The 55,924-nt window shown below is 70.3% G+C and carries 55 protein-coding genes, 1 tRNA gene and 1 riboswitch (1 of these 57 cut by a window edge); of the genes, 23 read left to right on the top strand and 33 right to left on the bottom strand.

The features are described from left to right. Window positions 1-99: 99 nt before the first annotated feature. A tRNA-Arg gene (locus tag B0I32_RS51275) sits at window positions 100-171 on the bottom strand. A gap of 114 nt (window positions 172-285) precedes the next feature. On the opposite strand from B0I32_RS51275, the gene B0I32_RS51280 reads away from it, so the two are divergent. The 4 genes from B0I32_RS51280 (at window position 286) to B0I32_RS51295 (ending at window position 2,397) form a co-directional block, all read left to right on the top strand. Then, a complete protein-coding gene (locus tag B0I32_RS51280; protein ID WP_106252276.1) occupies window positions 286-681 on the top strand; it encodes a response regulator transcription factor in 396 nt (131 codons plus the stop codon). 194 nt (window positions 682-875) lie between these two features. Then, window positions 876-1,544 (top strand): AIM24 family protein, encoded by a 669-nt coding sequence (locus tag B0I32_RS51285; RefSeq protein ID WP_181308716.1) that lies wholly within the window; start codon window positions 876-878, stop codon window positions 1,542-1,544. 69 nt (window positions 1,545-1,613) lie between these two features. Beyond that, window positions 1,614-1,913: an ArsR/SmtB family transcription factor gene (locus tag B0I32_RS51290; protein ID WP_181308722.1), complete on the top strand. Its 300-nt coding sequence runs from the start codon at window positions 1,614-1,616 to the stop codon at window positions 1,911-1,913. Next, window positions 1,903-2,397: a YbaK/prolyl-tRNA synthetase associated domain-containing protein gene (locus B0I32_RS51295; RefSeq protein WP_245956663.1), complete on the top strand. Its 495-nt coding sequence runs from the start codon at window positions 1,903-1,905 to the stop codon at window positions 2,395-2,397. The genes B0I32_RS51290 and B0I32_RS51295 overlap by 11 nt, the downstream gene beginning before the upstream one ends. A 7-nt stretch (window positions 2,398-2,404) precedes the next feature. On the opposite strand, the gene B0I32_RS51300 is transcribed toward B0I32_RS51295, so the two are convergent. The 3 genes from B0I32_RS51300 to B0I32_RS51310 form a co-directional block, all read right to left on the bottom strand. Then, the gene (locus B0I32_RS51300; protein ID WP_106252279.1) at window positions 2,405-3,424 is read right to left on the bottom strand and encodes a cellulose binding domain-containing protein; all 1,020 of its coding nucleotides are present in this window, start codon (window positions 3,422-3,424) and stop codon (window positions 2,405-2,407) included. Between the two features lie 108 nt (window positions 3,425-3,532). Further along, complete coding sequence (locus B0I32_RS51305; protein WP_245956664.1) at window positions 3,533-4,366, bottom strand: universal stress protein; 834 nt, start codon at window positions 4,364-4,366, stop codon at window positions 3,533-3,535. A gap of 12 nt (window positions 4,367-4,378) precedes the next feature. Further along, window positions 4,379-4,729, bottom strand: a complete 351-nt coding sequence (locus B0I32_RS51310; protein WP_106252280.1) for a hypothetical protein — start codon at window positions 4,727-4,729, stop codon at window positions 4,379-4,381. Window positions 4,730-4,818: 89 nt separating this feature from the next. After that, window positions 4,819-4,931: riboswitch (TPP riboswitch) on the top strand. Here B0I32_RS51310 and thiC point away from each other — a divergent pair. After that, window positions 4,924-6,468, top strand: coding sequence for a phosphomethylpyrimidine synthase ThiC (gene thiC, locus B0I32_RS51315; protein ID WP_106252282.1), 1,545 nt, complete (start codon window positions 4,924-4,926; stop codon window positions 6,466-6,468). It overlaps the preceding riboswitch by 8 nt. 147 nt (window positions 6,469-6,615) lie before the next feature. Then, window positions 6,616-6,960, top strand: a complete 345-nt coding sequence (locus tag B0I32_RS51320) for a hypothetical protein (protein WP_146178626.1) — start codon at window positions 6,616-6,618, stop codon at window positions 6,958-6,960. Here the strand turns inward: B0I32_RS51320 and B0I32_RS51325 are convergent. From B0I32_RS51325 to B0I32_RS51355, 7 genes are all read right to left on the bottom strand, one after another. After that, entirely contained in the window at window positions 6,957-7,808 is an 852-nt protein-coding gene (locus tag B0I32_RS51325) for an SDR family oxidoreductase (RefSeq protein WP_106252286.1), read from the bottom strand. The two genes, B0I32_RS51320 and B0I32_RS51325, sit on opposite strands and share 4 nt — an antisense overlap. A 47-nt stretch (window positions 7,809-7,855) precedes the next feature. Next, window positions 7,856-8,824, bottom strand: coding sequence for a glycine betaine ABC transporter substrate-binding protein (locus B0I32_RS51330; protein ID WP_106252288.1), 969 nt, complete (start codon window positions 8,822-8,824; stop codon window positions 7,856-7,858). Beyond that, window positions 8,821-9,597 carry an ABC transporter permease gene (locus tag B0I32_RS51335; protein ID WP_245956665.1) on the bottom strand — a complete coding sequence of 259 codons (777 nt, stop codon included), beginning with the start codon at window positions 9,595-9,597 and terminating at the stop codon, window positions 8,821-8,823. The genes B0I32_RS51330 and B0I32_RS51335 overlap by 4 nt, the downstream gene beginning before the upstream one ends. Further along, a complete protein-coding gene (locus B0I32_RS51340) occupies window positions 9,594-10,769 on the bottom strand; it encodes an ABC transporter ATP-binding protein (protein ID WP_106252290.1) in 1,176 nt (391 codons plus the stop codon). The genes B0I32_RS51335 and B0I32_RS51340 overlap by 4 nt, the downstream gene beginning before the upstream one ends. Beyond that, the gene (locus B0I32_RS51345) at window positions 10,762-11,430 is read right to left on the bottom strand and encodes an ABC transporter permease (RefSeq protein ID WP_106252292.1); all 669 of its coding nucleotides are present in this window, start codon (window positions 11,428-11,430) and stop codon (window positions 10,762-10,764) included. The genes B0I32_RS51340 and B0I32_RS51345 overlap by 8 nt, the downstream gene beginning before the upstream one ends. 85 nt (window positions 11,431-11,515) lie before the next feature. Next, window positions 11,516-12,298: an SDR family oxidoreductase gene (locus tag B0I32_RS51350; protein WP_106252293.1), complete on the bottom strand. Its 783-nt coding sequence runs from the start codon at window positions 12,296-12,298 to the stop codon at window positions 11,516-11,518. Window positions 12,299-12,382: 84 nt separating this feature from the next. Then, window positions 12,383-12,739 (bottom strand): hypothetical protein, encoded by a 357-nt coding sequence (locus B0I32_RS51355; RefSeq protein ID WP_106252295.1) that lies wholly within the window; start codon window positions 12,737-12,739, stop codon window positions 12,383-12,385. 151 nt (window positions 12,740-12,890) lie between these two features. Here B0I32_RS51355 and B0I32_RS51360 point away from each other — a divergent pair, with 151 nt between their 5' ends. From B0I32_RS51360 to B0I32_RS51380, 5 genes are all read left to right on the top strand, one after another. Then, window positions 12,891-14,276, top strand: a complete 1,386-nt coding sequence (locus tag B0I32_RS51360; protein ID WP_219912443.1) for a sensor histidine kinase — start codon at window positions 12,891-12,893, stop codon at window positions 14,274-14,276. After that, window positions 14,273-14,935, top strand: a complete 663-nt coding sequence (locus tag B0I32_RS51365) for a response regulator transcription factor (protein WP_106252297.1) — start codon at window positions 14,273-14,275, stop codon at window positions 14,933-14,935. The genes B0I32_RS51360 and B0I32_RS51365 overlap by 4 nt, the downstream gene beginning before the upstream one ends. Window positions 14,936-15,086: 151 nt before the next feature. Continuing rightward, window positions 15,087-15,626 (top strand): DUF4956 domain-containing protein, encoded by a 540-nt coding sequence (locus B0I32_RS51370; protein WP_106252403.1) that lies wholly within the window; start codon window positions 15,087-15,089, stop codon window positions 15,624-15,626. Between the two features lie 613 nt (window positions 15,627-16,239). Beyond that, complete coding sequence (locus tag B0I32_RS51375) at window positions 16,240-17,040, top strand: polyphosphate polymerase domain-containing protein (protein WP_181308720.1); 801 nt, start codon at window positions 16,240-16,242, stop codon at window positions 17,038-17,040. Window positions 17,041-17,650: 610 nt separating this feature from the next. Next, the gene (locus B0I32_RS51380) at window positions 17,651-18,256 is read left to right on the top strand and encodes a DUF6879 family protein (RefSeq protein WP_342751850.1); all 606 of its coding nucleotides are present in this window, start codon (window positions 17,651-17,653) and stop codon (window positions 18,254-18,256) included. An 88-nt stretch (window positions 18,257-18,344) separates the two neighbouring features. Here the strand turns inward: B0I32_RS51380 and B0I32_RS51385 are convergent, their stop codons facing one another. After that, on the bottom strand, window positions 18,345-19,019 hold the full coding sequence (locus B0I32_RS51385; protein ID WP_106252302.1) for a response regulator: 675 nt from the start codon (window positions 19,017-19,019) through the stop codon (window positions 18,345-18,347). Window positions 19,020-19,185: 166 nt separating this feature from the next. After that, entirely contained in the window at window positions 19,186-20,361 is a 1,176-nt protein-coding gene (locus B0I32_RS51390; protein WP_106252303.1) for a sensor histidine kinase, read from the bottom strand. Between the two features lie 238 nt (window positions 20,362-20,599). Between B0I32_RS51390 and B0I32_RS51395 the strand changes: the two genes are divergently transcribed. Next, on the top strand, window positions 20,600-22,162 hold the full coding sequence (locus tag B0I32_RS51395) for an alpha/beta hydrolase (RefSeq protein WP_106252305.1): 1,563 nt from the start codon (window positions 20,600-20,602) through the stop codon (window positions 22,160-22,162). A 221-nt stretch (window positions 22,163-22,383) separates the two neighbouring features. Here B0I32_RS51395 and B0I32_RS51400 read toward each other — a convergent pair whose 3' ends face one another. The 6 genes from B0I32_RS51400 to B0I32_RS51425 all read right to left on the bottom strand — a co-directional run bounded on the left by B0I32_RS51400 (window position 22,384) and on the right by B0I32_RS51425 (window position 30,190). Then, entirely contained in the window at window positions 22,384-23,424 is a 1,041-nt protein-coding gene (locus B0I32_RS51400) for a class I SAM-dependent methyltransferase (RefSeq protein ID WP_106252307.1), read from the bottom strand. A 6-nt stretch (window positions 23,425-23,430) separates the two neighbouring features. Continuing rightward, window positions 23,431-24,654 carry an acyl-CoA dehydrogenase family protein gene (locus B0I32_RS51405; RefSeq protein WP_106252308.1) on the bottom strand — a complete coding sequence of 408 codons (1,224 nt, stop codon included), beginning with the start codon at window positions 24,652-24,654 and terminating at the stop codon, window positions 23,431-23,433. Window positions 24,655-24,668: 14 nt separating this feature from the next. Then, complete coding sequence (locus tag B0I32_RS51410; protein ID WP_106252309.1) at window positions 24,669-25,658, bottom strand: ABC transporter ATP-binding protein; 990 nt, start codon at window positions 25,656-25,658, stop codon at window positions 24,669-24,671. Window positions 25,659-25,726: 68 nt separating this feature from the next. Beyond that, entirely contained in the window at window positions 25,727-27,640 is a 1,914-nt protein-coding gene (locus B0I32_RS60630; RefSeq protein WP_106252311.1) for a dipeptide/oligopeptide/nickel ABC transporter permease/ATP-binding protein, read from the bottom strand. Next, window positions 27,633-28,571, bottom strand: a complete 939-nt coding sequence (locus B0I32_RS51420) for an ABC transporter permease (RefSeq protein ID WP_106252313.1) — start codon at window positions 28,569-28,571, stop codon at window positions 27,633-27,635. The genes B0I32_RS60630 and B0I32_RS51420 overlap by 8 nt, the downstream gene beginning before the upstream one ends. Continuing rightward, complete coding sequence (locus B0I32_RS51425; RefSeq protein ID WP_106252314.1) at window positions 28,568-30,190, bottom strand: ABC transporter substrate-binding protein; 1,623 nt, start codon at window positions 30,188-30,190, stop codon at window positions 28,568-28,570. Before B0I32_RS51425 ends, B0I32_RS51420 begins: the two co-directional genes overlap by 4 nt. A gap of 107 nt (window positions 30,191-30,297) precedes the next feature. Here B0I32_RS51425 and B0I32_RS51430 point away from each other — a divergent pair, with 107 nt between their 5' ends. Continuing rightward, the gene (locus B0I32_RS51430; protein ID WP_106252316.1) at window positions 30,298-30,981 is read left to right on the top strand and encodes a TetR/AcrR family transcriptional regulator; all 684 of its coding nucleotides are present in this window, start codon (window positions 30,298-30,300) and stop codon (window positions 30,979-30,981) included. 125 nt (window positions 30,982-31,106) lie between these two features. On the opposite strand, the gene B0I32_RS60635 is transcribed toward B0I32_RS51430, so the two are convergent. The 5 genes from B0I32_RS60635 to B0I32_RS51450 all read right to left on the bottom strand — a co-directional run bounded on the left by B0I32_RS60635 (window position 31,107) and on the right by B0I32_RS51450 (window position 36,144). Next, window positions 31,107-31,226: a beta-galactosidase gene (locus tag B0I32_RS60635; protein WP_245956668.1), complete on the bottom strand. Its 120-nt coding sequence runs from the start codon at window positions 31,224-31,226 to the stop codon at window positions 31,107-31,109. Then, window positions 31,223-33,190 (bottom strand): DUF6807 family protein, encoded by a 1,968-nt coding sequence (locus B0I32_RS51435; RefSeq protein WP_106252405.1) that lies wholly within the window; start codon window positions 33,188-33,190, stop codon window positions 31,223-31,225. The genes B0I32_RS60635 and B0I32_RS51435 overlap by 4 nt, the downstream gene beginning before the upstream one ends. Continuing rightward, a complete protein-coding gene (locus tag B0I32_RS51440) occupies window positions 33,187-34,242 on the bottom strand; it encodes a mandelate racemase/muconate lactonizing enzyme family protein (protein ID WP_106252318.1) in 1,056 nt (351 codons plus the stop codon). The genes B0I32_RS51435 and B0I32_RS51440 overlap by 4 nt, the downstream gene beginning before the upstream one ends. Further along, window positions 34,239-35,111, bottom strand: coding sequence for a 5-dehydro-4-deoxyglucarate dehydratase (locus B0I32_RS51445; RefSeq protein ID WP_106252320.1), 873 nt, complete (start codon window positions 35,109-35,111; stop codon window positions 34,239-34,241). The genes B0I32_RS51440 and B0I32_RS51445 overlap by 4 nt, the downstream gene beginning before the upstream one ends. A gap of 106 nt (window positions 35,112-35,217) precedes the next feature. Then, the gene (locus tag B0I32_RS51450) at window positions 35,218-36,144 is read right to left on the bottom strand and encodes an NAD-dependent epimerase/dehydratase family protein (protein WP_106252321.1); all 927 of its coding nucleotides are present in this window, start codon (window positions 36,142-36,144) and stop codon (window positions 35,218-35,220) included. A gap of 179 nt (window positions 36,145-36,323) precedes the next feature. On the opposite strand from B0I32_RS51450, the gene B0I32_RS51455 reads away from it, so the two are divergent. From B0I32_RS51455 to B0I32_RS51480, 6 genes are all read left to right on the top strand, one after another. After that, entirely contained in the window at window positions 36,324-37,277 is a 954-nt protein-coding gene (locus tag B0I32_RS51455; RefSeq protein WP_106252406.1) for a LacI family DNA-binding transcriptional regulator, read from the top strand. Between the two features lie 192 nt (window positions 37,278-37,469). Next, window positions 37,470-38,411, top strand: a complete 942-nt coding sequence (locus tag B0I32_RS51460) for a carbohydrate ABC transporter permease (protein ID WP_106252322.1) — start codon at window positions 37,470-37,472, stop codon at window positions 38,409-38,411. After that, complete coding sequence (locus B0I32_RS51465) at window positions 38,395-39,261, top strand: carbohydrate ABC transporter permease (RefSeq protein ID WP_106252324.1); 867 nt, start codon at window positions 38,395-38,397, stop codon at window positions 39,259-39,261. The genes B0I32_RS51460 and B0I32_RS51465 overlap by 17 nt, the downstream gene beginning before the upstream one ends. A 46-nt stretch (window positions 39,262-39,307) precedes the next feature. After that, window positions 39,308-40,597: an extracellular solute-binding protein gene (locus B0I32_RS51470; RefSeq protein ID WP_219912444.1), complete on the top strand. Its 1,290-nt coding sequence runs from the start codon at window positions 39,308-39,310 to the stop codon at window positions 40,595-40,597. 10 nt (window positions 40,598-40,607) lie between these two features. After that, a complete protein-coding gene (locus B0I32_RS51475) occupies window positions 40,608-41,888 on the top strand; it encodes a Gfo/Idh/MocA family protein (protein WP_106252325.1) in 1,281 nt (426 codons plus the stop codon). After that, window positions 41,878-42,918, top strand: coding sequence for a dienelactone hydrolase family protein (locus B0I32_RS51480; protein WP_106252326.1), 1,041 nt, complete (start codon window positions 41,878-41,880; stop codon window positions 42,916-42,918). The genes B0I32_RS51475 and B0I32_RS51480 overlap by 11 nt, the downstream gene beginning before the upstream one ends. A gap of 37 nt (window positions 42,919-42,955) precedes the next feature. On the opposite strand, the gene B0I32_RS51485 is transcribed toward B0I32_RS51480, so the two are convergent. The 6 genes from B0I32_RS51485 to B0I32_RS51510 all read right to left on the bottom strand — a co-directional run bounded on the left by B0I32_RS51485 (window position 42,956) and on the right by B0I32_RS51510 (window position 49,023). Next, on the bottom strand, window positions 42,956-44,698 hold the full coding sequence (locus B0I32_RS51485) for an ABC transporter substrate-binding protein (protein WP_219912445.1): 1,743 nt from the start codon (window positions 44,696-44,698) through the stop codon (window positions 42,956-42,958). A gap of 94 nt (window positions 44,699-44,792) precedes the next feature. Then, window positions 44,793-45,068: a DUF2160 domain-containing protein gene (locus B0I32_RS51490; protein ID WP_219912446.1), complete on the bottom strand. Its 276-nt coding sequence runs from the start codon at window positions 45,066-45,068 to the stop codon at window positions 44,793-44,795. A gap of 2 nt (window positions 45,069-45,070) precedes the next feature. Then, on the bottom strand, window positions 45,071-45,892 hold the full coding sequence (locus B0I32_RS51495) for a carbohydrate ABC transporter permease (protein WP_219912447.1): 822 nt from the start codon (window positions 45,890-45,892) through the stop codon (window positions 45,071-45,073). Between the two features lie 5 nt (window positions 45,893-45,897). Beyond that, entirely contained in the window at window positions 45,898-46,809 is a 912-nt protein-coding gene (locus tag B0I32_RS51500; RefSeq protein WP_219912448.1) for a carbohydrate ABC transporter permease, read from the bottom strand. Further along, entirely contained in the window at window positions 46,806-47,900 is a 1,095-nt protein-coding gene (locus B0I32_RS51505; RefSeq protein WP_106252330.1) for an ABC transporter ATP-binding protein, read from the bottom strand. The genes B0I32_RS51500 and B0I32_RS51505 overlap by 4 nt, the downstream gene beginning before the upstream one ends. Next, window positions 47,893-49,023, bottom strand: coding sequence for an ABC transporter ATP-binding protein (locus tag B0I32_RS51510; protein ID WP_106252331.1), 1,131 nt, complete (start codon window positions 49,021-49,023; stop codon window positions 47,893-47,895). The genes B0I32_RS51505 and B0I32_RS51510 overlap by 8 nt, the downstream gene beginning before the upstream one ends. A 332-nt stretch (window positions 49,024-49,355) precedes the next feature. On the opposite strand from B0I32_RS51510, the gene B0I32_RS51515 reads away from it, so the two are divergent. Then, window positions 49,356-50,495, top strand: coding sequence for an FAD-dependent oxidoreductase (locus tag B0I32_RS51515; RefSeq protein ID WP_106252333.1), 1,140 nt, complete (start codon window positions 49,356-49,358; stop codon window positions 50,493-50,495). A 106-nt stretch (window positions 50,496-50,601) separates the two neighbouring features. Here B0I32_RS51515 and B0I32_RS51520 read toward each other — a convergent pair whose 3' ends face one another. Further along, entirely contained in the window at window positions 50,602-51,408 is an 807-nt protein-coding gene (locus tag B0I32_RS51520) for an SDR family NAD(P)-dependent oxidoreductase (protein ID WP_106252335.1), read from the bottom strand. A 98-nt stretch (window positions 51,409-51,506) separates the two neighbouring features. Here B0I32_RS51520 and B0I32_RS51525 point away from each other — a divergent pair, with 98 nt between their 5' ends. Then, window positions 51,507-53,060 carry a DUF4434 domain-containing protein gene (locus tag B0I32_RS51525; protein ID WP_106252336.1) on the top strand — a complete coding sequence of 518 codons (1,554 nt, stop codon included), beginning with the start codon at window positions 51,507-51,509 and terminating at the stop codon, window positions 53,058-53,060. 49 nt (window positions 53,061-53,109) lie between these two features. Here B0I32_RS51525 and B0I32_RS51530 read toward each other — a convergent pair whose 3' ends face one another. After that, a complete protein-coding gene (locus tag B0I32_RS51530; RefSeq protein ID WP_106252338.1) occupies window positions 53,110-54,021 on the bottom strand; it encodes an arginase family protein in 912 nt (303 codons plus the stop codon). Between the two features lie 28 nt (window positions 54,022-54,049). Here B0I32_RS51530 and B0I32_RS61235 point away from each other — a divergent pair, with 28 nt between their 5' ends. Next, entirely contained in the window at window positions 54,050-54,820 is a 771-nt protein-coding gene (locus tag B0I32_RS61235; RefSeq protein WP_219912449.1) for a CGNR zinc finger domain-containing protein, read from the top strand. A gap of 175 nt (window positions 54,821-54,995) precedes the next feature. Further along, a complete protein-coding gene (locus tag B0I32_RS51540) occupies window positions 54,996-55,292 on the top strand; it encodes a hypothetical protein (RefSeq protein WP_106252340.1) in 297 nt (98 codons plus the stop codon). 33 nt (window positions 55,293-55,325) lie between these two features. On the opposite strand, the gene B0I32_RS51545 is transcribed toward B0I32_RS51540, so the two are convergent. Then, window positions 55,326-55,924, bottom strand: partial view of a hypothetical protein gene (locus B0I32_RS51545; RefSeq protein WP_106252342.1) — the 3' portion only. It continues 598 nt past the right edge of the window; the window shows 599 of its 1,197 coding nt (coding positions 599-1,197); its start codon lies beyond the right edge, outside the window — the gene reads right to left on this strand; its stop codon occupies window positions 55,326-55,328.

A 55,924-nucleotide genomic window follows, 5' to 3' on the forward strand; every position in this document is an offset into this window, starting at 1 on the left:
ACCCCACCCGCGACTACCAACCTCAGGCAAACCCCAACACGACGAAACCCCCGAACCCGTAGGTTCGAGGGTTTCCGATGTCGTGCGACATCACACAAGTGCCCCCTGTAGGATTCGAACCTACGCACCCGGCTCCGGAGGCCGGTGCTCTATCCCCTGAGCTAAGGGGGCGCGTCGAGTGAAAGGCTATCAGTATCCCGGCACTGCTCGGCACCAGATAAAGGTCCTTGAACACTTCCGGCGAAACCCGGCGTGACGGGCCCACTACAGGTTAGCTTTGCGCCCGTGGGCGAGGTTCTTGGGAAAGTACTGGTCGTGGATGACGATGAGGTCATCCGGCAGCTCATCGCGGTCAACCTGAACCTGGAGGGGTTCGAGGTGTCTACCGCCACGGATGGGCAGGATTGTCTGGATCGGGTGCTCGACGTGATGCCTGATGTGATCACGCTCGATGTGATGATGCCGTTCCTGGACGGGTGGACGACGGCGCATCGGTTGCGTACGGAGGAGGCCACCAGTCACATCAAGGTCGTGCTCATCACGGCCAGGGCTCAGGACGATGACCGGACCCGGGGGCTGGGGATCGGGGTGGACGCGTACTTGACCAAGCCGTTCGATCCGGCTGAGTTGATCGAGGTCGTGCGGGATCTGGCCTTGAGGGGTGGTCAGGGGCGTAGCTGAGCCCAGCTTGCTGGTCCCTGGTAGTCGGTCTTGGCGGTCGGGTGTCGGCTGTCCGTGGCTGAGGGCTGGTCGGGTGGCGCGTGCCGGGGTTGAGGGCTGGTGGGGTGGCGCGGGCGGGGGTTGAGGGCGCGCGTTCTTGGTGGATTGTTCGTACGCTGGCCGCATCGCCTCCTCTCCCCGAAAGGCCGGCCAACGTGCGTAGCTCCATCTTCAACAACCTCGACTCCCAGCAGCTCCCCCCGGGCTTCGTCCTGGAGAACCACAAGATGTTGCGGGTTCAGCTTCCGCACGAGGTGCTGGCCAAGCAGGGGTCCATGGTGGCCTTTCAGGGGCAGATGGACTTCGACTACGAGGGGTCGGGCGGGCTCGGGAAGCTGTTCAAGAAGGCCATGACGGGGGAGGGCGCCTCGCTCATGCGGGTACGGGGCGACGGGCTGCTGTATCTGGCGGACAACGCCGATGACATTCATCTGTTCTTCCTGGAGAACGACGGGCTCACGGTCAACGGGCGCAACCTGCTGGCGTTCCAGCCGCAGCTCACGTGGGACATCAAGCGGGTTCAGGGGGCCGGCGTGGCGGCCGGAGGGCTGTTCAACACGACGGTTGCCGGGACCGGGTGGGTGGCGGTGACGACGCACGGGACGCCGGTGTTGCTCGATGTGGCGCGGATGCCGACGTTCGCCGACGGGCAGTCGGCCGTGTGCTGGAGCACCGGGCTGGAGGTCGGGATCAACCGGACGATGAAGGTGGGGGCCTTGATCGGGCGGGGGAGTGGGGAGGCCATGCAGTTGGCGTTCAGGGGGCAGGGGTTCGTGTTGGTGCAGGCCAGTGAAGGGGCTCCTGTCCCGGCTCCCTCCGCATGAAGCACTTGAGGGTTCTCGATGCCATCCTCAGTAGACAGGTAATTAGCTAATTGCCATAATGGCTTAGTGATGGATGTGGACCTGATCAAGGCGCTGGCCAACGACAAGCGGCTGCTGATCCTGGAGTGGTTGCGCGATCCCGTGCGTCACTTCCCGCCGCAGCGCGACGGCGATCTCGTACGGGACGGCGTCTGTTCGCTGTTCATCGCCGAGAAGCTGGGCGTGAGCCAGCCGACCTGCGGCGAGCACCTCAAGGTGCTGGCCAAGGCGGGGCTGGTTCGCGGCACCAAGATCAGGCAGTGGGTGTTCTACCAGCGCGACGAGGAGCGGATCGCCGCGGCGAAGGAGTTGTTGAGCGGTGAATGGTGAGCCGAACGGCGCCTACGAGCGCCTGATCGCCGACATGGACGCCGGCGGGGCGCGCTACCGGGTGATCGAGCACGCGCCCGAAGGGCGGACCGAGCTGGTCAGCGCCCTGCGCGGGCACGATGTGGCGCAGGCCGCCAAGTGCCTGATCGTGATGGTCAAGGTGGGCAAGAAGCAGACGCGCCACGTGCTGGCCGTCGTTCCCGGTGACGCCCGGCTCGATCTGCAGGCCGTCAAGGCGCTGCACGACGGCACGTACGTGTCCTTCGCCGGCAAGGAGAAGGCCGAGGAGCTGGCGGGGAGCGTGAGCGGGACGGTGTTGCCGTTCAGCTACGACCCCAGGCTCGAACTGGTCGCCGATCCGTCCCTGCTGGACCAGCCCGAGTTGTACTTCAACGCGGGGCGGCTCGATCGTTCCGTGGCGTTGGCGACCGATGATTATGTGCGGCTGGCGGCCCCGAGGATGGCGAACATCACCGCCACATAGTTCGAGGTCAGGCTGTGCAGCTGGGCACAGGGGCGGTGTTGGCGCCGGTCCAGGAGGCGAGGAAGCCGAACGCCGTCGACGCGCCCGGCGCGAGCTGCCCGTTCCACCCCGCGTTCCGTACCGTCACCGAGGACCCGTTCGCGCTCAGCGTCCCGCCCCACAGCTGCGTGATCCGCTGACCGTCGGCGAACGTCCACGTCACCGTCCAGGCGCTGACCGGCGCGGTGCCGGTGTTCCTGACGGTGACCTCGCCCTGGAAGCCGCCCTGCCACTGGCCGGTGCCCTGGTACGTGGCCGCGCACCCTCCAGAGGGCGGCGGCGAGACAGAGGTGCCCAGGGCCTCCACCAGAGCGGGGTACCACTTGTCGGACATCTTCTGGTCGCCCGCCGCGTTCGGATGCACCCCGTCGTACGTGTCGCCGCCGGTGCTGAAGCCCGTCCACTGGTCCACCACCGTGATCGGCGACTGCGGGGTGGTCGTGGCGGCGGCCCAGCCGGGGATGGCGTTGTTGAAGGTCACGGCACGCTGGGCGCAGTCGGCGCAGCTGGAGGGGTTCATGGGGATGATCTTGGCGACGAGGATCTTCATGGCCGGGTTGCTCGCCCGCATCTGGTTCACCATCGTGGTGAACGCGTCGAGGATCGTCGCGGGGGCGATGTTGCTCCACACGTCGTTGGTGCCGAAGTGCATGAGCACCACGTCGGGCCGGGTGGCGGCGAGCCAGCCGGTCAGCAGGCCCTGGTTCGCCACATTGGTGGCCAGGTAGCCGCCGTGCCCCTCGTTGTCTCCGTCGTGCGCCACCCCGCAGCCCTGGGGCGGCAGGGTGCCGACGAAGTCCACGTTCGTGTGGCCGGTGCTCTGGAGGCGGTTCCACAGCAGGGCGCGCCAGCAGCCGGGGGAGCCGGTGATCGAGTCGCCCAGAGGCATGATCCTGATGGGGGCGGCGCTCGCCGTGGCCGTGGTGGCGAACAACGCCGCCGCGGCCAGCGCCACCATCGCGGCCAGCACGGAGCCGATCCTGCGCATCGTCCGCTCTCCCGTCGTCAGCCCGCGCAGATCGTAGGACCGCGGGTGGCGCGCCGGGAAGAGTGACGATCAGGACAGAGGCCTGACCTGGGGGTACAAATGTAAGTTTCAGCCGCGGACCACCGCGACGGGGCAGGGCGTGTGGTGCAGGAGGGCCTGGCTGATCGAGCCGAGCAGCATCCCCGCGAGCTGCCCATGACCACGCGACCCCACCACCAGCAGGTCGGCGCCGGCGGCCGCCTCGCGGAGCACCTCGACCGGATGGCCGTGCACGACCTCCTCCACCACCTCGACGCCGGGATGCCGCTCCCGGTGCTCGGTCAGCGACTCCTTGAGCCGGCGCAGCGTGTCCTGCTCGCTGCCGCGGTCGGCCGGTGGGAAGCCGCCGGCCTGCGGCCAGGCCCACGCCCAGACGGCACGCAGCCTGGCCCCGCGCAGCTCGGCCTCGGTGAAGGCGAACTCCAGGGCCCGCCCGGCGCTGGGCGAGCCGTCGGTGCCGGCGACGATCTCGCCCCGGGTGAGCGAGGGGCGTTCGTGGACGAGGACGACGTTCGTCCGCGTGTGCGCCGCGACGCCGTACGCGACGGATCCGACGAGCAGGCCGCGCACGCCGCCGATGCCGCTGCTGCCCACGACCAGCAGCTCGGCCTCCTCGGAGGCCTTGATCAGCGCGGTACGGGGATCGCCCGGCAGCAGCACGGCCTCCACCGGGACCTGCGGCGACTCCCGCAGGACCCGGTCGCGGGCCGACGCGAGCACGGTGTCGGCGCCCTCGCGCATCCACCGGGCGACCTCGGCGTAACGTACGGTGTCCTCCTCGCACACCCACTTGGGCACGGCGTGCGCCACGGTCAGCGGCGATCCGCGCAGCGTGGCCTCGGCGGCGGCCCAGCCGGCGGCCTCCAGGCCGGCGCGTGAGCCGTCCACCCCCACGATGATCACTGGTTCAGCTCCTCAGGACAGCGCGTAGCACTCGACCTCTGCGCGGCGGAAAGAGATCCCCTTCGCTTGGGAGTCACGGACGCAGGCGCGCTCGGACTTGCTGAGCCGCAGCGTGCCGCAGACGGTCACGCCGGAGTAGGTGCGGCAGTCGAGTCGCCTGTCGGTGGTGCCGACGCGGTACATCTCCCTGACCGCGGCCCGGCATTTGGCCTTGCCCGTGTCGGCGTAGCGGCACTGGGCGATGAGAGTGTCGTACTGTTCCTGGCCGACTTCGTGCTGGTCCATGCCGTCTCCGGCGGCTGCGGTGGCGCCGGACGCGGCCATCACGACGAGTAGTCCTGCGACAGCAGCGAATCTCTTCATGTTCCCCCTGATGGGGACCGTACCGCTCAGGGCGATCGTCAAACCTCGGCGCCAGGTTTCGGGTGGGGGCGGGCGTGGGTACGATCACCGCCGTCCAACGCGGGAGCCCGGTGTGGACCGGGCTGAGAGGACGGCTGACAGCCGCCGACCGCCAGAACCTGCTCCGGGTAATGCCGGCGAAGGGAGTTTGCGCGATGAGCAGCGCGCGCTTTTCCAAGATCTACTCCGGTGACCTCCGCGTGCCGATGCGGCAGGTCCGGCTCTCCGACGGCTCGGCGGTGACGTTGTACGACACCTCGGGCCCCTACACCGACCCGTCCTTCGAGCCCGACCTGCGGCGTGGGCTGCCGCGCCTGCGCGAGTCGTGGATCGAGGCGCGGCGCGCGGCGGGCGAGCCGGTCACGCAGGTCGGCTGCGCCCGGCGCGGGCTGGTGACCAGGGAGATGGAGTTCGTGGCCGTGCGCGAGGGGGTGAGCTCCGAGTTCGTCCGGCAGGAGGTCGCGGCGGGCCGGGCCATCATCCCGGCGAACGTCAACCATCCCGAGTCCGAGCCGATGATCATCGGCCGGGCGTTCCTGGTCAAGATCAACGCGAATATCGGCAACTCCGCCGTCACCTCCTCCATCGAGGAGGAGGTCGAGAAGATGACCTGGGCCACCCGGTGGGGCGCCGACACGATCATGGATCTGTCGACCGGTGACGACATCCACGAGACCCGCGAGTGGATCCTGCGCAACTCGCCCGTGCCGGTCGGCACCGTGCCCATCTACCAGGCGCTGGAGAAGGTCAAGGGCCGGCCGGAGCTGCTGTCGTGGGAGGTCTACCGCGACACGCTGATCGAGCAGTGCGAGCAGGGCGTCGACTACGTGACCGTGCACGCGGGCGTGCGGCTGTCGTACGTGCCGCTCACCGCCACACGCAAGACGGGGATCGTCTCGCGCGGCGGCTCGATCATGGCGGCCTGGTGCCTCGCGCACCACCGCGAGAGCTTCCTGTACGAGAACTTCGCCGAGATGTGCGAGATCCTGGCCCGCTACGACGTGTCGTTCTCGCTCGGCGACGGGTTGCGTCCCGGATCGATCGCCGACGCCAACGACGAGGCCCAGTTCGCCGAGCTGCGCACGCTGGGGGAGCTGACCGGCATCGCGCGCGAGCACGACGTCCAGGTGATGATCGAGGGGCCTGGTCACGTGCCCATGCACAAGATCAAGGAGAACGTCGACCTGCAGCGCGAGCTCTGCGACGACGCGCCCTTCTACACCCTGGGCCCGCTGGTGACCGACGTCGCCCCCGGCTACGACCACATCACCTCGGGCATCGGGGCCGCCATGATCGGCTGGTTCGGCACCGCCATGCTCTGCTACGTCACCCCCAAGGAGCACCTCGGCCTGCCCGACAAGGACGACGTCAAGACCGGCGTGATCACGTACAAGATCGCCGCTCATGCCGCCGACCTGGCCAAGGGGCATCCGCGGGCGCAGGAGTGGGACGACGCGCTGTCCGACGCGCGCTTCGAGTTCCGCTGGGAGGACCAGTTCGACCTCTCGCTCGACCCCGACACCGCCCGCTCCTTCCACGACGAGACGCTGCCGGCGGCGCCGGCCAAGACCGCGCACTTCTGCTCGATGTGCGGGCCCAAGTTCTGCTCGATGCGGATAAGTCATGACATCAGGCAGGCGGGGTTCGAGGAGAAGGCGGCCGAGTTCAGGAGGCTCGGCGGCAACCTCTACGTGGAGTGATGAATTGTCCAATGTCCGAAAACCCGGGCCGGCCTGAGGCCTGGACAAAGATCGGCTGAGGGGCCGCTCTTCTGGTGGCAACGTGGCAGTCGTGCCCGGCGCGACAAGCGGCCGGGGTTCCCATGACCACCAGAAGAGGGGATTCTCATGTCCTTCAGTGCTCGTATGGCCGGTCTGCGCAACCGTGCGGCGGTCGTCGCCGCGGCCTCCGTCGTCGCCGCCGGCCTGGGAGCGGGGCTCGGCGCCGCTCCGGCCGCCGCGGACGTCCATCGGGGGGTGGCCGGGTGTTTCGCCTGGTCCTGGGGCGACGGGAACACCTCGGTGACCGTCTACTGGCACAACCGGTGCAAGACCCGGCACAAGCTCACCATCAAGTACAGCCTCAGCTGGACGACCAAGACCTACACCGCGAAGGTCGGCGGCGACGGCAAGGGACACAAGAGGTTCCAGACCGCCTCGATCGTGTCCATCAAGGACTCGGGCCGGGTCTAACCCGGCAGGGTCTCGCCGCCGATCGGGGCCAGGACCTCGCCGGTGTAGTACGACGACAGCCGGTTGGAGGCGAAGAACACGTACGAGGGGGCGATCTCGTCGGGATCGGCGGCTCGCCCCATCGGCACCTGTTCGCCGAACGACTCCACCTTCTCCTCGGGGAAGGTGGCCGGGATCAGCGGCGTCCACACCGGCCCCGGGGCGACGGCGTTGATCCGGATGCCGCGATCGACCAGGTTCTGCGCCATGGCGTAGGTGAAGGCGTTGATCGCCCCCTTGGTGGCGGAGTAGTCGATGAGGGTCTTGTTGCCGCGCAGGCCGTTGATCGACGAGGTGTTGACGATCGCGCCGCCCTTGCCCATGTGGGCGAGGGCGGCCTTCGTGACGCGGAAGTAGCTGTGGATGTTGACCGCGAACGTGTGCTCCCACTGCTCGTCCGACAACTCCTCCAGGCCGTCCACCGGCTCCTGGTAGGCCACGTTGTTCACCAGGACGTCCAGGCCGCCCAGCTCGGAGACGGCCTGCTCGACGACCGAGGCGCAGTGGGCGCGGTCGCCGAGGTCGCCCGGCAGCAGCACGCAGCGCCGCCCGGCCGCCTCGATCAGCGAGGAGGTGTGGGCGGCGTCCTCGTGCTCGCTCAGGTACGCGATCGCGACGTCGGCCCCCTCCTTGGCGAAGGCCACCGCGACCGCCCGGCCGATGCCCGAGTCACCGCCAGTGACGAGGGCCTTCTTGCCGTCCAGCAGGCCGCGGCCCGCGTAGTCGCGCATCTCGTCACGCGGCTGCGGCGACATCTCGCCGCTCCGGCCCGGGTACGGCTGGCTCTGGGGTGGTGGTGTCTGCGACATGCCCTCCGGCCTGCCCTTGATCGGGTATGGCTAACGCCAGCGGACGGCTATCTGACGAAACCCTCCGACCGCAGCCAGTCGCGGGCGACCAGCACAGGCACGTCGCCGTCCACGTCCACCTGGGCGTTGAGCTTCCTGATCACGTCGTCGGTGAGCTTGGCGCTGATGGGCGCGAAGATGCGGGCGATCTCCGGATGGGCCTCGGCCACCTGGCTGCGGATGGTCACGGCCGCGTTGTACTGCGGGAAGAAGTGCTTGTCGTCCTCCAGCAGCACCAGGTTGAGCGCGTCGATCCGGCCGTCCGTGGTGGTGATCATGCCGAGCGCGCACTGGCCGGCCGCGATCGCGTTGTAGAGCACGCCGGTCGACATGCGGCGCACGTTGTTGCGGGGGACGTCCTTCCCGTACTCGAGGCCGTAGCCCTTGAGCATGCCGAGGAAGCCGTCGTCGCGGCCGAAGGTCTCGTGGTCGACGCAGAAGGTGCGCTGGGCGACGGGGATCTTCGTCATGTCGGAGATCGTCTTCAGACCGTACTTCTCGGCCGTGGCGCGGGTGGCGCCCATCGAGTAGCTGTTGTTCAGCGGGGCGGGCGGGAGCCAGACGATGCCGTTCTCGCGCAGGTCGAGGTCGCGTACGGCCTCGTACTGCTTCTCCGCGTCGGGGATGGCCTCCGTCTGGCCGAGGTAGGTGATCCAGCCGGTGCCGGTGTACTCCCACATCAGGTCGGCGTCGCCGCGGGTCAGCGAGGTGCGGGCGTTGACGCTGCCCTGCACGTTCGTCTGGTCGGTCACGTCCGCACCGGCGGCGGTGAGCGCGACCACGGCGATCTTGCCGAGCACGAGCTGCTCGGTGAACTCCTTGGACGTCACCCGCACCTTGACGCCTTCGAGCGAGGGGATCGGGCGGATGCTGCCCGGCTCGATCGGCGGCACGAACGACGACGCGGGGCGCAGCCCGCACGCCGTGACCGCGACGATCACGACCAGCAGGGCCATCACGACGGCGCGAGCCCTCATGATAGGCCCTTCGGCGCCAGGTAGCGCTGGGCGAGACCGCCCAGCCAGTCGATGATGAGCGCCAGCACGGCGATCAGCACACATCCGGTGACGAGGATCAGGTTGCGCTGCGTGCTCACGCCCGTGGTGATCAGGTCACCGAGCCCGCCGGAGCCGATGAACGCCGCGATGCCCGCCGTGCCCACGTTCAGCACCAGCGTGGTCCGTACGCCCGACAGGATGACCGGAGCCGCCATCGGCAGCTCCACCTTGAACAGCACCCCCGCCGCCGACATGCCGATGCCCCGCCCCGCGTCGGTCAGCCGCGGATCGACCTGGTCGAGGCCGACCATCGTGTTGCGCAGCGTCGGCAGCAGGCTGTAGGCGAACAACGCCGCCACCGCCGTCCAGAAGCCGATCTGGAACACCACCGCCAGCAGCACCACGAGCCCCACCGCCGGGGTCGCCTGCCCCACGTTGACCAGGGCCAGCACGTACGGCGTCGCCCGGCGCAGGCCGCGCCGGGTGAGCAGCACGCCCAGCGGCAGCGCCACCAGGAGCACCAGCACGGTGGAGAAGAAGACGAGCTGGATGTGCTCCCACGTGCGGCGGAGCAGGAACGGCAGGTTGAGCGAGCCGCGTTCGATGCTGTCGAGCGGCGCCAGCTGCGTGTAGACGACCATCGCGACGCCCACGGCCAGGTAGCCCAGCAGGGGCAGGAAGACGTGCCACGACCGGCCGATCTCCGGCTCTGGAGTCGTGGCCTCCCTGGCGGCGGCGCTGTCGACCGTCACTGCGCCTCGACCCTGCGCAGCCGCCGCTCCCGCTCGCGGGCCTTGATCGCGGCGATCGCGTTCTGCACCGTCGCCAGCGAGAGCGAGCCCGCGTACGCCTGCCGCCGGCCCACCACGGGGACGTTGTCGGTGTCGGCGTTGAGCAGCTCTTCCAGGGCGTCCTGCAAGGTCATGCGGTGGCTGATGGTGCCCGTGATCGCGTCGCCGGTGGCGCCGACCGGGCCCTCGCGTCCTTCGAGATGGTCCCGGCCGATCCATCGGAGCGGGCGGCGCATGCCGTCGGTGATCAGCGCGTAGCCGCGTCCGTCGCGTTCGATGTCGGCCCGCAGCTCCTGCGCGTCGGCGTCCTCGGAGGCGTAGAGGACCTGGTCGAGCTCGATGTCGCCCACCTTGGTCAGGCGCAGCAGCCGCATGGAGGAGCCGGCGCCGAGGAACTGCTCGACGTAGTCGTTCGCCGGGTTGGTGAGGATCTCGGCGGGTCTGGCGTACTGCACGATGTGGCCCGGCCGCTGCATGACCGCGATGTGGTCGCCGATCTTGAGCGCCTCGTCCACGTCGTGGGTGACGAAGACGATCGTCTTGGCCAGGTCGTCCTGGAGGCGGAGCAGCTCGTCCTGGAGACGTTCGCGGCTGATGGGGTCGAGGGCGCCGAACGGCTCGTCCATGAGCAGCACGGGCGGGTCGGCGGCCAGCGCCCTGGCCACGCCGACGCGCTGCTGCTGGCCGCCGGACAGGCGGCGCGGGTAGGTGTCGCGGTAGGTGCCGGGCTCCAGGCCGACCAGTTCGAGCAGTTCGTCCACGCGCTCGGCGATGCGCTGCTTGTCCCAGCCGAGCATCTTGGGCACCTGCGCGATGTTGGCCGCCACGGTCATGTGGGGGAACAGCCCGGCCTGCTGGATCACGTAGCCGATGTGGCGGCGCAGCCGGTCGGGGTCGATGCCGCGGGAGTTCTGGCCGCCGATGAGGATGTCGCCCGACGTGGGCTCGATCAGGCGGTTGATCATGCGCATGGTCGTGGTCTTGCCGCAGCCGGAGGGGCCGAGCAGGACGACGATCTCGCCGGCCGGGATGTCGAGGTCGAGCTCGCGCACGGCCGGTTCGCCGCCGCCGGGGAACGCCTTGGTCACCTTGCGCAGCTCGATCGGCACGCCGCTGGTGGGCTGGTCAGCCACGAGCGCCTCCCATCGCGGCCCGGCGTTCGCCGGGGGTGGTGAACCGGCCGAGCAGCACGAACGCGGCGTCGAAGAGCAGCGCCAGGATCGCCACCCCGATCGTCCCCGTCAGCGCGGAGTTGACCGCGTTCGCGCCGCCCAGCCGGGCCAGGCCCGAGAAGATCTGCTCACCCAGCCCCGGGCCCGAGACGTAGGCGGCGACAGCGCCGATGCCCATGGCCAGCTGTGTGGAGACTCTGATGCCGGTGAGGATCACCGGCCAGGCCAGCGGCAGCTCGATCCTGGTCAGCAGCCGGCGGCGGCTCATGCCGATGCCGCGGGCCGCGTCCACCAGCAGGGGGTCGACGCCCTGCAGGCCGACGATGGTGTTGCGGATGATGGGCAGCAGCGCGTACACGACGATCGCCGTCACGCTCGGCGCCACGCCCAGGCCGAGCGGCGGGATCAGCAGGCCCAGCAGGGCCAGCGACGGGATCGTGAACAGCACGCCCGCGATGGTCGTGGCGAGCGCCGACGGTCTGGGACGGCGGTAGGCCGCCACGCCGATGAGCACGCCCAGAATGGCCGCTATCAGGACGCATTGGGCCACCATGCTGGCGTGCTGGACCGTTTCGAAGAGGATGAGGTCCCATCGATCCTCGACGTATTCCCACAGGCTCATCCCTTAGAACTTAACCCGGCTTGTCAACCTCAAACGCCACAGACGTCACTTCTGTCACGTTCGGTGAGGTCGTGCCGGTACGGCCTCACCGGGTCAGATCGGCGGTGAAGTGGGCCATGGTGGCCAGCCAGCGGTCCGGGTCCTCGGCCTTGCGGCGGGCCATGTCGGCGACCTCGGGGTGCGGGAAGATGTGGAAGCGCTCGGCGGCCAGGCCGTCGATGACCGCCGTGGCCACGTCGGCCGGATCGAGGATGGCTCCCGCGGCGTGCACCGCCTTCGCGGTCGGGTGATCGGTCTCGATGCCGTGCTCCAGCATCGCCGTACGCACGCCCTGGGGGCACAGGACGCTGACCTTGACGCCCTGGGTCGCGTAGTGAACGGCCACCCACTCGGCGAACGCGATCGCCGCCGCCTTTGTGACCGCGTACGGGGCGTCGCCGGGGCAGCCGAGCAGACCCGCGGCCGAGCAGGTGTTGAGCAGGTAGCCGCCGCCGCGGGCGACCATGGAGGGGACGGCGGCGCGGGCGGCGTACACGTGGGACATGAGGTTGACCGAGAAGAGGCTGTTCCAGTCCTGGTCGGTGGCGTCCAGGCCGCGGCCGTCGATGATGCCGGCGTTGGAGCAGAACAGGTCCACCGGGCCGAACGGGGTGTCGACCAGGGCGGCCACGTCGGACTCTCTGGAGACGTCCGCGCGTACGGGGACGGCTCTGTCGCCGATCTCCTTGGCCACCGCGGCGGCGCCCGCCTCGTCCAGGTCGGCGACGACCACGCCGGCCGCGCCCTCCTCGGCGAACCTGAGGGCCAGGCTGCGGCCGATGCCGCTTGCTGCTCCTGTGACGACGACGACCTTGTCCCGTACCAGCATGATCGCTCCTCCGTGCCGGGGCCGGCTGCTGCGCGATTAGAACATGATTCTACTGCGGTGGAGCGCTTTCAGATGAGAGGTTTCTCATCTGTGCCTCAGCGTGGTCTCCTCGAAGGACGACAGGGTCATGCTCATGAAACATCGGGGAGCGTTGATCCTGCTCGGTCTCGGGGTGGCGGCGGCGGGGCTCATGTCCATACAGCTGGTGCGGGCCGCCGAGGTGGGGCCGGACCTGGGCGGGCCGGTCGTGGTCTCCCCCTCTCCGTCGGTGTCTCCCTCGTCGGGCCGGCGTACGGGGACGTCGTCACCGTCGCCCTCGCCCTCGCCCTCGCCCTCGTCCTCGGCTCCGGCGGACGGAAGGAGCGCGCGGCCTTCGGGCGGCGCCAGGGCCACGGCTTCGGCGACGGCTTCGGACGATGCGGGCAGGACCGGGCGGTCCACGGTGCGCAGATCGAGAGCCGAGCCGGTCGAGCCGCCCGCGCCCAGACCCGGGGGCGGCGACGATGACGACGGTGGTGGTGACGACGATGACGGCGATGACTGATGGGGCGGGCGCATGCGGGTGAGCGCCCGGGCCCGGATCGTGGGCTGGATGCTCACTGTCGTCGGCCTCGCCCTGTCGGTGGCGATCTTCGCGACCTGGACGATCCTGCTCGCCCGGCTCGACGACCGGATCGCGGCCGAGCTGCGCAACGAGGTCGCCAAACTGCGCATCTACGCCGGCAGCGCGCTCGCCCCCGGGTCCGGAGCGCGGGTGAGCGACGTCGACGACCTGCTCACCGGCTATCTCCGGCTCAACGCCCCCGACCGGTGGGAGACCTTCTTCACCATCATCGACGGCAAGGCCAGCAAGGCCAGCTTCATCGCGCCGCCCGTCCCCATCGACGGCGACGATGCGCTGGTCGCCCGGATGGCCACCGCGACCAGGGTCGCCCGCGCCGAGCTGGAGACCACGCAGGGAACGGTCCAGTACGCCGTCGTCCCGGTCACCGTGGCCGGCGATCCCCGCCGGGGGCATCTCGTGGTGGCGATCTTCTACGACCTGCACCGCGCCGAGATCGTCGACGCCGTACGCGTGCTCGGGCTGTCCGCGCTGGCCGCGATGGGGCTGGCGGGGGCGGCCGGATGGTTCGTGGCGGGGCGGGTGCTGGCGCCCGTCCGGCTCGTGCGGATGACGGCGGAGCAGATCAGCGACTCCACCGACCTCACCCGCCGGCTCGACGTGCCCGGCGACGACGACGTGGCGGCGCTCGCGGGGACGTTCAACCACATGATCGACCGGCTCGAACAGGCCTTCGTCGTGCAGCGGCACTTCATGGACGACGCCGGCCACGAGCTGCGCACCCCGATCACCGTCATTCGCGGCCACCTGGAGCTCATGGGCGACGACCCCGACGAACGCGCCGAAACCCTCGCGCTCGTCACCGACGAGCTCGACCGGATGAACCGCATCGTCGACGACCTGCTCATCCTGGCCAAGGCCGAGCAGCCGGGCTTCCTCACGCTCGACAACGTCGAGCTGGCCGATCTCACGGTCAGCGTGGTCGCCAAGGCCCGCGCGCTCGGCGCGCGCCGCTGGCGGGTGGACGAGGTGGCCGAGGCCCGTCTGCCCGCCGACCGGCATCGGCTCACGCAGGCGCTCATGCAACTCGTGGCCAACGCCGTGCGCCACACCGGCGACGACGACCTGATCGCCGTCGGCTCCGCCGTCCGCGACGGCCGGGTCGAGCTGTGGGTACGCGACAGCGGCCCCGGCGTCGCCCCCGCCGAGCGCGAACGGATCTTCGGCCGGTTCGTCCGCGGCGCGAGCAGGACCGGCGTCCCCGACGGCGCTCCCGACGGGGCCGGCCTGGGCCTGGCCATCGTCAGATCCATCGCCCAGGCGCACGGAGGCAACGTCGCGGTGACGGACGCTCCCGGCGGCGGCGCCTGCTTCGTCATGTCCCTTCCCATGTGGGAGTTGTGGAGGCTGCATTGAACCGGATCCTGATCGCCGAGGACGAGGCCAGAATCGCCTCCTTCGTGGAGAAGGGGCTGCGCGCCAACGGCTTCGTCACGGCCGTGGTCGGCGACGGGGTGGCGGCCTACGACCTGGCCGGCGCGGGCGGGTTCGATCTGCTCATCCTCGACATCGGGCTGCCGCTGAGCGACGGGTTCACGGTGCTGCGGCGGCTGCGGGGCGCGATGGTGAACATCCCGGTGATCATCCTGACCGCGCGCGACAGCGTGAGCGACACGGTGGCGGGCCTGGAGGGCGGCGCCGACGACTACATCGCCAAGCCCTTCGCCTTCGAGGAGCTCCTGGCCAGGGTACGGCTGCGGCTGCGGGCCGACCGTACGCCCGAGGTGACCGTGCTGCGCGTCGCGGACCTGTCCCTCGACCTGCGGACCAGGCGGGTCTACGTCGGGGAGCGCGCCGTGGACCTGTCCACCAGGGAGTTCGCGCTGGCGGAGATCTTCTGCCGCCACCCCGACCAGGTGCTGACCCGCGAGCAGCTGCTCAGCCACGTGTGGGGCTTCGACTTCGACCCCGGCTCCAACGTGGTCGACGTCTACGTGCGTTACCTGCGACGCAAGATCGGCGCGGACCGCATCGAGACCGTGCGCGGCACCGGCTATCGAATGAGAGTCTCCTAATCATCACCTCACCGCCGCCTCACCCCGCCCCGCCAAGCTCTTCACCGAGAGCACCACCCTCTCGGCCGGCAGCTTGTCCAGGGCACCACCCCTCGGCAGGTGTCCGGCCGGGAGCACTACCGAAGGAGCGGCCTTGCTGACCGGACTCGCGATGGACCTCGTGGCGATCATCGCGCTCGCCTACGGTCTCTACTACCGGCGCCACCACCGGCGTGACCTGCTGTTCGCCTACCTGGCGCTCAACGTGGGCATCTTCGCCGTCGTGTCGCTGCTGCTGGTGCAGCGGGTCGACATCGCCGTCGGCTTCGGCCTGTTCGGCGTGCTGTCCATCATCCGGCTCCGATCGAGCGAGATCACCCAGCAGGAGATCGCCTACTACTTCGTCGCGATCGTCCTCGGCCTGGTCAACGGCATCGCCGCCGCCTGGCCCCTGACCGCACTACTGCTCAACGGTGTGCTCCTGGGCGTGATGTACCTCGCCGACCACCCCGGCCTCCTCGGCCGAACCCGCCACCAGGTGGTGACCCTCGACGTGGTGCACACCGACCCGGACGCCCTCCGGCTCGACTTGGAGAGCCGGTTGCGGGGCCGGGTGCTCCACTGCGTGGTCACCCAGATCGACTACGTCCGCGACGTGACCGTGGTGGACGTCCGCTACGCCGCCGCGAACGCCAAGGTAAGGGTTCGCTGATGAGAGCGATGGTCGGCCGGCCAAGTGGTGGTCCGTTGATGGCAGGAGCCGGATGCCGGGGTGGGGAACCGCCGATGGGGGCGGGGCTGGACGCCGGAGGTGAGGATCCGCTGCTGGGGACGGGGGCTGGAGTCGAGGTGAGACCCCGCTTATGGGACGGGCGCCGGAAGCTTGGGTGAGGGTTCGTCGAAGGTGGGGGTCGGGTGCAGGGATACGGGGTTCGTTGATGGCCTTGACGGCCTTGATGGCGGAGTCCGGGCCGCGACGGGAGGGCCCGATGGGCGAGCTGTGGGCGTGCATGGGGATCGGACGCCGGGGGTTGGGTCATTTATGGCGGGGTGGGGTTGGACGCGACGGCGCGTGCCTGATGGGGGAGCCGTGTGTGAGTGGGGTCGGATACGGGGTGAGGCCGTTGACAGTGGCGTCGGACCCGACGTCGAGTGCCTGAGACGTCGAGTGCCTGATGAGTAAGCCGGGTGTGCGGACGGGGGTGCGGTGATGGTGGGCCGGGCGTCTGGACCGAGGGCGCGAGCCGGGACACGGGGATGAGTGAGGCGCGTATGTGCACGGGGGTGCGGTGATGTGTGAGCCGTGTGCGGATGGGGGTGCGGTGATGGGTGAGTCGTATGCCGATGCGTTGCTGGCGGGGGTCGCGGCCGGTATGCCGCCGATCGGGCTGGAGGAGGTGCCGGAGCTGATGAGCCGGGTCGATCGCAAATACCTCGTGACGGCCTCGACCATGGCCCGGCTCGCGGCCGAAGCGGGGGATCGGCTCTGTGTGCTGCGGATCGCCGGGCGGCGGCAGTTCCGCTACACCTCCACCTACTTCGACACCCCCGACCTGCTCACCTACCGCCAGCACCGCCAGGGCCGGCGACGCAGGTTCAAGCTCCGCACCCGGACCTACCTCGACGGGGGCGGCCGATGGCTGGAGCTCAAGCTCAGCGGCGCACGAGGCAGCACCGACAAACACCGCATCCCCTACGACGGGACGCCGAGCGGCACGCTCACGGAGGAGGCACTCGACTTCGTCCGCGACACGCTCCTCAGCGAGATGCGCCTCATCATGCCCGAGACGCTGGAGCCGGTGCTGGCCACCGACTACAGACGGGTGACGCTCATCGACCGGTCCGGCGGGGCCCGCCTCACCTGCGACACCAGCCTGCTGTGCCGAGACGGGTCGCGCAGCACTCCGGCTCGGGGCGACCTGGTCCTGCTGGAGTCGAAGTCGGCGGACGGGAAGGCGATGGTCGACACGCTGCTGCGCCGGTTGGGGGTGCGTCCGGTCAACGTGAGCAAATACTGCCTGGCGGTCGCCGCACTCCGCGACCTACCCGCCAACCGCTGGCACCCTGTCCTGCACCGCTACCTACCCCACCGCCCCGCTCCCCGCCAACCGCTCGTTGTCGGTTGAGGGCTGGATTCGCCGTCGTGTTGTTCGCTGATCGTCCGTTCCGGGTCGAGGGCAGGGTCCGCTGTGGTGTCGTATGGCGGCCGTCCGTTGCCGGCTGAGTGCGGGCTCGCCGGCCTGTTGCACTCCGGTCGGCCGTCTTCGCCGACTGCGGTGCCCAGCGTCGTGTTCTCCGCTCTCCGTGACTGGTACGTCCCCGTCTGGTGCCGATGGCCGTGTCTGTACTGAGATGCCGGTCGTCACGCTTTTGTCTGCCGCCCTGGTCTCCGCTGGGTGGCCCGTCGGACGACTCCTATCCCTGCCCGCCGTAGCACCAAGAAGGGGGGCTGGATTGCTTGATCTCCTTGCGGGGACGGGTGGATTGGCTGGTTGGGGGATTTTGGCTTGAGTTGTCAGGTTTTGTGGGGTGGTTTCTGGTGCCTTGTTGGGGTTGCTTGATGGTGGGGACAGTGGGGCGCGCCGGGCTGAGCCGGGGAAAGTCGGTAAGTGGGATGGCATGGTGATAGGTAGGGAATGACCAGGGATGATGGGTTGCTGTTGCTGCGTCCTGGTCGATGATTATGGGCGTGGTGGGGTGAATTGTGGACGTGCTGGTTTCGGGGGGAAATTTCTGATGCTTGAGCGGATTCATGAGATACCGGGAGTTCTGCTGGGTGCGGATGAGTATCTTGATGATTTCTGGCCTAATTTTCGGAAGATTGATGGCGTTTTTTGGAAGCTTGAACGGGTGCAGAGCTTTCGGGAGCCGAACGAGCCCAGTTGGGTCGCGATGCTGGAGGGCGACTGGGAACGGTCGATGAAGCTGGTCGATGGGCGGAGCGGTGTGGCGGGGGAGGGGGAGGGCCGGGTCGAGCGGTTCTCCCGGCGGCGGATCAGGATCGTCGAGCAGCCCGTCACGCCGTACGTGCAGTGGGAGATGCACGTACTCGCGCTGAGAGAGGCGGCTGCTGAGCAGGTGCGGGTGCTCGACGCCGGTGAGGTGGCCGAGCAGGAGGTCGGCCGCCGGCTGCCGGAGTTGGTCGTGCTGGGGACGGTGGCCATGTACGAGGTGACGTACGACGCGTCGGGCCGGCACAGCGGGGCGCGGCGGATCGACGATCGGGAAGTGATCGCGGCCTGCCGGGGGGAACTGGACAAGATGTTCGCGGCGGGGGAGGAGTTTCGGGCCTACTACGAGCGTGAGATCGTGCCGCTGCCCGCCCCGGAGATGAGTGTTTGAGGGGACGGCCTGCTGGGATGGCGTTGGGTGCACTCTTCGCCGTGTGGGGATCGATGAGTGGCTCGGCGTCGCAGGAAAGTCCGCCTGGTCAGGTTTCTGTGTTGTCGGCGAAGCCGGTGCGGTAGGCGAAGACCACGGCTTGGACGCGGTCGCGTAGGTCGAGTTTGGTGAGGATGCGGGAGACGTACGTGCGGACGGTCTCGAAGCTGATGACCAGTTCTGCGGCTATCTCGGCGTTGGACAGGCCGCGGGCGATCAGGCGTAGCACCTCGCGTTCGCGGGGGGCCAGGACGGCCAAGGGGTCCTCGGTGGCGGCAGGGGTCGAGGGGCGGAGGCGGTCGGCGAAGCGGCCGATGAGGGTGCGGGTCACGGTGGGGGAGAGCAGTGACTCGCCACGGGCGACGGTGCGAACGCCGTTCACCAGCTCCAGGAGGGGAGCGTCCTTGAGCAGGAAGCCGCTGGCGCCGGCGCGCAGGGCGTCGTAGACGTACTGGTCGACGTTGAACGTGGTCACGACCAGCACCTTCGGCGGTGCGATGATGCCGGGGCCGGCGATGCGTCTCGTCACCTCGATGCCGTCCATCAGGGGCATGTGGATGTCCATGACCACCACGTCGGGCTTCAGGGCGGTGACCGCCTCGACCGCGGCCGGGCCGTCGGCGGCCACGCCGATCACCGTCATGTCCGGCTGTGCGTCGAACGCCGTCTGGTAGCCGGTGCGGACGATCTCCTGGTCCTCGCAGATCATGACGCGGATGGTCATTCGGCACCGCCTGTGGGGGTCGGGGTCATTCGGCACCGCCTGCGGGCTGGTCTTCCGGCACCGGCTGTGGACGTCGTGGTCATTCGGCGACGCTTACCAGGATCATGGTCATTCGACACCGACTGCGGGCTCAGTGGTGATTCGGCGACGGGTGCGGGCGTCCTGGTCATTCGGTGTCGCTTAGGGGGATTGACGCGCGGAGTTGGAAACCGCCGTCGGGTTGGTCGCTTGCGGTCAGCTCGCCGCCCAGGGCGTCTATGCGGCTGCGGAGGCCGGGCAGGCCGCGGCCGCCGGACAGGCCGCTTCTCGCGCCGACCGATACCGCGGCGGCGGCGTTCGTCACCTCGACCTCCACGTGGTCGTTCCGGTAGCCGACCCGCACCGTGGTCGGGCTGCCTTCGGCGTATTTGACGGCGTTCGTCAGGCCCTCCTGGACCACGCGGTACACGGCCAGGCTCACGCCGACCGGGAGTGGGGGCTGGGCGCCGTCCTCCACCAGTTCGACCGGCTGGCCGCCGCTGCGGGTCTGTTCGACCAGGTCTCGTACGCTGCCCATGACAGGGGACGCCGACTCTCCGGTCGCCTCGAGTACGTCCAGCAGGTGGCGCAGTTCGGCCAGGGCGCGGCGGCCGGAGCCGCCGATCGTGGACAGTGCCGTGACCACCCGGTCCGGCGACGTGGCCACGAACTGGGTGGCGTCGGCCTGCACGACGATGCCGGTGACGTGGTGGGTCACCACGTCGTGCAGCTCGCGCGCGATGCGCGCCCGCTCGGCGGTGGTCGCGGCCACGGCGGCGAGCCGGCGGCGCTCGGCCTCCTGGAGTCGTTGCCCGCGGACGAAGGCGCCGCCCATCCAGCACGCGGCGAACAGCAGGTAGAACACCAGAAACTCGCTCAGCGTCCCCGGTGAGCCGAGCAGGAGCATGGCGACGCACAGGACGACGTACGCGGCCGACGACACGACGGTGATGGCGCGGCGGAACCGCTCCTGGTGCGCGCCCGCCGAGTACAGCGCGACGTAGATCGTCACGGTGCCGAACTGCATCGGGTAGGCGAGCGTCTCGTGGACCACGAAGGCGGCGCCGTTGATCGCCAGGCACGCGGCGGGCCACCGGGTGCGTACGGCGAGCGGCAGCGTCTGGGCCAGGATCAGCACGAGCGTGAACGCGTCGGCGGGACGTTCCGGCAGGTCGCCGAACTGGACGCTCATGATCGTCAGCGCCGGTACGAACGCCAGCCCGGTGAAGCCGGCGGCCAGCCAGCGATCCCACACCGTGGCGTCGTAGACGCGCCAGACGTTCAGCAACCTGCGGAAGAGGTCGCCGGCCAAGGTCCCCGGCATGGCTCAGAGCCTAGCGATCTCCGATCGCCGATGTTGCCGCGTTTGTCCCTCATGTGAGCCACACGGAATGTCCGCAGCGCGGTGATTCGGGACAGGGCCCTCGACTCCTACTTTTTCCTTACCAGCGGCCGGCAAGCACGGTCGGCCGCGAATCCGGATCACGACACCACGGGAAGCCGGATCGCACCGTCACGGGAATCGGGATCGCGGCACTACAGGGCTTCGGAAGGGCAGCATCATGGAGAGCAACAGCATTCGGGTACGCATCGTCATCGCCGGCAGCCTGGCCGCGGTCGCGGCGGCAGGGGCGGTCATCGGCGGGCAGCCGGCGAGCGCCGAGGTCGAGGTGAGTGCCGGTGACGTGCAGAAGTCGATCAAGTGGGGTGAGTGTCCGGAGCTTGCGCCGGGCGCCAAGCGGGATCCCCGGCAGACCTGCGGCACCGTCAAGGTGCCTCTCGACTATCGCCGCCCCGGTGGGGAGAGCATCACCGTTGCGGTCTCCAGGATCGCCACCGCCAAGCCGGGTAAGAAGCGCGGCAACCTGCTGTTCAACCCGGGAGGCCCGGGGTTGCAGGGGCTGGACATGCCCGGTCAGATGGCGCTCACACTGCCGAAGAAGGTGCGGGACTCGTACGATCTGATCGGGTTCGACCCGCGCGGTGTCGGCCACAGCACGCCGATGAGTTGCGGTCTGCCCGGCACCGCCGGCCTGCTCACCGTGTTCCCCTATCCCGGCGCCGGCGGCTCGATCAAGGAGAACGTCGCCACCGCGCGTGCCGTCGCCGCGCAGTGCGCCAAGGTCGGGGCCAAGCTCCAGTACTTCACCAGTGCGAACACGGCTCGTGACATGGATCGCATCCGCCGGGCGCTCGGCGTGCGGAAGATCTCCTACTGGGGCCAGTCCTTCGGCACCTACCTCGGCGCGGTCTACACCTCGCTGTTCCCCCGCAACACCGACCGGATGGTGCTGGAGGGCAACGTCGACCCGGACAAGGTGTGGGCGAAGATGCTGAACACCTGGAACCAGGGCATGAACGACCGGTTCCCCGACGCCGCCCGCGTCGCCGCGGCGAACGACGCCGCCCTCGGGCTGGGCGACACCGTCGAGGAGGTCACCGACTCCTTCCTCGCGCTGGCCGACCGCCTGGACCGGAAGCCGGCCACGGTGCCGGGCGCGTCGGTGACGGTCAACGGCGGGTTGCTGCGCGCTGTCACGTACCAGATGCTGCAGCACAACGAGACGCTCGCTCCGCTCACCCAGTTCTGGAAGGCGGTGGGCAGTCTGTCCGCCGGCAAGGCCCCGACGGACGCGGACGTCGCCGTGCTCCGGCAGATCTTCGCCGACACCCCGCCCGCGAAGGGCGTGCCGGCCGACAACCAGGTCACCATGGCTCTGGCCATGATCTGCGGGGACACCACCTGGTCGCGCGACGTGGACTCCTACGCCGCCGCCACCGCGGCCGCCCGCGCGAAGTACCCGTTGAGCGGCGGCATGCCGAACAACATCCTGCCGTGCGCGTTCTGGTCGAAGAAGCCGATCGAGCCGCTGGTCAAGGTGACCTCGCACGGTCCGCGTAACGTGCTGATCCTGCAGAACCGCCGCGACAACGCCACGCCGTGGGCGGCGGGCCGAGGGATGCGTAAGGCGCTGGGTGACCGGGCCGGCTTCGTCGGTGTCCAGCACGGCGGGCACTTCGCCTACGGCACCGGCTCGGTCTGCGCCGACCAGGCCACCGTCGCGTTCCTGACCAAGGGGACCCTGCCGGCCAAGGACCTCTCCTGCGCCGGTCTCAAGTCCTGACCGTCACCTCACGACCCAGCCCCCAGCGTCCAGCCCCCGGTTCTCGGCCCGGGGGCTGAGCCGTGTCCGCAGCGGGGATCCGGGAGTGCCGCTTTCTGGAAAGGCGGGTGGCTTCGGGGCTCGGTGCTTCCGCGCGTCGGCCGGGTCAGCAGCTTCGAGGGTTGGTCGGATCCGCGGGTTTCGAGGGTCGGTCGGATCAGGAATTCCGCGGGTTGGTCGGCTCAGGGGGGTCGGCGGGCTATGAGGACCTTCAAGGTGACCGGTTCGGTGAAGCGGCCGGTCGGGACGGCCGTCAGCAGCGCGGTGGTGAGGTCGCGTTCGAAGGCGGGGCGGCAGTCGCCGAGCAGCCGGCGCAGGGGCAGCGAGGTCGAGTACAGGTAACCGATGATCCGGTCCACGGTCCAGATCCGCTCGAACTCGTGGACCACCGGGGTGACGTCCCGGAACGCGGACCGGGCCAGCAACTCCTCGTGCGATTCAGGCTGCTGACCTGCGACGTCCTGCCGTCCGGCCGAGGTTCGCGGCGCGCTGGCGGTCTGTGGCTCGGCTGAGGTTCGCGGAGCGCGGGGGCTCTGTGGCTCGGTCGCACGGCGTCGTCCACCGTTGCTCCGCAGTTCGTCGCGCGTTCGGAGGCCGGAGCCGGAGCCGGAGCCGGGGCCGGGGCCGGGGCCGGGACTGAGGCGGGGGATGGGGCTGGAGCTCGGACCCGGGCTCGGGCTCAGGCCGGTGCTGGGGCGGGAGCTGGAGCTCGGGTTCGGGCTCTGGAGGGGGTACGAGGAGGGGGGCAGGTAGCGGTGTTGTACGTCTTCGATGACCGCCTGCCAGGGAGCCGCCGCCAGCGCCATGCAGCCGTCGTTGGCGATCACCAGCCCGCCCTCGTCCTCCACCACCCCCGTCAGCCCCCGCAGCACCCGCTCACGATCCGTCCAGTGGAACGACCGTCCCATGGTCACCAGCCGGAAGCGCCCGAGCTCGCCCGCCAGATCGGCGGCGTCCCCTTGGATCCAGGTGAGGTTGCGCGCTCCGGCCGCGCGAGCCTGCTGGGCCGCCTGGGCGAGCATGCCGGGGTCGGGGTCCAGGCCGACCGCCTGCTCGACGTGCTCGGCCAGGGGGATGGTCAGCTGGCCGGTGCCGCAGCCGAGGTCGAGGGAGCGGCCGGTGCCGTTCAGGGCGAACCGGGTGACCACGTCGGAGAAGAATGCCTGCGGATAGCCGGGACGGAAACGGGCGTAGTAGGGGGCGGTGCCGGAGAAAAGACCCATCCCAGGTCAGAGGGGGAGGTCGCCGGTGGCGGCGCTGGTGGAGCCGGTCGCCTGGTAGGCGGCGATCGTGCGTTCCGCGATGCGCATCTGGTGGATCTCGTCGGCCCCGTCGGCGAAGCGGGCCCAGCGGGCGTGCTGGAACATGGAGGCCAGCGGAGTGTCGGTCGAGTAGCCGAGGGCCCCGTGCACCTGGATCGCGCGGTCGATGATGCGGTTGAGGCTGTTCGCCACGAAGTGTTTGGCCATCGACACCTCCGTACGGAAGTCCTCGCCCTTGTCGATCTTGGAGGCGGCGTGCAGGACCATGAGCTTGCACTGGTAGAGCTCCATGGCCGAGTCGGCGATCAGCCACTGGATGCCCTGCTTCTCCGCCAGCAGCGAGCCGTGGCTGTACCGCTTGAGCGCGCGGTCGACCATCATGTCCAGGGCCGTCTCCGCCTGCGAGATCCAGCGCATGCAATGGGCCAGGCGGGCCGGGCCGAGCCGGTACTGGCCCAGGCGGTGCCCGTTGCCGCGACCGCCGAGGATGGCGGTGCCGGGCAGGCGCAGGTCGGTGATGACGATCTCGCTGTGGCCGGTGGAGCCGTGCATGGTCTCGACCTCGCGCACGTCGTTCCAGCCCGGATTGGGCAGGTCGACGAGGAACGCGGTGTTGGCCCCGCGCGACCCCTCCGGCACGTCCTGCTCCGTCCTGGCGATGAGGATGGCGAAGCTGGCCCGGCGGGCGTTGGAGATGAACCATTTGTGGCCGTTGATCACCCACTCGTCGCCGTCCTGGACCGCCTCCGTACGGATCAGCGTGGGGTCGGAGCCGGCCACCTCGGGCTCGGTCATGGCGAAGCAGGACATCTGGACGCCGTCGAGCAGCGGACGCAGGTACTTCTCCTTCTGCTCGTCGTCCGCCCAGTGCAGCAGGGTGTGCATGTTGCCCTCGTCCGGCGCCTGACAGTTCAGCACCCACGGGCCGATCCGGGTCTTGGCCGCCTCCGACTGCACCATGGCCAGCTCCACGTGCCCCAGGCCCATGCCGCCCCACTCCTTCGGCATGTGCGGCAGCCAGAGCCCCTCGGCCTTGGCGAGGGAGCGCAGGTGGAAGATCGCGCGGAGGTACGCGTCGCGCTCGCCCTCCCCCACCTCCGCCATCGCGGGAACGACCGTGCCCTGGATGAAGGCGCGGACCCGCTTGCGGATCTCCTCGTGCTCGGGGGAGAGGGTGAAATCGATGGCCATGCTCACTCCTTGTATCAAGCGGGGGCAGGTGGTGTCTCCGGGTAGTGGCAGGCGAGCCAGTGGTCCGCGCCGATCCGCCGGATCCTGGGCTCCTCCTCGGCGCACCGCGCCGCCGCCCGCGGGCAGCGGGTACGGAAGCGGCACCCCGTCGGCGGGCTGACCGGCGACGGCGGCTCGCCACTGATGAGCTGGTCCGCGGGCGGGAGGTCCAGGCCGCCGCCGGGGATGGAGGCGATCAGGGCCCGCGTGTACGGATGCGCCGGCCGGCTGATCAGATCGGCGCTCGGCGCCAGCTCGCACACCTTGCCCAGGTACATCACCATGATCCGGTCACTGACGTTCTTCACCACGGCCAGGTCGTGGGCGATGAAGACGAGCGTGAGCCGGTAGCGGTCCTTGAGGTCCTCCAGCAGGCCGAGGATCTGGGCCTGCACCGAGACGTCCAGCGCCGACACCGGCTCGTCGCAGATCACCACCTCGGGATCGAGGATCAGCGCCCTGGCGATCGAGATGCGCTGGCACTGCCCGCCGGAGAACTCGTGCGGCCGCCGTACCGCCGCCGTCGCCGGATCCAGCCCGACCGCCTCCAGCACCTCGTCCACCCGGTCGCCCGGCAGGTCCCACACGCGCGGGCCCTCGCCGACGATCTCGCGGACGCGGCGGCGGGGGTTGAGCGAGGAGATCGGGTCCTGGAAGATCATCTGCAGGCGGCGGCGGGTCCTGCGCAGGGCTTCGCCGCGCAGCTCGGTCAGTTCGAGACCGTCCAGCCGGACGGAGCCCGAGCGGGGCGGCGGGAGCTGCACGAGAGCCCGCGCCGCGCTGGACTTGCCGCAGCCCGACTCGCCGACGATACCCAGCGTCTCGCCGCGCGCCAGGTCGAAGCTCACCCCCGAGACCGCCCTGACGGTACGGCCGCGGCCGGCGGGGAACTCCACGACCAGATCCTCCACCCGCAGCAGCACCTCGTCACGAGGGCGCAGGTGAGCGCTACCGCTACCGGCCACCGCCGTCAGCTCCTTCCGTAAGGTGAGCGCTTCCGCCGCCGGCCACGGCCGTCGGCTGAGCGCGTCCGCTACCGGCCACCGCTCTCAGCCCCTTCCGCGACATCCGTGACGTCGGAGGACGGCGCCGCCGCCGTCCCGTCCTGAGCCTGCGTGCGCGGATGCCAGCAGGCATAACGGCGACGGTCGTGGCCGTCCTCGAACAGCGGCGGCGCCTCCCGCTCGCAGCGTTCGTCCGCGTACGCGCACCGCGCCCGGAACGCGCACCCCTCGGGCAGGTCCACCAGGTCGGGCGGCCGGCCGGGGATGACCCGGAGCCGGTGGTGCACGGGGTCGGTCAACCGGGGCGCCGCCTGGAGCAGAGCCTCGGTGTACGGCATCCGGGGCCGGGCGAACACCTCGGCCGCAGGCCCCCGTTCGACCACCTTGCCGGCGTACATGACGATCACCTCGTCCGCCCACCTGGCCACCACGGACAGGTCGTGGCTGACCAGGACCACGGCCATGTCCCGCTCCTCGCGCTGCCGGTGCAGCAGCCGCAGCACCTGGTCCTGGATGGTCACGTCGAGCGCGGTGGTGGGCTCGTCCGCGAACAGCACGTCGGGCCGGCACGACAGCGCCATCGCGATCGTCACCCGCTGCCGCATCCCGCCGGAGAGCTGGTGCGGGTAGCGGCGCAAGATCCGGACGGGATCGGGGATGCCGACGGAGGCCAGCAGCTTCGCCGCCTCCGCGCGGGCCTGCCTGCGGGTCAGGCTCATGTGCACCCGCAGCGGCTCCATGACCTGGGTGCCGATGGTGCGCACCGGGTTCAGCGCGGTCATCGGGTCCTGGAACACGGTGCCGAGCCGCGGTCCGAGCACCGAGCGCATCTCGGCGGCGGTGTAGGAGGTCAGGTCGTCGCCCGCCAGGTACACGTTCCCGCCCCGGACCGAGGTGCCGGGCAGCAGGCCCAGGATGGAGCGGATCAGCATGGACTTGCCCGATCCCGACTCGCCGACGATGGCCAGCGTCCGGCCGCGCTCCAGGGTGAAGGAGACCCCGTCCACCGCCTTGACCAGGCCGCGCGGCGTGACGAAGTGGGTGCGCAGGTCCTCGACCTGGAGCAGGACGTCGCGGACGGGGTGCGTGGTGGCGGGCAGCGCGGGGGCGGCCTGGCGCACCGGTTCGAGGCCGCTCTCCCGGACGTCCGTCAGCGACCGCAGCCGGTCGCCCACCAGGTTGAACGACAGCACGGTCAGGAACATGGCGATCGAGGGCGCCAGCACCACGTGCGGCGCGGTCTCCATCAGCGTGCGGCCCTCGTTGATCAGCCCGCCCCAGGTCGGGGTGGGCGCCTGGACGGACAGGCCGAGGAAGGCCAGGCTGCCCTCGGCGACGACGACCACGGCCATGCCGATGAACGCGTACGACGCCGCCGGCACCGCCACGTTCGGCACGATCTCCCGCCACAGGATGCGCCGGTCACGGGTGCCGAGCACGCGGGCGGCCAGCACGAACTCGCGCTCGGCGAAGGTGAGGGTGGCGCCCCTGATGAGGCGGACCCAGGAGGGGACGCCGAGCACGCCGAGCACGATCAGCACGTTACGCAGGTTGGCGCCGGCGAAGGCGACCACGGCCAGCGCGAACACCAGTGCGGGGAACGCCTGCGCCACGTCGTTGACCGCCATGATGACCGCGTCCGCGGCCTTGCGCCGGTAGCCGGCCAGGATGCCGAGCGGGGCGCCGATGCCCAGGCCGAGCAGGACGGCGCCGATGCCGACGCCGAGGGAGACGCGGGCGCCGTACACGACCCTGCTGAGCACGTCGCGGCCGAGGCCGTCGGTGCCGAACGGGTGCGCGGCGCTGGGACCTGACTGCGGCGGCCCGGCGAGCGTCTCGTCGTAGCGGGCGAACGGCAGCAGGTCGGCCAGCAGCGCGGCGAGCAGGATCAGCCCGATCCAGCCGAGCGCCAGCCAGAAGCCGAGCCCTTGCCGCCTACGCACGCCTGATCCTGGGGTCGACGGCGGCGTACACCAGGTCCACGGTGAAGTTGACGACCACGTAGCCGACCGAGATCAGCACGACGCCTCCCTGAACCGTCAGGTAGTCGCGGGAAAAGATGGAGTCGACGATGAGCCGCCCGACGCCGGGCAGGCCGAAGAGCGTCTCGATGATCACGGTGCCGCCGATGAGCGCGCCCAGGTTGAGGCCGACGGCGGTGATCAGGGTGATCGCGGAGGGGCGCAGCGCGTGCCGCCACAGGATGCGGCGCGGGGACAGGCCGCGGGCGCGCGCCAGCGTGATGTAGTCCTCCTGGAGGGTGGCGATCAGGTCCGTACGGAGCAGCCGCGCGTACACCGCCAGTTGCCCGGCGCCCAGCGTGACGGCGGGCAGGATCACCGAGGTGAGGTTCCAGCCGAGGTCGAGGGAGATGGGCGTCCACCCGGTCGCGGGCACCACCTGCCAGGTGACCGCGAACACGAGGATCAGCAGCACGCCCAGCACGAACACGGGCGTGGACAGCAGCGCGAAGCTGAGCGCGGTGAGCGCCTGGTCCAGCGCGCGGCCCGCGCGGCGGGCGGCGGCCACGCCCACGGGGATCGCCAGCCCGAGCGCGATGACCTGCGCCGCGACCAGCAGTTCCAGCGTGACGGGCAGCCGCTCGGCCAGCTCGGAGCCGACCGGCATCCGGGTGATGTAGGAGGTGCCGAAGTCGCCGGTGGCCAGGCCGCCGAGCCAGTCGAGATAGCGCACCAGCAGCGGCTGGTCCAGCCCGAGCTCCTGGCGGAGCTGGGCGCGGGCCTCCTCGGTCGCCGACAGGCCCAGGATCTGCGTGACCGGGTCGCCGGGCAGCAGGTTGAGCAGGACGAAGGAGAGGAAGGTCACCACGACCAGCACCACCAGGAGCCGGATCAGCCGGTGGAGGACGATCACCGTTCGCTGACCCAGAGCTGGCCGAACGGGTGGTACGGGATGGGCGACCCGGTCAGCGGCAGGCCCTTGCCGCCGTCGGGCAGCACGTGCTCGCCGATGCCGCGCACCTTGGTCTTGGCCACGATGGCCCCGGTGTTGAGATGGTCGATGAAGACGTAGGGCACCAGCTCGCGCAGCCGTTCCTGCACGGTCTTGTACGCGGCCTTGCGCGCGGCCTCGTCCGGGTTCATCCGGCCGACGTCGAAGGCCTTGCTCAGCTCGTCGTCCTTGAGCCTGGTCATGTTGAGCGAGATGTCGCCGACGGGCTTGGCGTAGCCCTGGTGCATCCAGATGTACTCGCCGTCGGGGTCCTGGGCGGAGAACTGCGTCCACACGGTGGCCGCGAAGTTGCCGGTGATGGCGCGGTTGATCAGGTCGGCCTGGTCGGCCTGCTTGATCGAGACCTCGATGCCGGCCTTGCGCCACATGTCCTGGGCCAGCTCGACGCCCTGCATGGTGTTGGGGTCGGGGGTGGAGATCAGCTCGAACCGGATCGGGCCCTTCTCCGCCTCGACCTCCTTGACCAGCGCGGACGCCTTGGCCAGGTCGTAGTCGGGATAGCCGCCCGGGGTGTACCACTTGGAGTCCTTCGACCACGGGCCGTCGGCCTGCTCGGTCAGCCCGCCGCGCAGGGTCGAGATGACGGCTTTCCGGTCGGTGGCGTGGGCCATGGCCTTGCGCACCCGCACGTCGTCGAGCGGGGCCACCTCGGTGTTGAGCAGGAACATGTACTCGGCCACGGCCATGCCCTGCGCCCGGTGGATGGTGTAGGCGTCCTTCAGCGCGCCGAACTTGGTCAGGTCCTCGTCGCGGGAGGTGCCGATGGCGTCCACGCCGCCCGCTTCGAGGGTCTGCGCCCTGGTCTGGCTGTCGGGCAGGATCCTGAACTCGACCTCGTCCAGGTACGGCAGGCCCTGACGCCAGTAGCGCGGGTTGCGGGTGACGACCATGCGGTTGTCCGGCACGTACTCCTTGAAGATGAACGGTCCGGTGCCGACCGGCTTGAGGCTGGCCGCCTTGGGGTCGTTCAGCGAGGCCGGCGGGACGATCATGCCGGTCTGCGTGGACAGGTAGTAGGGGAAGGCCACCCACGGCTGGTTCAGCACGACCTTGACCGTCATGGGGTCGGCCAGCTCGAACGACTTGATCGGCACGAAGACGGCCGCGGTCAGCGGCGACTTCTTCTGCGCCTCCAGGTTGGCCTTGACGATGTCACCGGTCAGGGACATGCCGTCGGAGAAGGAGATACCCGACCTGACCTTGATGGTCCATTCGTCGTACTTGTCGTTCGGGGTGAGCGACTCGGCCAGGTACGGCTTCCAGTCGCCCTCGGCGTCCACGCTCACCAGCGCTTCGATGATCGTGCCGGCCATGCTGTAGCTCTGTGCCGCGAACTGGTCGGTGATCGGGTTGAACCCGTTGGCGTCCGCGCTGAGCGCGTACACCAGGCGTCCGCCCTGTACGGGCCCGGTCGCGGGCGCGCCCGACTGCGGCGGCCCCGCGACCGGTCGTTGCCCGCTGCAGGCCAGCATCACCGTCGCGGCCAGTAACAACGTGGCCGCCGTCCTCCAGCGTCCCATTCACGCCCTCCTCCCGGCTGATCCCCCGAGAGCAATTTCACCGATAGTACTATCGGTGAAAATCCGCACAAGTGCCGCGGGAGAATCGTTACGAGGGGAGGGGATCGATGACGGACACACGGCTGACCAGAAGCGAGGCCAAGGATCTGACCAGGCGCCGGCTCATCCGCGCCGCGCTGGCGATCCTGGACGAGGAGGGCGAGGCGGGCCTGTCCACGGTCAAGGTCGCCAAGGCCGCCGGGATCGCGCAGTCCAGCTTCTACGTGCACTTCAAGGACATGCAGGAGCTGCTGCGGGTGCTCGCGGACGAGGGCGGCGAGCGGCTGTTCGAGGCCATGCGCGCGGCCCGCCGCAAGGCCCGCGAGGCCCCCGACGACCTCGAACGGCACCGCGACACGTTCCGCATCCCGCTGGTCGCCATCTGCCGCCATCCCGAGCTGCTGCGCATCCAGCTCAGAGCCAGGTACGACCCCTCGTCCTCGCTGCGCGACTTCGCCGTGGCCACGGCGGCGGCCCACCGCGAGCACCACGCCGCCGACCTGGCCGCGCTCGGCTACACCGCCGACGACGAACGCGACCGGCGGCGGCTGGAGATGATCGCGGAGGGGATCAACGCGGCCACCAACGCGCTGGCCATGGGGCACCTGGAGGGGCGCTACCCCGACCTGGACGAGGCCGCCGACATCCTGACGGCCCTGTCCAGGGGCGCCCTCCGGCTGCTGCGCAGCACGTCGGCGAAGACCACCCCCGCGGAGGCGGACGTGATCAGTGAGCCTCCCGCACGATCCTGACCGCCCCGGCCGGCACCGTCAGTGAGCCGTCCACCGGCGTGCCGTCCAGCGTCATGCCCTTGACCGGCCGGCGCCTTGTCCAGGTAGACGGGGGAGCTGGGGCAGAACGCCTGCCGGCTGCCCGGTCACAGCCGGCGTCCGTCGGCGTCCTCGGGCAGCGCCTCGGGGTGGCGCTGCCCGAACCACGGCGGCGGGGAGGCGGTCGGCGTGGACAGGTGGGCCCGGATGCCGGCGTCGCGCCTCAGAGCCTCACATCGGCGGCGAGTACCGACACCTCCTCCGCGCTCAGCCTGCCGTCCGCGACGACCGTGACCACCCGCCGGGTCAGCGTGCCCTCCATGACCAGCGGCGTGTCCCAGGCCAGTGCCTGGCCCACGCCCGGATACTCCTCGACCCGGACGAACCACGGGTCGTCGTCCGCCTGGACGAAGATCAGCGTCCAGTCCCGGCCTTCCGGCGTGCGGCCCGACAGGGCGATCCACGGCTCCCGGCTGCCGTGCACCGCCCGCTCGTCGCCGGGGAGCGTGGTGCGGGCGTGGGAGGTGCCGGGGGCGCGCCAGAAGAAGCCGCCGTAACCGGCGCCCGCCCGGCCCTTGGTGGCTGAGCTCTGGATCGTCAGCGGGGCATCGGTGAGGTTGGTGAGCGTGAACGCGAAGTCCAGCGCCCACGCGGCTCCCACCGGTGGTTCCGCGGCGTCCGGCGTCCAGGCCGTCCCGACCGGGCGGGCCGTGACCGTGCGTTCCTCGCGGGCCATCAGGCCGGCCGGCCCGATCCACTCGACCTGCTCGGCGAAGCCGCCGTCCTCCAGCCTGGTGAACGCCACGTGCCGCTGCCGGCCGTGATCCGCCAGCCAGGCCGGCCCCTGGTCCTTGACGTACGTGCGCCCGCCCCAGAAGTTCGCCCCGCCGAGGTCGGAGATCGCCACGCCGACGCCCAGGTGGTGCACGTGGTCCTCAGGACGGACCTCGCTCACCTCCACGCCGCCGAGCGTGCGCACCCCGTGCAGGTAGGGGCGGGGCGAGTCGGTGGCGGGCAGGTCCGGACGCCAGTCGTAGGCGGCCACCTCGCGGCCCGACACCAGCAGCTCCACCCGCGTCCACGCCGCGCCCAGCTCCGAGTAGAGCGCCAGCTCCCTGGCGCTGAGGTCGGTCAGCCCGACCGCGCCGGGCAGCACCCGGCCGGTCACCTCGCCCGTCTCGTCCCGGTGCACGATCTGGTGCCGCTCGGGGATCGGCACCGGTTCAGGGGCCAGCCGGATCGCGTCCAGCACGCGGGTGAACCGTTCGGTGCCGGCCAGCGGCACCAGCAGCTCCGCGCCCGTGCGCGCGTGGTCGATGAGGTTCTCCAGCAGGCCCGTCCGCTCGTACGTGGTCGTCGTGACCGAGCCGTCCGCCCGTTCCACCGTGAGCCGGTCCTGCGTGTAGTGAAGCGTGGCGTGGCCCGCGTCGCCGTGCACGGTCACGTAGGGCTCGTGCCGCGGCTGCTCGTCGGGCGCGCACAACGTCACCGCGATCGTGATCGTCAGCCCGTCCTCCAGCCGGACGCGCAGGCAGGAGGTGTCGTCCGACTCGATCGGGTTCGCGTGGTAGAGCTCGGTCTCGATCTCCGCGATCGGAGCGTCGGAAACGGCCAGCGCGGTCGCGACGGCGTGCGCGAACGGGTTCGTCAGCGCGCCGTCCATCACGTCCACGCCGTTCAGCCGGCGCCGGCCCGCCCAGGGGGAGCGGGTGAAGTAGGAGGCGGGACGCGCCCAGGCGCCCGCGCCGCCGATGCCGCGCACCCGGCCGAGCGCGCCGCTCGCGATCAGCTCGCGCAGCGCCTGGACGGCCGTCGAACCGAGCGACTGGAACCCGACCTGGCAGGCCAGCCCGGTCTCCGCGACCGCCGCGGCGATCCTGCGGTGCTCGCCGGGGCTCGGCGCCGGGGGCTTCTCCAGCAGCACGTGCGAGCCGGCCCGCAGCGCGGTCACCGCGAGGTCGGCGTGCGTGTCGATCGGCGTGCAGACGATGGTGAACTCCGCGCCCGTCTTGGCGATCAGCTCGCCCAGGTCGGACGACTGCGGCGGCGCGGCGAAGTCCACCGCCACGGGCCGCAGGTCGCAGATCCCGGCCAACGTGATCAGCCCGCGCCCGCTCAGCTCGCGCAGGATGCCCAGATGGTGCTGCCCGTGCCCCTGGGCTCCGGCCAGCACGACCTTCGCCGGCGTCATGACGACCACCTCAGCCCGAGCCCGGCCCCGCCGCTCGCCCGCAGCACACCGCCGGAGATCTCCACCGGGTACGGCTCCGCCAGCAGCCCCAGCCGCCCGAACGAGGCGTCCTCCACGTCCTCCACCATCGACGGCAGCGGCAGGGCCAGGGCGAGCTGCCCCGACACCTCGCTCAGCAGGTGCGGATAGACCGGCACGTCGTAGGTCCTGGCCAGCTCCGCGATCCGCAGGAACGGCGTGATGCCGCCGACCCGCACCACGTTCGGCTGGACCACGTCGCACGCGCCCGCCGCCAGCAGGTCGCGGAAGCCGTACGTGGTGTAGACGTTCTCGCCCACCGCGATCGGCACGTCGACGGAGCGGCGCAGCTCCACGTGCCCGGCGACGTCGTCGGCGGGCAGCGGCTCCTCGATCCAGTGCGGGTCGAACTCGCGCAGCGCGGCCAGCGCCCGCCGCGCCCTGTGCAGGTCCCAGCGCTGGTTCGCGTCGATCATCAGCAGCCGGTCGGGGCCGATCACCGCGCGCACCGCGGCCACCCGGGCCACGTCCTCGGCCAGGTCCGGCCGGCCCACCTTGATCTTGACGCCCCGGTATCCGGCCGCGACCCAGCGCCCGGCCTGCTCGACCAGCTCCTCCAGCGAGTAGTGCAGGTTGACGCCGCTGCCGTACACGGGCAGCTCGTCGCGCCGGCGGCCGAGCACGTCGGGCAGCGCCTCGCCGCCGCAGCGCAGGTCCCACAGCGCCAGGTCGACGCCGGCCAGCGCGACCGTGGTGATCCCGCCGGGGCCCGCCTCGCGCAGGTGCCGCCACAGGCGGTCCCACACCACCTCGGGGTGGGCGGGCAGCCCGATCAGCGCCTCGCGCAGGTCGTGGTCGAGCAGCGCCCGCACCGCGTGCGCGCCGATCTGCGGCGTCCACGAGAACCCGGTGCCGGTCCGCCCGTCGGCGAGCGTGACGTGGGTGACGATCACGTGGTTGGCCGGCACGTCCGCGCCCCACGGACGCGGCAGCGCCGCGGTGCGCAGCTCGGTGCGCAGGTTCGCGATGGTCATGACGCCACCCGTTCCAGCCCGGTCTTGATCAGCGCCTCCAGCTCCTCCAGGTGCTCGCCGCTCACCTCCACCAGCGGCGGGCGTACGGCGCCCACGTCCAGGCCGCGCAGCCGGACGCCGGCCTTGACCAGCGAGACGGGGTAGCCGGGGACCTTGCCGCGCAGGCGGACGAGCGGGGCGTAGAACTCGGTGAGCAGCCGCTCCTCGCCGTTCAGGTAGGCCAGGGCGATCTCGGGCGCGAAGGCGAACACCGCGCTGGAGTACAGCTCGACCCCGAGGCCCCGGTAGGCGGGCATGGTCAGCTCGGCCGTCGGCAGCCCGTTGAAGAACAGGAAGTCCGGGTACGACTCGCGTACGGCGAGCACGATGCGCTGCATCCGGTCGATGTCGCCCACGCCGTCCTTGAGCCCGATCACCCCGGGCAGACCCGCCAGCGCGACCGCGGCCTCCGGTTCGAGCACCACCGAGCCGCGCTGGTAGATGATCACCGGCAGCACCTCGGCCACCGCCCGCACGTACGCCTCGAAGCCGTGCCCCGGCCCCTGGGCCAGGTACGGCGGCATCAGCAGCAGCCCGTCCGCGCCGGCCTCCCTGGCGGCCCGCGCCTGGTTCAGCGCGGCGCCGAGCGGCCCGCCCGCGCCCGCGAACACCGGCACCCGGCCCGCCACGACCTCGGTGGCCACCCGCACTGCCCGCGCGTGCTCGGACTCCGACAGCGCGGAGAACTCGCCCGTGCCGCAGGCCGCGAACACGCCGCCCGGACCGTGCTCCATCCCCCGCCGCACGTGCTCGGCCAGCACCTCCTCGGCGAGCGCGCCGCCGGCGTCGAAGGGGGTCACGGGAAAGAACAGCACACCGCTGAGATTCACGGAATCTCCTTGAGAATAGAAACCCCGGCCTTGTGGGCGGGACGGAAAGTCGGACATGTGCCGATGGAACCCTCGCGGGAGGCCGGACAGGTGCCGCCGAATCCCCTCACGGGTGGCTGTGCGGGTCGGCCGCCCCGAGGAGAGGGGAATCGTCCTTCAGCTCGGTGCGCCAGCTGCGCTTGGGCTGCCAGCCGAGCAGGCGCTCCGCCTTGGCGGTCGAGAAGGCGGGCGCGGTGCCGGTGAGCCCGGCCGCGAACGGCTCGGTGCCGGGCACGACCTGGGGGAGCAGGTCCGCCAGCGGCTTCCTGGCCAGCGCGTCGGCGGCGCCGGCGAAGAAGATCTCGCCGTTCGGCAGCTCGGGCAGCGCCTCGCTGAGCACGCCGATCATCTCGGCGGCGTCGCGCGAGTCGATGTAGTTGAACAGCGACACCCCGCCCAGCTCGGGCCGGTCGAGCCGCTCCCGCACCGTGTGACCGGCCTGCGTCGGCGCGCCCGCCCACTCCTCGGGCGGGATCACGAAGCACGGCCGCACCGCGGCCAGCTTGGTCTTCCCCGCGCGGGCGAAGGCCCGCATCGTCTGCTCGGCGGTCACCTTGGACAGGTTGTACGCGTTCCACGGCAGAACAGGATGTTCCTCATCGATCGGCAGGTACTGCGGCGCCCAGCCGCCCGGCGCGCCGTACCCCATGACGGTGGGACTGCTGGCCACCACCACGCCGGGCACGCCCAGGGCCACCGCCGCCTCGCACACGTTGAACGCGAGCCGGGTGTTGACCTTGAAGATGACCGATTCGGGGTAACTGAACGGGGTGGCGATCGCGGCGAGGTGGATCACCGACTCCGGCCGGAACCTGGCGATCACCTCGAACGTCTCACCCGTGTCGGTGAGATCGGCCGGTAACGTGACGGCCGCCTCCGCCGGGGTGCCCGGGGCGCGGTCCACGCCGATGACCTCGTGCCCGGCCGCCGCGAGCGTGCTGACCACGCTGCGGCCGAGGCGTCCTGCGCTTCCGGTGACGAGGACTCTGCTCACCGTGAGGGGCTCCTTCAAGACTGCAAACAGTTGCACTAAACCTTCGGGTCAGCAAGGGTGAGGCGTCAAGAGGTGATTTCGTCACCGGCCGTCTAGCTGGGGGTTCCCGGCGAGGTCGGGCGGCAAGCGCTTTCACCGACTTCCCAGTGTCTGCAAGCGGTTGCGTTAGGGTGTGCGACGTGACAGTGACGATTCGTGATGTGGCCAGAGCGTCCGGGGTCCATGTGTCGACCGTGTCCCGGACCTTCTCCGCGCCCCACATGGTGAACGCCGCCACCCGCTCCAGGGTGCTCACGGTGGCCGAGGAACTGGGGTACCGGCCCAACCGGGCGGCCAGGGCGCTCACGACCGGGCGCACCCACAATCTCGGCCTGATCGTGGCCGACATCGCCAACCCGTTCTTCCCGCCGCTGATCAAGGCGGCCCACGCGGCGGCCCGCCAGCGCGACTACCACCTGTTCGTGGCCGACACCGACGAGGAGCCGGCCGCGGAGGAGGAGCTGGTGCAGGCGTTCTCCAAGCAGGTGGACGGCGTGGTGCTGTGCAGCCCGCGCTCGTCCAACAAGGCGCTCGAACGGCTGGCCGAGCGGGTGCCGTTCGTGGTGATCAACCGGCGGCTGCGCGGCGCGGCCACCGTGCTGATGGACGTGGGTCACGGCGCCAGGCTGGCGGTCGAGCACCTGGCCGGGCTCGGCCACACCCGGGTCGCGCTGGTGTCGGGGCCGGCCGGCTCGTGGACGAGCGCCGAGATCCGCACGGCCGCCGAGCAGGTGCCGGGCGTCGATCTCGTCGTCGTCGGCCCCAACGCGCCCACCGAGCGCGGCGGGTACGCCGCGGCGGCCCGCCTGCGGGACTCGGGGGTGACCGGCGTGCTGGCCTACAACGACCTGGTCGCGATCGGCCTCATCGAGGGGCTCGGCGACCTCGGGCTGAGCGTGCCGGGGGACGTGAGCGTGGTGGGCATCGACGATATCGTTCCCGGGCGGCTGAACCGGCCGAAGCTCACCACGGTCGCCATGCCCACGGCCGCCGCCGGGCGGCTGGCGGTCGATCTGCTCATCCAGGAGGTGACGGCCACCACGTCGCTGGAGACCCGCCTCGTCATCAGGGACTCCACCGCGGCTCCACGATAGCGGGCTCTGCAAACGGTTGTACTAAATCGGATCGTAACTCATCTGACTTATTGGCGGGACGGGCGTGCTAGCAGGGGAAACGCGGTCGCGATATATCGGTAACGGCTATGTAACGTCTGCAAAGGGTTGACGGAACTTTCCTGCCAGCTATAGGAAAGCGCTATCCATTCGCTTATTGCCGGAAGGTCCGTGATGACTGAAGTTTCGGTGGCGAGCGGGCCGGCAGGTGGCGGCCACCGATCCACGCAACGGTCCCGCCGTGAGGCACGGGCCGCCTATCTCTTCCTGGCGCCCTGGTTCGTCGGCCTGCTCGTCATCACGATCGGCCCGATCTTCGCCTCGCTCTACCTGTCGTTCACCGACTACAGCCTCCTGGAGGAGGCCAAGTGGGTCGGGCTCGACAACTACACCAAGATGTTCACCGAGGATCCGCGGTTCCTGAACTCGCTCCAGGTGACCACGATCTACGTGATCGTCTCGGTGCCGCTGCAACTGGCCTTCGCCCTCGCGCTGGCCCTGGTGCTCGACCGCGGGCTGCGCGGACTGCCCATCTACCGCTCGATCTTCTACCTGCCCTCGCTGCTCGGCGGCAGCGTCGCGATCGCGATCCTGTGGCGCAAGGTCTTCGGCGCCGACGGCCTGGTCAACGCGGTGCTGTCGGTCTTCGGCATCCAGGGGACCGGCTGGGTGGGTCACCCGGACTACGCGCTGGGCACGCTGATCCTCCTGCACGTGTGGACGTTCGGCGCGCCGATGATCATCTTCCTGGCCGGGCTGCGGCAGATCCCCAGCAGCTACTACGAGGCCGCCGCCGTGGACGGGGCCGGCGCGCTGCGCCAGTTCCGCTCCATCACGCTGCCGCTGCTGACACCGATCATCTTCTTCAACCTCGTGCTGGAGCTCATCAAGTCGTTCCAGTCGTTCACCCAGGCGTTCATCGTGAGCGGCGGCAGGGGCGGTCCGGCCGACTCCACCCTGTTCTACACGCTCTACCTCTATCTCCAGGGGTTCAAGAACTACGACATGGGCTACGCCGCCGCGATGGCCTGGGTCCTGCTGCTGATCATCGCCGGGCTGACCGGGGTGAACTTCCTCGCTTCCAAGTATTGGGTCTTCTATGGCGACACGAAGTAGGCCGATCCCGGTGCTGTTCCGCCCGCTCAACGGCGGACCCGTGGTCAAGCACATTCTGCTGATCGGCTTCGGCCTGGTCATGCTCTATCCGCTGCTCTGGATGATCTCCAGTTCGCTCAAGCCGGAAGAGCTCATCTTCCGTGAGCCGGGACTGTGGCCGAGCCAGGTCACGACCGAGAACTACACCGAGGGCTGGTACGCGCTCAAGCACCCCTTCGGCTACTACCTGTGGAACTCCGCGGTGATCACCGTGCTGTCGGTGGTGGCGAACCTGGTGGCCTGCTCACTGGCGGCCTACGCCTTCGCCCGGCTGAACTTCCCGCTGAAGAAGCTCTGGTTCGCGATCATGCTCGGTACGATCATGCTGCCGTACCACGTGACGATCGTGCCGCAGTACATCATGTTCTCGAAGCTCGACCTGATCAACACGATCTGGCCGCTGGTCATGCCCAAGATCCTGGCCACCGACGCGTTCTTCATCTTCCTCATGGTCCAGTTCATCCGCACGCTGCCGCGGGAGCTGGACGAGGCGGCGGAGATCGACGGCGCCGGCTACTGGCGCATCTTCATCAGGGTCGTCATGCCGCTGTGCATGCCGGCGCTGGCCACCACGGCGATCTTCACGTTCATCTGGACGTGGAACGACTTCCTCAGCCAGCTGCTGTATCTCAACAATCCCGATAATTTCACCGTACCGGTAGCGTTGCGCACGTTCCTGGACGCCAGCAGCGACTCGTCGTGGGGCCCGATGTTCGCCATGTCGATCATCGCGCTCGGCCCCATCTTCGGGTTCTTCCTGGCAGGCCAGAAATACCTGATCCGTGGTGTGGCGACCACGGGCCTGAAGTAGTTCGTCCACCCCCCAACAGAGAACATTCCCCCTAGGAGGTAGAGCCGTGAGCTCTGGCAAGAAGATGTGGTCGGCGGCCCTGCTCGCCACCGCTGTGCTGGCGGTCACCGCGGCCTGCGGCAGCGGCGGCGACGGCGGCGGCGAGACCGCCGACGGCAAGATCAAGCTGCGCTTCTCCTACTGGGGCAGCGACGCGCGGCAGAAGATGACCGAGGAGGCCATCAAGAAGTTCGAGGCGAAGAACCCGACGATCGACGTCGAGGGCGAGTTCTCGGACTGGGCCAGCTACTACGAGACGCTGTCCACGAAGGTCGCCGGCAGCGACGCGCCGGACGTCATGAGCCTGGAGATCCGCGGCCTGCGCGAGTACGCCGAGCGCGGCACCCTGGCCGACCTGGCCAGCAAGGTCAACACCGCCGACGTCGACGCGAAGGTGCTGACCACCGGCGCCATCGACGGCAAGCAGTTCGCCATCCCCACCGGCGTCAACGCCTTCTCGCTGCTGGTCAACAAGTCGCTGGTCGAGCAGGCCAAGGCGGAGCTGCCCGACGACAAGCAGTGGACCTGGGACGACTACATCGCCCTGTCCAACAAGGTCACCTCCGGCAGCGGCGGCAAGATCACCGGCACGCAGCTCAGCTGGAACCCGGCCTACCTGCAGATCTACGCCACGCAGAAGGGCGAGCAGTTCTACGCGGGCAACAAGCTCGGCCTGACGCCGGAGACCATCAAGGAATGGTGGTCGATCATGCAGAACCTGATCAAGGGCAAGGGCGCGCCCGACGCGGCCAAGAGCTCCGAGATCGGCGCCACCAGCATCGACCAGTCGCTGCTCGGCACCAACACCGGCGCGATGGGCATGTGGTGGAGCAACCAGCTCGGCGCGGCGGCCAAGGCCTCGGGCTCGGAGCTCGACCTGCTGCGGATGCCGAAGATCAAGGGCGCCACCTCCGGCGGCATGTTCCTGCAGCCGGCCATGTTCTACAGCGCCTCGTCCAAGTCCGAGCACGCCGCCGAGGCGGCCAAGTTCATCGACTACATGATCAACGACCCCGAGGCGGGCGCGATCATCCTGAGCGATCGCGGCCTGCCCGCCAGCTCCAAGGTGCTCGCGGCGGTCAAGGACAAGCTGCCGGACGCCGACAAGAAGACGCTGGCCTTCCTCGACGAGGCCAAGGGCGAGCTCACCGACCCGCCCGCCGCGCCGCCGAAGGGCGCCAGCGCCATGGAGGACATCCTCACGCGCTACTCCGAGGAGGTCATGTTCGGCCGGATGACCCCCGACGACGCCGCGCAGAAGTTCATCACGGAGGCCAACGCCTCCATCGCCGGTTGATAGGAGAAGCATGAGGTACGCGTTCGTCGGGCTCGGGCACCGCGCGCAGATGTACGTCGACGCGCTGCTCGGGGAGTGGCGCGACGCCGGCACCATCGTCGCCCTGTGCGACGTGAACCGAACCCGCATGGACTACTACGCCGAGCGGATCGGTCATGAGGTGCCACGCTTCGCGCCCGCGGAGTTCGGCAAGGCGCTCGAGCTCGCCGACGCGGTCATCGTCACCACCGTCGACGCCACGCACGCCACGTACGTGTGCGCGGCGCTCGACGCCGGGCGGGACGTCATCGTGGAGAAGCCGCTCACGATCGACGCCGACGGTTGCGCGGCCATCGCCGCGGCCGCCGAGCGCAGCTCCGGCAAGCTGATCGTAACCTTCAACTACCGTTACTCGCCGCGCAACTCCGCCGTGCGCCGTCTGCTGATGGAGGGCGCGATCGGCGAGGTGACCTCGGTGCACTTCGAGTGGATGCTGGACACCATCCACGGCGCCGACTACTTCCGCCGCTGGCACCGCGGCCGGGCCAACTCCGGCGGGCTGCTGGTGCACAAGTCCACCCACCACTTCGACCTGATGAACTGGTGGCTCGGCTCGGCGCCGGAGATGGTCTTCGCGCAGACCGGGCTGCGTTTCTACGGCGCCGACAACGCCAGGAAGCGCGGTCTGGGCGAGCGTCCGGAGCGGGCCCAGGGCGCGCCGGGTCTGGGCACGGACCCGTACCTGCTGGACATCTCCAAGGACGAGCGGCTGCGGCGCCTCTACCTGGAGGCCGAGCACGAGGACGGCTACGTCCGCGACCAGGACGTCTTCGGCGAGGGCATCGACATCGACGACAACATGTCGGTGATGGTCCGCTACGCCAACCGCGCCGTCATGACCTACTCCCTGCACGCCCACTCCCCGTGGGAGGGCTACCGGGTGGCCTTCAACGGCACGGCCGGGCGGCTGGAGCTGGACGTGGTGGAGCGGGAGTGGACGCCCCAGCACGCCGCCATCGACCCGAGCGCGGCCGCCAAGGAGCACGCGACCGGCTCCTCGGAGCGGCTCACGCTGCGCCGGCACTGGAGCGAGCCGGAGGAGGTGCCCATCGAGACCGGGGCCGGCGGGCACGGCGGCGGCGACCGGCTGCTGCTGAACGACGTCTTCCGCGGCCCCGACGGCGACCCGCTGGCCCGCCAGGCCGGCTACCGCGACGGCATCCGTAGCGTGCTGACCGGCCACGCGGCCAACGTCTCCGCCCGTACCGGGGCTCCCGTGCACCTCACGGACGGCGGTACGCGTGTTCGCTGAGCTGGAAGGGGTCGCGCGCACGCAGCTCGGCCTCTATCCCAGCCTGCCGGGGCCGGAGCTGGCCGCGGCGGCGCGCGAGGCCGCCGGGGTGCTCGACCTCGTGGCGGCCGACGTGCGGGTCGAGCGCACCTGGACCGCGGACGGCCTGGACGGCGAGGAGCTGTCGTGGTCGGTGGGCTTCGGGCCGCGCACCCGCGCGTACCTGCTCAAGCCGGCGGGCGCGAATGGCCCGCTGCCCGGCGTGGTGGCGCTGCACTGCCACGCGGGGATGAAATGGGCCGGCAAGGAGAAGATCGCGGACGGGCCCGAGGGGCCGTCGCCCGAGGTGCGGCGGCTGCGGGAGGAGATCTACGGCGGGCGCGCCTTCGCCGGCGAGCTGGCCCGGCGCGGGTTCGCGGTGCTGGCCCACGACGTGTTCGTGTGGGGCAGCCGCCGCTTCCCGCTGGACGTCCCGGACGGGCCGCTCAGCGAGGCCGACCGCTACGACCGGGCCGCCAGGGAGCACGAGCACGTCGTGGCCAAGCACTGCGCCGCGCTCGGCACCTCGTTCACCGGCGTCGTGGCGGGCGAGGACCTCGCGGCGGCGGCCTACCTGCGCTCGCGTCCCGACGTGAGCGTGGTCGGCTGCGCGGGCCTGTCGGGCGGCGGGCTGAGGGCCGCGCTGCTCGGCGCGTTCGACCCCGGCATCAGAGCGGTCGTGATCGCCGCGATGATGTCCTGCTTCCGGGACATGCTCGGCGGGCACGTCGAGAAGCACACCTGGATGTTGTGGCCGCCCGGCCTGCCGCGGCTGGGCGACTACCCCGACCTGGCGGCCGCGCGCGCCCCCCGGCCGCTCATGGTCCAGTACGCCATGCGCGACGAGCTCTTCCCCGAGGACGGCATGCGCCGCGCCCACACCATCATCGGCGACCGGTACGCGCAGGCTCCAGAGGCCTACGCGGCGGTCTTCGCCGACGTGCCGCACAGCTTCGACGTGCCCATGCAGGAGCGGGCCTTCGACTGGCTGGGCGAGCACCTGAAGGGCTGACCGCCGCCCGTTCCTGCCACGGGCGGCGGTCGTCCGCTCAGTTCCCCTGCTTCCAGGTGGCGATCAGCTTGTCGTAGTCGACCGTCTCCGGCTTGCCGCGCTCGTCGGCCAGTTTCGGCGCGGGCGCGCCCGGCTGGTCGAACCAGTACTGGGCGGGGCGCTCCTGGTTGAGCTTGGGCGCGCACTGGCCGCCGTACCCCTGCCGCTCGCGCGACAGGCGCTCCAGGCGGGCCAGGATGTCGTCCTGCTGCTTGGCCAGGTTGTCCATCGACTGCTGCGGCGTGGTCTCACCGGTCACGGCGGTGGCCACGTTCTGCCACCACAGCTGCGCCAGCTTCGGGTAGTCGGGCACGTTCGTGCCGGTCGGCGTCCACTGCACGCGGGCCGGCGAGCCGTAGAACTCGATCAGGCCGCCGTACTTCTCGGCGTTGTCGGCGAAGTAGTCGCTCTTGATGTCCGACTCGCGGATGAAGGTCAGGCCGGTGATCGACTTCTTCAGCGAGACCGTCTTCGACGTGACGAACTGCGCGTACAGCCAGGCCGCGGCCCTGCGGTCCTGCGGGGTGTTCTTCAGCAGCGTCCACGAGCCGGCGTCCTGGTAGCCCAGCTTGTTGCCGTCCTTCCAGTACGCGCCGTGCGGGCTCGGCGCGATGCGCCACTTGGGCGTGCCGTCGCCGTTGACGACCGGCAGCCCCTCCTTGGTCATGTCGGCGGTGAACGAGGTGTACCAGAAGATCTGCTGGGCGACGGCGCCCTGGGCGGGGACGGGGCCCGCCTCGCTGAAGTTCATGCCCGCGGCTTCCCTGGGCGCGTACTTCTTCAGCCAGTCCACGTACTTGGTGAGCGCGTAGACCGCGGCCGGGCCGTTGGTGTCGCCGCCGCGGGTCACCGAGGAGCCGACCGGGCGGCAGTTCTCCACCCTGATGCCCCAGTCGTCCACCGGCAGGCCGTTGGGGATGCCGGGGTCGCCGTTGCCCGCCATGGACAGCCAGGCGTCGGTGAAGCGCCAGCCAAGCGACGGGTCCTTGCGGCCGTAGTCCATGTGGCCGTAGACCTTCTTGCCGTCGATGGTGCCGTCGCCGTTGACCTTGGTGGTGAAGAACTCGGCGATGTCCTCGTAGGCCGCCCAGTTGACCGGGACGCCGAGGTCGTAGCCGTACGCGGCCTTGAACTGCTTCTTGATCTCCGGATCGGTGAACCAGTCGTAGCGGAACCAGTAGAGGTTCGCGAACTGCTGGTCGGGGAGCTGGTAGATCTTCTTGTCCGGGCCGGTGGTGAAGCTGATCCCGATGAAGTCGTCCAGGTCGAGCGTGGGGGAGGTGACGTTCTTGCCCTCGCCGGCCATGTAGTCCGACAGCGGCACCACGTAGTCGCCGCGCGAGTGGGTGCCGATCAGGTCGGAGTCGTTGACGTAGGCGTCGTAGATGTTCTGGTCGCCCTGGATCTGCGTCTGCAGCTTCTCGACGACGTCGCCCTCCTGGATCAGGTCGTGCTTGATCCTGATCCCGGTGATCTCGGCGAACGCCTTGGCGAGCTGCTGCGACTCGTACTCGTGCGTGGTGATGGTCTCGGAGACCACGTTGATCTGCATGCCCCGGTACGGCGCCGCGGCCTTGATGAACCAGTCCATCTCCGCGAGCTGCTGCTCCTTGGACAGCGTGCTCGGGGTGAACTGCTCCGTCACCCATCTCTGGGCCGCGGCCCTGCCGTCGGCCTCCTTGAAGTCGCTGGTGGGCTTGTCCGCGCCCTGGGTGCAGCCTGCCGCTAACAGGACGAGCACTGTCAGACCTGCGGCCGCGGACCTGCCTGCCCGATGCCTCATCGTTCCGCTCCTCTTCTGTCGGCCTCACATGCCTGTCAGCCCCGAATACCTGTCAGCCCCACCTGCCGATCACGAGCGCCACCAGCAGCGCGCAGCCGAGCGCGAGCCACATGGACAGGTCGGTGACGGCGATCCAGCCGGCCAGGACGACGGCCGCGCTGATCAACCCGATGTAGAGCCGGTCGCCCCGGTCGGTCTCGATCCGCAGGAAGCCCCGCCTGGCCACGGGAGGGGAGATCCGGCCCCAGACCGCCATCGCGGCCAGCAGCACGACCAGCCCGGCGAACACCAGGGCGGTGGGGACGGTCCAGACCATCCAGTCGAGCACGGCTAGACCCTTCCCAGGGCGAAGCCCTTGGCGATGTAGTTGCGCACGAACCAGATCACGATCGCGCCGGGCACGATCGTCAGCACTCCCGCCGCCGCGAGCAGGCCCCAGTCCACACCCGCCGCGCTCACCGTCCGCGTCATCGTCGCGGCGATCGGCTTCGCGTTCACCGAGGTGATCGTCCTGGCGATCAACAGCTCGACCCAGCTGAACATGAAGCAGAAGAACGCGGTCACGCCGATCGCGGACCGGATCATCGGCAGAAATATCCTGACGAAGAAACGCGGCAGCGAATATCCGTCGATCGCCGCGGTCTCGTCTATTTCCCGGGGAATGCCGGACATGAAGCCTTCCAGGATCCACACCGCCAGCGGCACGTTGAAGAGCATGTGCGCGATGGCCACGCCCAGATGCGTGTCGAACAGGCCGACGCTCTGATAAATCTGGAAGAACGGCAGCAGGAAAACCGCGGGCGGGGCCATGCGATTGGTCAGCAGCCAGAAGAACAGATGCTTGTCCCCGGCGAACCGGAAACGCGAGAAGGCGTAGGCCGCGGGCAACGCCACGATGAGCGACATGACCGCGTTCAACGAGGTGTAGACGATGGAGTTCAGATAGCTCGAATACCACGAGGAGTCGGTGAAGAAGGTGACGTAGTTGTCGAACGTCACGCGCTGCGGGACGAGCGAGAAGCTGCCGAGGATGTCCTCGTTCGGGCGGATCGACATGCCGAACATCCACAGCAGCGGCAGCATGAGCGTGGCCACGTAGAGCCAGAAGACCGTGCGCGCCCAGGGCAGCCGCCGGCCGGTGGTCCTGGTCATGGTCCTCACCTCCCCGACCTGGTGAGCACGGTGAAGAAGACGTAACAGAGGATCTGCACGAGCAGGAAGTAGAGCAGCGAGAACGCCGCCGCCGGGCCCACGTCGAACTGGCCGACCGCGATCTTCGACAGGAGGATGCTGAGGAACGAGGTCGCGTTGCCCGGCCCGCCGCCGGTCACCACGAACGGCTCGGTGTAGATCATGAAGCTGTCCATGAACCGGAGCAGGACCGCGATCGTCAGCACGCCGCGCAGCCTGGGCAGCTGGATGTGCCGGAACGTGGCCCACGCCGAGGCGGCGTCGATCTGCGCGGCCTGGAAGTACGGCTCGGGGATCGAGCGCAGCCCCGCGTACGCCAGCAGCGCCACCAGCGGCGTCCAGTGCCACACGTCCATGAGCAGGACCGTGATCCAGGCGTCCGTGGAGTCCAGCGTGTAGTTGAAGTTGACGCCCAGCACGTTGTTGATCGTCCAGCCGCCGAGCCCGATGTCGCCGCGGGCGAAGATCTGCCAGATCGTGCCCACCACGTTCCACGGGATGAGCAGCGGCAACGCGACCAGCACCAGCGCCACCGACACCCCCAGGCCGCGGCGCGGCATCACCACCGCCAGCGCCACGCCCAGCGGGATCTCCAGCAGCAGCACCTGCGCCGAGAACAGCAGTGTGCGCACCAGCGCCGCGCGCACCTCGGGGTCCCTGGAGATCGAGCGGAACCACTCCAGGCCGACGAAGACCCGGTCGACCGGGCTGAAGACGTCCTGCACCGAGAAGTTGACCACGGTCATCAGCGGGATCACCGCCGTGAACGCCACCGACACGACGACCGGCAGGACCAGCCACCAGGCCCGGTTGTCCTTGCGCTTCAGCGCGGGACGCGGCTCGTCCGCCTGGACGGCGCCGGTGCTCTGCTCGCTCACTCCTCGCCCCTTCCGTTCAGGGGTGCGAGCGAGCCGCACCTGACCTGGTCCCTGAACAGGAACGTGCGCTCGGCGGGGAAGTGCAGGAACGCGAGCGCGCCCGGCTCGTGGGACGAGCCGGCCTCCGTCTTGGCGATCATCTGATGCTCGCCGACCCTGGTGTGGACCAGGTCGTACGCGCCCATCCGGTCGGTACCCGTCACCCGGGCCGGCACCCCGGGGGAGGTACGTTCGCCGGCGATCCGGACGAACTCCGGGCGCACCCCGATCCGCACCGGGCCAGGAGGCAGGTCGCCCTTGACCGCGCCCGCCGTGCTCTTGCCGACGCGGACGATGTCGCCGGTCACCTCGGCGGGCAGCATGTTCATGCCGGGGGAGCCGATGAAGTGGCCCACGAACTCGTGCGCCGGAGACAGGAACAGCTCCGCCGGCTCGCCCGTCTGCACGATCGCGCCGTCGTTGAGCACCACCACCTCGTCGGCGAACGTCAGCGCCTCCGTCTGGTCGTGCGTGACGTAGACCAGCGTGTGGCCGGTGTCGCGGTGGATCTCCTTCAGCTTGCTGCGCAGCGTCCACTTCAGCGCCGGATCCACCACGGTGAGCGGCTCGTCCAGCAGGACCGCGGCCACCTCGGGGCGCACCAGGCCGCGGCCCAGGCTGACGATCTGCTGCCGGCCCGGGTCGAGCCGTCGCGAGCGGCGGCGCAGCACCTCGTCCAGGCCGAGCAGCGCCGACACCTGGCGGACGCGGCGGTCGATCTCCTGCCTGGGCACCTTGCGGTTGCGCAGCGGGAAGGCGAGGTTGTCGTAGACCGACATCTCCTCGTACAGGACGGGGAACTGGAAGACCTGCGCGATGTTGCGGCCCGCGGTGGGCACGCCGGTCACCTCGCGGTCGTCGAACCAGATCCGGCCGACCGTGGGGGTGAGCAGGCCGGAGATGATGTTCAGGAGTGTGGTCTTGCCGCAGCCGCTGGGGCCGAGCAGCGCGTACGCCCTGGCGCCGCGCCAGGTCCAGGTCATCGGTTTCAGCGCCCACGTCCGGCCGCCGTCGTAACTGTGGCCGACGCCCTCCAGCCGGATGTCAGCCATGCAGGTCCACCTCCGCGGCGCTGGTGCCGAGCAGCCGGCCGCCGTCCTGCTCGGCGCCCTTCTCCTCGCCCGCCTGGTCGAAGACGAAGACGTGCGCGGGGTCCACGTACGCGAGCGTGGTCTCGCCGGGGGTGAACAGCTGGGTGCCCGGCAGGTGGGCGACCAGGTGGTGGCCGTCCTGGAGGAGCAGGTGCAGGAAGGTCGCGCTGCCGGTCACCTCGGCGAGCCTGATCTCGGCCGGCAGCTCCAGCGCGGCGGGGCCGGCGGTGTCCGGGGCCCGGCCGATCGTGACCTGGTGGGGGCGTACGCCGAGGACGACCCCGTGGCCGGTGGCGTGCGCGCGGGGCGCGGGGAGTGAGGCGCCGAGCACCTCGATGCGGCCGTCGCGGACGACGCCCGGCAGCAGGTTGAGCGGGGGATCGCTGAGCGTGGCCGCCACGGCCAGCGTGGGCGGGTGGGCGTACATGTCGGCGACGTCCCCGACGTGCCGGACCCTGCCCTCGCCCAGCACCACGGTCGGCGCGGCGAACGTCAGCGCCTCGTTCGGGTCGGCGGTGGACCAGAGCACGACGCCGCCGGAATCGGCGAACATGGCCTTCAGGTCGGCGCGCAACTGCTCGCGCAGCTTGAAGTCCAGGTTGGCCAGCGGCTCGTCCAGCAGCAGCAGGTCCACGGGGCGGGCCAGGGCGCGGGCGATGGCGGTGCGCTGCTGCTGCCCGCCGGACAGCTCGGCCGGCCTGCGCCCCAGCAGCTCGGCGAGGCCCATGAGCTCGGCCACCTCGCGTACCCGGCGGTCGACGCCGTCGCGGCGGAAGCGGGAGTCGAGGCGGAGCGGGGAGGCGATGTTCTCGTAGACGGTCAGCGACGGGTAATTGATGAATTGCTGATAGACGAAGGCGACCGATCTTTTTCGCACCGATATTCCGGTGACGTCTTTTCCGTTGACCGTCACCCGGCCTGTTTCCGGGGCCAGCAAACCTGCTGCGACGCGCATCAGCGTCGTCTTTCCCGCCATCATCGGGCCGATGACGGTGGTCATTCCTGGAGCTAATTCGAGATTGACGTCGTCCAGCCAGGTCTCCCCGTGCCGGCGCACGGAGATGCCGTCGAGAATCACCGTCACGGTGCCCGGTCCTCTCTGCTTCCCTCCCTTCTAACATGACTTCAAGGTGTGCGCAAAGCTTTGTTCTGGTGCCTTTGATAGCGGAGTGACAGATGTTTTCCGTCATTGTCAAGGTCGGGAAGGGCGTGAACGGCATCGGCTATCGCCGTGGCGGCCCGCGGCCAGGTCATCGCGGTTGGTGGGGGATATTTCGCGACATGACGGCATAGGGCGGGACTGGGGGTGGTGGTCTGGTCAGCGCTCGTTGGCCAACAAGCGTTGACATCTCAGGGTGCCCCGATTACCGTCAACATGTGTTGGCCAACAGATGTTGGCCTATCCGAGGAGGAACCATGATCGCCACAGACGTGCTCGTCGTCGGCGCCGGCCCTGTGGGGCTCACCGCCGCCGTCGTCCTCACCCAGCTCGGCCACGACGTCGTCATCGTGGACGGGCAGGCCGAGGGCGCGAACACCTCCAGGGCCGCCGTCGTGCACCCGCGCACGCTGGAGCTGCTGGAGCCGTACGGGGTCAGCCAGGCCCTGGACGCGCGCGGGGTGCACACGCCGCGCTTCACCATCCGCGACCGCGACCGGCTGCTGGTGCCGGTGCCCTTCGAGGGGCTGCCGACGCGGTACCCGTACACGCTGATGATCTCCCAGGCGGACACCGAGGCGTTCCTGCTGGCCCGGCTGGAGGAGCTGGGCGGGAAGGTGCTGCGGCCGGTCCAGGTGACCGCGATCGAGCAGGACGACTCCGGCGTCACCGCCACCTTCGGCGACGGCCGCACCCTGCGCGCCTCCTACCTGGTGGGGGCCGACGGGATGCACAGCCTCGTGCGCGAGCAGTCCGGCATCGGCTTCGGCGGCGGCACGTACGCCGAGTCGTTCACCCTGGCCGACGTGCGGCTGAGCGGCGGGGTGCCGGACGGCGAGGTCATCCTGTACTTCTCGCCCGACGGCCTGGTGGTCGTCGCCCCGCTGCCCGACGGGCTGCACCGGATCGTGGCCACCATCGAGGAAGCCCCGCGCGAGCCCGACGCGGCGTTCGTACAGCGCCTGCTCGACACGCGCGGGCCCGAGGCCGAGCCCGCCGTGGTGAAGGAGGTCCTCTGGGGCTCCCGCTTCCGGGTGCACCACCGGATCGCCGACACCTACCGGCACGGCCGGGTCCTGCTCGCCGGGGACGCGGCGCACGTGCACTCGCCGGCCGGCGGGCAGGGCATGAACCTCGGCGTCGAGGACGCGGTGAAGCTGGGCGAGGCGCTGGCCGGGGTGCTGGCGGGCGGCCCCGGCTCCCTGCTCGACGCCTACGCGGGCGCGCGCCGGCCGGTGGCGGAGAAGGTCGTCGGGCTGGCGAGCCGGCTGACCTCGCTGGCCACCGCGAACGCCGCCCTGCGCCCGCTGCGCAACGCGGTGCTGCGGCTCGCCGGCCGCCTCCCCGTCGTACGCCGGCGCCTGGCCTGGCAGCTGTCCGGCCTCGACCGCCGCTGACCGCCCGACCCGACGTCACATCCCCAGACGCAATCGCTCCGAGGGAGCTCAGACGCCGGAGCATTCCTTCCCGGGGAGCCCGGTCGCCTTCGCTGGGGAGCGCGACCTACGGCAGGATCGCGTCCACGTAACCGCCGTCCACCCGCACCGCGCCGCCCGTCGTCGCGGAGGCGAGCGCCGAGCTGAGGTAGACCACCATGTTCGCGATCTCCTCGGGCTCGATCAGCCGCTGGATCAGCGACTGCGGCCGATGCAGCCGCATGAACTCCCGCTGCGCCTCCTCCCAGGGCAACTGCTCGTCCACGAGCTGGTAGACGAACTCCTCCACGCCGCCCGTGTGCGTCGGCCCCGCGATCACCGAGTTGACCGTGACCCCGCTGCCCGCCGCCTCCTTGGCGAAGCCTCTGGAGACCGCCAGCAGCGCCGTCTTCGACATGCCGTAGTGGATCATCTCGGCGGGCGTGACGATCGCCGAGTCGCTGGCGATGTATTGGATCCGGCCCCAGCCGCGCTCGCGCATCGCCGGCAGGTACGCGCGGGTCAGGCGGACCGCGGCCAGCACGTTGACCTCGAAGAAGCGGCGCCACTCGGCGTCGCTGATCTCCAGCGGCGGCTTGGCCTCGAAGATGCCCAGGTTGTTGACCAGGATGTCCACCTGCGGCAGCGTGCCCAGCACCTGCTCGCAGCCTTCGTCAGAGGAGACGTCGCCGGGAGCGGCGACCAGGTCGGCGCCCGGCCCCTCGCCCTTTAGATCGCCGGTGATCCGCTCGATCGCCGCCGTCACCGACCGCTCGCTGCGGCCGTTGATCCCCACCCGGGCTCCGGCCCTGGCCAGCCCCGTGGCGATGGCCGCCCCGATGCCCTGGGTCGAGCCGGTGACCAGCGCGGTCTTTCCGCTGAGGTCGATACGCATGCTGTCCCACCCCCTCCCGTCATTGTCCGCGATCACCTCGGGGCGGCCCGCACCGGGGGTGCGATGCGTAGGCTGGGTGGGGCGTGGAAGGGGCGTGGGTGCAGCGGATCCTGTGGCTCGTCGTGGCGGTCGCCTTCGTGGCGGGCATGGTCATCCCCCGAGACGTCGAGCCGGAGGAGGAGTGCCCGGCCCGCGACACCCGCGTCACGGCCCCCTACGCGGTGACCGGCTACTGGGTGATGCCGCGCGCCGACCTGTGCGTCACGCGGCGCATGGTCGAGGCCGTCCACGCCATCGGCGGCGACACGCTGATCACCTTCGGCCCCCGGTTAACCGCCGGTCAGGACCCCGGCTTCGACGGCTGTCTCCTCGACGGCCGGCCGTGCGCCGAGGTGCCAGGCAAGCGGATCCGCCAGGTCTACTCGTACGCGAGCAGCGAGGAGTTCGGGCCTGGCCTGCTCCGCTGCCCCGGGATCGACCGGCGGTTCGAGACCGGCGACCGGGTCGTCTACCGGCTCTCGCTGGCCGGGTCCTGCTCCGACGCCGAGCACGACCTCGTCCTGATCTCCACCGACGGCGACGGGCTCGGCCACCTGATGCGCGAGGCTAGCGCGTACGGGATGACGGTCTTCCCCGGCCTGCCCGCCGCGCCGCAGCGGGCGGCCAAGCCGTGGGAGCCCGACCTCGGCCACCTCGCCGCGCTCAACGCCTTCACCGCGCGGGTGCTGGCCGACTACGGGCGGCGGTTCGGCGGGCTGAGCGCCTTCGGCGGGATGTACCAGTCGTTCGAGCTGGCCATGCGGTCGCGGTCCGGCCGCGATCCGATCATCGAGCTGTACGCGGCCCAGCACAAGGTGGTCGCCGCCGCGTTGCCGGGGAAGAAGCTGGTGGTCAGCCCGTACATCGACGCGCGAAAGGGGCGCGGCTTCCCGCCCGCGCAGGCGGGGGAGGGGCTGGCGGACATCGCGGCGACCCGCGCCGGCCTGCCCATGGCGGTCGCCGTGCAGGACGGGCGAGGCACCGGCAAGGTGCCGGTGTACGCGCCGCATGAGGCCGGGGCCGAGGTCGCGCCCCGGCTGGTGCCGGTCGTGGGCGAGGTGAGCAACGCGGAGGCGTACCACGGCTCCACCGGCGACTACGTCGAGGCGGCGGCGCGGCGGGTGCCGGACGGGGTGGAGCTCTGGGTGAACGTGGAGGGCTTCGAACCCACGCCCGCCCCCGGGGAGTGCGGGCGGCTCGACCCGCTGCCGCCGCGCGGGCGGACCACGAAGAGCCGGCTCGACCTCCAGGTCATGGCGGCGGGGCCGCAGGCCGCGAAGGTCATCTCGTACGGGTGGGACCCGTTCTTCACCTGCCAGTCCCGCTACGACACGCCGTCGCTGGCCGACGACATCGCGGCCGGGTGGCAGCAGCCGATCATAGTGAACGCGTACCGGAAGGAGCTCGGCGGGCGGCCCGGGGTCCTCGTCGAGGGCCACAACCTGCGCGGGGGGACGCTGAGCTTCGCGGGGGTGGCGGTGCGGCAGGAGTGGTACGGACGGGGCCGGCTCGAATCGGCCTGGGCCCCCTACACGCCCGCGGCCCCCTGGACCCCGGTCACGGCCACCAACGCGGCCGGCCACTCCAGCACGAACCCATACGTGCTGCCTTAGTCACGAACCCGTACGTGCCCGCCTTGGTCGCGAACCGGCACGTGCTGCTTCACTTTCCGGTTCCGGTCAGTGCGGCGACCAGGATGTCGGCCAGCAGTGCGGCCTGACTGCCGTCCTCGTCCAGGTCGGGGTCCAGGATCGTCACCTCCAGCCCGGCGGCTCCGGGCAGCGCCAGCAGCCCGCGCAGCAGCTCGGTGAGCTGGGCGGCGTCGAGTCCGCCCGGGGTGGGGGAGTCGACGGCGGGCAGGATGGACGGGTCGAGCACGTCCGCGTCCACGTGGATCCAGAACCCGTCGAGCTCGTCACGGCCGAGCACCTGCGTGGCGCGCTCGATCGCCAGGTCGCCGCCGGGGCTTCCGGGGCTTCCGGGGACGTAGGCCAGCCCGCTGTCCGCGATGTCCCGCAGGTCCTCCTCGTCCCGTACGCCCAGCACGATCACGTCCTCGTCCCTGACGTACGGCCGCAGCCCGCCGATGTCGGTCAGGTAGTCCTCGCCCCGGCCGGTGACCAGCGCCAGATCCTCACCGGCCGCCGAGCCGACGTGCGGGGAGTTGCCCAGGTGGCGGAAGTCGGCGTGCGCGTCCAGGTACGCCAGCCCGTACCGGCCGGCTTCACGCAGCGCCAGCGCGGGGCCGAGCAGGATCGAGCAGTCGCCGCCGAGCAGAACGGGGAACCCGCCGTCCCGCCTGATGCCGCTCACCCGGTCGGCCAGGGCGCGGGCGTAGGCGGCGATGGCGGGCCCGTTGCGCACGCCGTCGCCCGGCTTCCATGTGGCCACGTAGCGGGGCGGGACGAGCGCGCCCGCGTCGTCCGCGCCGAGCCGGCGCACGAGCCCGGCGTCCCGCAGCGCCCACGGGGCCTTGTAGCACCCGGGGACGACGTCGGGGGCCGGCGGGCGCAGACCGAGGTTGGACGGGGCATCGAGGACGACCAGACGTCTGTCAGTGGTTATAGTGTTCATAGTCCTGACGCTAGCAAGAGGAGAGCGAATGCGCCAGTACGCCGAGACCGGCCTCGTGACGATCGACCTGGCCAACACATGGGACGAATACCTGGACGACCCGGAACGCCTACCGGACGTTTCCTCCCTACACCGCTTCTGCATGGAACTAGGCGTGCCGGCGCTCTCCGACCCCGTTGCCCTACCAGGCGACTCGGATCCCGACGCCGATCCTGCGGACGTGCCGGGCGTCTCTGATCCGGATGCCGACCTCGTGGGTGTGCCGGGCGACTCCGAGCCGCGCGCCGTTCCTGCGGACGTGCTGGGCGACTCCGAGCCCGATGCCGAGTCGGTGGGCACGGCGAGGGAGCCCGATCCCGGGGCCGGTCCGGTGGGCACGGCGAGGGAGTCCGTTCCCGGTGCTGGTCCGGTGAGCCCGGCGGATCTGGACGAGGTGCGGGCCGTGCGGTCGCGGTTGCGGGAGGTCCTGGACGGCGATCCGGCGCAGCGGGCGCGCGCCCTGGCGCGATGGGTGGAGGAGGCGCCGATGCGCGCGGTCGTGGCGGAGTCGGCCGGCACGCCGGTCCTGCGGCTCGCCGGCCCCCCGGCCGCCACCCTCGGTCAGCGGTTGACGGTGCGGGCGGTGACGGAACTGCTGGACCTCGCCGCGGCGGGCGACTGGGACCGGCTGCGGCTGTGCGCGGCGAGCCCCTGCCAGGACGCCTTCGTCGACAGAAGCCGCCCGGGCCGGCGCCAGTTCTGCTCGACCCGCTGCGCCAACCGCGCCCACGCCGCCGCCTCCCGGGCCCGCCACCGCTGACCGGGCAGCGCCGCCCCTGCGCGCACCCGTCCCCTGACCGCCCACGCCGCCGCTTCCCGGACCCGTCACCACTGACCGTGTGACTCCCGCACTCCCGATCACGCCGCCGGGCGGGAATTGTCGGTGCGGGCCGCTAACTTTCGATCATCACTCGATCCGAAGGAGTAGTTGGTCGATGTACCGCCAGGGCGACATCCTGCTCATGCCCATCCCCGAGGAGACCGCGCCCGTCGTGTCGCTCTCCCAGCCCAGGGACGCTCGCGGGCGGCTGGTGCTGTCCTACGGCGAGGGGACAGGCCACGCCCATGCCATCCCCGGCCCCGGCACGCTGTCCCGCGGGTTCCTGCACCTGCCGGTCGGCGGCCGGCTCGTGCACGAGGAGCACGCGGCGATCTCGCTGCCGAAGGGCTGGTACCGCGTGATCCGGCAGCCCAAGGATGTGCCGGGCCCGCACCGCGTGATGGCCGGCTGATGACGGCAACCTCACCCGGCGCCGGGCCGACGGTCACATCGCCCCGGGAGGCCCGGGAAGGGCCAGCTCGAAGACGCTCTGGGCGGTGTAGGCGGCCAGCCACCTGGCCTTGCCGCTCCTGACGTTCACCGCGTAGGTGTTCATCGTCAGGTACGGTGCGTCGATCACCGCCGGTTCGTCGTCCGGCACCTCCGAAGCCGACCTGCACCGGACGGACGTCGTGAGCACCGTCACCTCGTCCGCGCTCAACCACGTGCGCAGATAGACCTGGCTGACGTCGGAGGCCAGACCGCTGATGGCCGTGCTCTTGCGCTTCTTGCCGGTGAGCGTGTCGAGGAGCACGAGACCGCCACGGCGGCAGGGCCTCTCCCCGGTGCTGAGGTTCTCGATCGCCGCCACGGTCTTCCCGTCGGGAGCCAGCGGGCTGAAGTCGTACCGCCTCGGCAGGATGACCGACGTCGAGTTGCCTGGCGAGGTGGCCGGCCACAGGTTCGAGATCGTGCGCAGCTGCGAGCTGGGCGAGTACTCCCCGAGCGTGATCGTGGCGCCGTCCGGCGACAGGCCGATGGGCACCCAGCGGTTCGGCAGTCGGCGGACGACCCGGTCGCGCATGTCGATGAGCAGCGCGGGGT

Origin of the sequence: Nonomuraea fuscirosea, from assembly GCF_003001935.1 — a bacterium.
Lineage (GTDB): Bacteria > Actinomycetota > Actinomycetes > Streptosporangiales > Streptosporangiaceae > Nonomuraea > Nonomuraea fuscirosea.

What these genes read in the sequence shown, in the direction of transcription:
- B0I32_RS61235 (WP_219912449.1), top strand. Translation starts at nt 54,050, where the DNA reads ATGCGCCAGTACGCCGAGACCGGCCTCGTGACGATCGACCTGGCCAAC.
- B0I32_RS51505 (WP_106252330.1), bottom strand. Translation starts at nt 47,900, where the DNA reads ATGGCTGACATCCGGCTGGAGGGCGTCGGCCACAGTTACGACGGCGGC.
- B0I32_RS51515 (WP_106252333.1), top strand. Translation starts at nt 49,356, where the DNA reads ATGATCGCCACAGACGTGCTCGTCGTCGGCGCCGGCCCTGTGGGGCTC.
- B0I32_RS51395 (WP_106252305.1), top strand. Translation starts at nt 20,600, where the DNA reads ATGGAGAGCAACAGCATTCGGGTACGCATCGTCATCGCCGGCAGCCTG.
- B0I32_RS51320 (WP_146178626.1), top strand. Translation starts at nt 6,616, where the DNA reads ATGTCCTTCAGTGCTCGTATGGCCGGTCTGCGCAACCGTGCGGCGGTC.
- B0I32_RS51290 (WP_181308722.1), top strand. Translation starts at nt 1,614, where the DNA reads ATGGATGTGGACCTGATCAAGGCGCTGGCCAACGACAAGCGGCTGCTG.
- thiC (WP_106252282.1), top strand. Translation starts at nt 4,924, where the DNA reads ATGAGCAGCGCGCGCTTTTCCAAGATCTACTCCGGTGACCTCCGCGTG.
- B0I32_RS51300 (WP_106252279.1), bottom strand. Translation starts at nt 3,424, where the DNA reads ATGCGCAGGATCGGCTCCGTGCTGGCCGCGATGGTGGCGCTGGCCGCG.
- B0I32_RS51380 (WP_342751850.1), top strand. Translation starts at nt 17,651, where the DNA reads ATGCTTGAGCGGATTCATGAGATACCGGGAGTTCTGCTGGGTGCGGAT.
- B0I32_RS51400 (WP_106252307.1), bottom strand. Translation starts at nt 23,424, where the DNA reads ATGGGTCTTTTCTCCGGCACCGCCCCCTACTACGCCCGTTTCCGTCCC.
- B0I32_RS51310 (WP_106252280.1), bottom strand. Translation starts at nt 4,729, where the DNA reads ATGAAGAGATTCGCTGCTGTCGCAGGACTACTCGTCGTGATGGCCGCG.
- B0I32_RS51465 (WP_106252324.1), top strand. Translation starts at nt 38,395, where the DNA reads ATGGCGACACGAAGTAGGCCGATCCCGGTGCTGTTCCGCCCGCTCAAC.
- B0I32_RS51385 (WP_106252302.1), bottom strand. Translation starts at nt 19,019, where the DNA reads ATGACCATCCGCGTCATGATCTGCGAGGACCAGGAGATCGTCCGCACC.
- B0I32_RS51460 (WP_106252322.1), top strand. Translation starts at nt 37,470, where the DNA reads ATGACTGAAGTTTCGGTGGCGAGCGGGCCGGCAGGTGGCGGCCACCGA.
- B0I32_RS51370 (WP_106252403.1), top strand. Translation starts at nt 15,087, where the DNA reads ATGGACCTCGTGGCGATCATCGCGCTCGCCTACGGTCTCTACTACCGG.
- B0I32_RS51390 (WP_106252303.1), bottom strand. Translation starts at nt 20,361, where the DNA reads ATGCCGGGGACCTTGGCCGGCGACCTCTTCCGCAGGTTGCTGAACGTC.
- B0I32_RS51475 (WP_106252325.1), top strand. Translation starts at nt 40,608, where the DNA reads ATGAGGTACGCGTTCGTCGGGCTCGGGCACCGCGCGCAGATGTACGTC.
- B0I32_RS51330 (WP_106252288.1), bottom strand. Translation starts at nt 8,824, where the DNA reads ATGAGGGCTCGCGCCGTCGTGATGGCCCTGCTGGTCGTGATCGTCGCG.
- B0I32_RS51375 (WP_181308720.1), top strand. Translation starts at nt 16,240, where the DNA reads ATGGGTGAGTCGTATGCCGATGCGTTGCTGGCGGGGGTCGCGGCCGGT.
- B0I32_RS51360 (WP_219912443.1), top strand. Translation starts at nt 12,891, where the DNA reads ATGCTCACTGTCGTCGGCCTCGCCCTGTCGGTGGCGATCTTCGCGACC.
- B0I32_RS51345 (WP_106252292.1), bottom strand. Translation starts at nt 11,430, where the DNA reads ATGAGCCTGTGGGAATACGTCGAGGATCGATGGGACCTCATCCTCTTC.
- B0I32_RS51350 (WP_106252293.1), bottom strand. Translation starts at nt 12,298, where the DNA reads ATGCTGGTACGGGACAAGGTCGTCGTCGTCACAGGAGCAGCAAGCGGC.
- B0I32_RS51540 (WP_106252340.1), top strand. Translation starts at nt 54,996, where the DNA reads ATGTACCGCCAGGGCGACATCCTGCTCATGCCCATCCCCGAGGAGACC.
- B0I32_RS51440 (WP_106252318.1), bottom strand. Translation starts at nt 34,242, where the DNA reads ATGACCATCGCGAACCTGCGCACCGAGCTGCGCACCGCGGCGCTGCCG.
- B0I32_RS51325 (WP_106252286.1), bottom strand. Translation starts at nt 7,808, where the DNA reads ATGTCGCAGACACCACCACCCCAGAGCCAGCCGTACCCGGGCCGGAGC.
- B0I32_RS51435 (WP_106252405.1), bottom strand. Translation starts at nt 33,190, where the DNA reads ATGACGCCGGCGAAGGTCGTGCTGGCCGGAGCCCAGGGGCACGGGCAG.
- B0I32_RS51425 (WP_106252314.1), bottom strand. Translation starts at nt 30,190, where the DNA reads ATGGGACGCTGGAGGACGGCGGCCACGTTGTTACTGGCCGCGACGGTG.
- B0I32_RS51530 (WP_106252338.1), bottom strand. Translation starts at nt 54,021, where the DNA reads ATGAACACTATAACCACTGACAGACGTCTGGTCGTCCTCGATGCCCCG.
- B0I32_RS51430 (WP_106252316.1), top strand. Translation starts at nt 30,298, where the DNA reads ATGACGGACACACGGCTGACCAGAAGCGAGGCCAAGGATCTGACCAGG.
- B0I32_RS51520 (WP_106252335.1), bottom strand. Translation starts at nt 51,408, where the DNA reads ATGCGTATCGACCTCAGCGGAAAGACCGCGCTGGTCACCGGCTCGACC.
- B0I32_RS51495 (WP_219912447.1), bottom strand. Translation starts at nt 45,892, where the DNA reads ATGACCAGGACCACCGGCCGGCGGCTGCCCTGGGCGCGCACGGTCTTC.
- B0I32_RS51405 (WP_106252308.1), bottom strand. Translation starts at nt 24,654, where the DNA reads ATGGCCATCGATTTCACCCTCTCCCCCGAGCACGAGGAGATCCGCAAG.